52 protein-coding genes and 5 tRNA genes (2 of these 57 only partly in view) are annotated in these 56797 nt (G+C 61.8%); 44 read left to right on the top strand and 13 right to left on the bottom strand.

All coding sequences use genetic code 11. From position 1 onward, the window contains the following. The 3 genes in view from astB to astE are tightly spaced (at most 14 nt apart) and all read left to right on the top strand, a layout consistent with a single transcriptional unit that may run on beyond the window. A protein-coding gene (gene astB, locus ACN6NG_RS06440; protein ID WP_063423046.1) for an N-succinylarginine dihydrolase crosses the window boundary here: on the top strand, positions 1–1274 show its 3' portion. The gene continues 76 nt to the left of window position 1, outside the view; 1274 of the gene's 1350 nt are visible here — the last part of the coding sequence; its start codon lies beyond the left edge, outside the window; its stop codon occupies positions 1272–1274. Between the two features lie 14 nt (positions 1275–1288). Continuing rightward, positions 1289–1579: a hypothetical protein gene (locus ACN6NG_RS06445; RefSeq protein ID WP_016488488.1), complete on the top strand. Its 291-nt coding sequence runs from the start codon at positions 1289–1291 to the stop codon at positions 1577–1579. Positions 1580–1589: 10 nt separating this feature from the next. Beyond that, complete coding sequence (gene astE, locus ACN6NG_RS06450) at positions 1590–2597, top strand: succinylglutamate desuccinylase (protein WP_063423047.1); 1008 nt, start codon at positions 1590–1592, stop codon at positions 2595–2597. 42 nt (positions 2598–2639) lie between these two features. Here astE and ACN6NG_RS06455 read toward each other — a convergent pair whose 3' ends face one another. Continuing rightward, entirely contained in the window at positions 2640–3833 is a 1194-nt protein-coding gene (locus ACN6NG_RS06455; protein WP_474313282.1) for a M91 family zinc metallopeptidase, read from the bottom strand. 307 nt (positions 3834–4140) lie between these two features. On the opposite strand from ACN6NG_RS06455, the gene alaS reads away from it, so the two are divergent. The 8 genes from alaS (at position 4141) to mgtE (ending at position 10959) form a co-directional block, all read left to right on the top strand. Then, positions 4141–6765, top strand: a complete 2625-nt coding sequence (gene alaS, locus ACN6NG_RS06460) for an alanine--tRNA ligase (RefSeq protein WP_063423049.1) — start codon at positions 4141–4143, stop codon at positions 6763–6765. Positions 6766–6849: 84 nt separating this feature from the next. Beyond that, the gene (locus ACN6NG_RS06465; protein ID WP_016498499.1) at positions 6850–8085 is read left to right on the top strand and encodes an aspartate kinase; all 1236 of its coding nucleotides are present in this window, start codon (positions 6850–6852) and stop codon (positions 8083–8085) included. 166 nt (positions 8086–8251) lie between these two features. Next, the gene (gene csrA / locus ACN6NG_RS06470) at positions 8252–8440 is read left to right on the top strand and encodes a carbon storage regulator CsrA (protein ID WP_003254503.1); all 189 of its coding nucleotides are present in this window, start codon (positions 8252–8254) and stop codon (positions 8438–8440) included. A 72-nt stretch (positions 8441–8512) separates the two neighbouring features. Beyond that, positions 8513–8603 (top strand) — tRNA-Ser (locus ACN6NG_RS06475). A 106-nt stretch (positions 8604–8709) separates the two neighbouring features. Then, positions 8710–8786, top strand: a tRNA-Arg gene (locus ACN6NG_RS06480). A 71-nt stretch (positions 8787–8857) separates the two neighbouring features. Then, positions 8858–8934 (top strand) — tRNA-Arg (locus ACN6NG_RS06485). A 73-nt stretch (positions 8935–9007) separates the two neighbouring features. After that, a tRNA-Arg gene (locus ACN6NG_RS06490) sits at positions 9008–9084 on the top strand. Positions 9085–9516: 432 nt separating this feature from the next. Beyond that, positions 9517–10959 (top strand): magnesium transporter, encoded by a 1443-nt coding sequence (gene mgtE, locus ACN6NG_RS06495; RefSeq protein WP_016498500.1) that lies wholly within the window; start codon positions 9517–9519, stop codon positions 10957–10959. A gap of 183 nt (positions 10960–11142) precedes the next feature. Here mgtE and ACN6NG_RS06500 read toward each other — a convergent pair whose 3' ends face one another. Continuing rightward, positions 11143–11469: an Arc family DNA-binding protein gene (locus ACN6NG_RS06500; protein ID WP_003254499.1), complete on the bottom strand. Its 327-nt coding sequence runs from the start codon at positions 11467–11469 to the stop codon at positions 11143–11145. 344 nt (positions 11470–11813) lie between these two features. Between ACN6NG_RS06500 and phnN the strand changes: the two genes are divergently transcribed. Next, entirely contained in the window at positions 11814–12407 is a 594-nt protein-coding gene (gene phnN / locus ACN6NG_RS06505; protein ID WP_063423050.1) for a phosphonate metabolism protein/1,5-bisphosphokinase (PRPP-forming) PhnN, read from the top strand. A gap of 111 nt (positions 12408–12518) precedes the next feature. Then, a tRNA-Arg gene (locus ACN6NG_RS06510) sits at positions 12519–12595 on the top strand. On the opposite strand, the gene ACN6NG_RS06515 is transcribed toward ACN6NG_RS06510, so the two are convergent. Both ACN6NG_RS06515 and ACN6NG_RS06520 read right to left on the bottom strand, forming a co-directional pair. After that, on the bottom strand, positions 12574–13983 hold the full coding sequence (locus tag ACN6NG_RS06515; RefSeq protein ID WP_080889181.1) for an amino acid permease: 1410 nt from the start codon (positions 13981–13983) through the stop codon (positions 12574–12576). The two genes, ACN6NG_RS06510 and ACN6NG_RS06515, sit on opposite strands and share 22 nt — an antisense overlap. 311 nt (positions 13984–14294) lie before the next feature. Continuing rightward, complete coding sequence (locus tag ACN6NG_RS06520) at positions 14295–14819, bottom strand: hypothetical protein (protein WP_474313329.1); 525 nt, start codon at positions 14817–14819, stop codon at positions 14295–14297. A gap of 215 nt (positions 14820–15034) precedes the next feature. On the opposite strand from ACN6NG_RS06520, the gene ACN6NG_RS06525 reads away from it, so the two are divergent. Continuing rightward, positions 15035–16033: a sensor domain-containing diguanylate cyclase gene (locus ACN6NG_RS06525; RefSeq protein ID WP_236198303.1), complete on the top strand. Its 999-nt coding sequence runs from the start codon at positions 15035–15037 to the stop codon at positions 16031–16033. A gap of 114 nt (positions 16034–16147) precedes the next feature. Here ACN6NG_RS06525 and lpdA read toward each other — a convergent pair whose 3' ends face one another. The 4 genes from lpdA to ACN6NG_RS06545 are packed head-to-tail and all read right to left on the bottom strand — an operon-like array spanning position 16148 to position 21094. Beyond that, positions 16148–17527 carry a dihydrolipoyl dehydrogenase gene (gene lpdA, locus ACN6NG_RS06530; protein ID WP_353455814.1) on the bottom strand — a complete coding sequence of 460 codons (1380 nt, stop codon included), beginning with the start codon at positions 17525–17527 and terminating at the stop codon, positions 16148–16150. 2 nt (positions 17528–17529) lie between these two features. Next, positions 17530–18801, bottom strand: a complete 1272-nt coding sequence (locus ACN6NG_RS06535; RefSeq protein WP_084967277.1) for a dihydrolipoamide acetyltransferase family protein — start codon at positions 18799–18801, stop codon at positions 17530–17532. Next, positions 18802–19860, bottom strand: a complete 1059-nt coding sequence (locus ACN6NG_RS06540) for an alpha-ketoacid dehydrogenase subunit beta (protein ID WP_016488476.1) — start codon at positions 19858–19860, stop codon at positions 18802–18804. It lies immediately after the preceding gene. A gap of 1 nt (position 19861) precedes the next feature. Further along, positions 19862–21094: a 3-methyl-2-oxobutanoate dehydrogenase (2-methylpropanoyl-transferring) subunit alpha gene (locus tag ACN6NG_RS06545; protein WP_016498508.1), complete on the bottom strand. Its 1233-nt coding sequence runs from the start codon at positions 21092–21094 to the stop codon at positions 19862–19864. Positions 21095–21292: 198 nt separating this feature from the next. Here ACN6NG_RS06545 and bkdR point away from each other — a divergent pair, with 198 nt between their 5' ends. The 3 genes from bkdR (at position 21293) to ACN6NG_RS06560 (ending at position 24777) form a co-directional block, all read left to right on the top strand. Further along, entirely contained in the window at positions 21293–21778 is a 486-nt protein-coding gene (gene bkdR, locus ACN6NG_RS06550; protein ID WP_012273540.1) for a Bkd operon transcriptional regulator BkdR, read from the top strand. A 288-nt stretch (positions 21779–22066) separates the two neighbouring features. After that, complete coding sequence (locus tag ACN6NG_RS06555; RefSeq protein ID WP_474313331.1) at positions 22067–23308, top strand: glutamine synthetase family protein; 1242 nt, start codon at positions 22067–22069, stop codon at positions 23306–23308. A gap of 128 nt (positions 23309–23436) precedes the next feature. Beyond that, positions 23437–24777: an MFS transporter gene (locus ACN6NG_RS06560; protein WP_236198245.1), complete on the top strand. Its 1341-nt coding sequence runs from the start codon at positions 23437–23439 to the stop codon at positions 24775–24777. A gap of 36 nt (positions 24778–24813) precedes the next feature. Here ACN6NG_RS06560 and ACN6NG_RS06565 read toward each other — a convergent pair whose 3' ends face one another. From ACN6NG_RS06565 to flgA, 5 genes are all read right to left on the bottom strand, one after another. Then, the gene (locus ACN6NG_RS06565; RefSeq protein ID WP_063423057.1) at positions 24814–25383 is read right to left on the bottom strand and encodes a hypothetical protein; all 570 of its coding nucleotides are present in this window, start codon (positions 25381–25383) and stop codon (positions 24814–24816) included. 171 nt (positions 25384–25554) lie between these two features. Further along, a complete protein-coding gene (locus ACN6NG_RS06570; protein WP_063423058.1) occupies positions 25555–26298 on the bottom strand; it encodes a flagellar brake protein in 744 nt (247 codons plus the stop codon). 79 nt (positions 26299–26377) lie between these two features. Next, positions 26378–26845 carry a flagella synthesis protein FlgN gene (locus ACN6NG_RS06575; protein ID WP_019471387.1) on the bottom strand — a complete coding sequence of 156 codons (468 nt, stop codon included), beginning with the start codon at positions 26843–26845 and terminating at the stop codon, positions 26378–26380. A 49-nt stretch (positions 26846–26894) separates the two neighbouring features. After that, positions 26895–27203, bottom strand: a complete 309-nt coding sequence (flgM, locus tag ACN6NG_RS06580; RefSeq protein ID WP_063423059.1) for a flagellar biosynthesis anti-sigma factor FlgM — start codon at positions 27201–27203, stop codon at positions 26895–26897. A gap of 162 nt (positions 27204–27365) precedes the next feature. Continuing rightward, the gene (flgA, locus tag ACN6NG_RS06585; protein ID WP_063423060.1) at positions 27366–28118 is read right to left on the bottom strand and encodes a flagellar basal body P-ring formation chaperone FlgA; all 753 of its coding nucleotides are present in this window, start codon (positions 28116–28118) and stop codon (positions 27366–27368) included. Between the two features lie 77 nt (positions 28119–28195). Here flgA and ACN6NG_RS06590 point away from each other — a divergent pair, with 77 nt between their 5' ends. From ACN6NG_RS06590 to ACN6NG_RS06720, 27 genes are all read left to right on the top strand, one after another. Continuing rightward, a complete protein-coding gene (locus ACN6NG_RS06590; protein WP_016498515.1) occupies positions 28196–29125 on the top strand; it encodes a chemotaxis protein CheV in 930 nt (309 codons plus the stop codon). Between the two features lie 51 nt (positions 29126–29176). Continuing rightward, positions 29177–30004: a protein-glutamate O-methyltransferase CheR gene (cheR, locus tag ACN6NG_RS06595; RefSeq protein ID WP_019471391.1), complete on the top strand. Its 828-nt coding sequence runs from the start codon at positions 29177–29179 to the stop codon at positions 30002–30004. 367 nt (positions 30005–30371) lie between these two features. After that, positions 30372–30782 (top strand): flagellar basal body rod protein FlgB, encoded by a 411-nt coding sequence (flgB, locus tag ACN6NG_RS06600; RefSeq protein ID WP_016498517.1) that lies wholly within the window; start codon positions 30372–30374, stop codon positions 30780–30782. A gap of 2 nt (positions 30783–30784) precedes the next feature. After that, positions 30785–31228 carry a flagellar basal body rod protein FlgC gene (flgC, locus tag ACN6NG_RS06605; protein ID WP_059394768.1) on the top strand — a complete coding sequence of 148 codons (444 nt, stop codon included), beginning with the start codon at positions 30785–30787 and terminating at the stop codon, positions 31226–31228. 12 nt (positions 31229–31240) lie between these two features. Beyond that, positions 31241–31942, top strand: a complete 702-nt coding sequence (gene flgD / locus ACN6NG_RS06610) for a flagellar hook assembly protein FlgD (RefSeq protein WP_059394769.1) — start codon at positions 31241–31243, stop codon at positions 31940–31942. Positions 31943–31970: 28 nt separating this feature from the next. Beyond that, positions 31971–33293, top strand: a complete 1323-nt coding sequence (gene flgE / locus ACN6NG_RS06615; protein WP_063423061.1) for a flagellar hook protein FlgE — start codon at positions 31971–31973, stop codon at positions 33291–33293. A gap of 155 nt (positions 33294–33448) precedes the next feature. After that, a complete protein-coding gene (locus ACN6NG_RS06620; RefSeq protein WP_024717754.1) occupies positions 33449–33631 on the top strand; it encodes a hypothetical protein in 183 nt (60 codons plus the stop codon). Positions 33632–33790: 159 nt separating this feature from the next. Continuing rightward, the gene (locus tag ACN6NG_RS06625; protein ID WP_474313290.1) at positions 33791–34531 is read left to right on the top strand and encodes a flagellar basal body rod protein FlgF; all 741 of its coding nucleotides are present in this window, start codon (positions 33791–33793) and stop codon (positions 34529–34531) included. Positions 34532–34578: 47 nt separating this feature from the next. Next, positions 34579–35364: a flagellar basal-body rod protein FlgG gene (gene flgG, locus ACN6NG_RS06630; RefSeq protein ID WP_012273525.1), complete on the top strand. Its 786-nt coding sequence runs from the start codon at positions 34579–34581 to the stop codon at positions 35362–35364. 36 nt (positions 35365–35400) lie between these two features. Further along, complete coding sequence (flgH, locus tag ACN6NG_RS06635; protein WP_016488460.1) at positions 35401–36096, top strand: flagellar basal body L-ring protein FlgH; 696 nt, start codon at positions 35401–35403, stop codon at positions 36094–36096. Between the two features lie 12 nt (positions 36097–36108). After that, positions 36109–37218, top strand: coding sequence for a flagellar basal body P-ring protein FlgI (locus ACN6NG_RS06640; RefSeq protein WP_025753854.1), 1110 nt, complete (start codon positions 36109–36111; stop codon positions 37216–37218). Between the two features lie 11 nt (positions 37219–37229). After that, positions 37230–38384 carry a flagellar assembly peptidoglycan hydrolase FlgJ gene (gene flgJ / locus ACN6NG_RS06645; protein ID WP_353457004.1) on the top strand — a complete coding sequence of 385 codons (1155 nt, stop codon included), beginning with the start codon at positions 37230–37232 and terminating at the stop codon, positions 38382–38384. Positions 38385–38396: 12 nt separating this feature from the next. Next, positions 38397–40439: a flagellar hook-associated protein FlgK gene (gene flgK / locus ACN6NG_RS06650; protein WP_258908012.1), complete on the top strand. Its 2043-nt coding sequence runs from the start codon at positions 38397–38399 to the stop codon at positions 40437–40439. Positions 40440–40452: 13 nt separating this feature from the next. After that, complete coding sequence (locus ACN6NG_RS06655) at positions 40453–42015, top strand: flagellar hook-associated protein 3 (RefSeq protein ID WP_474313294.1); 1563 nt, start codon at positions 40453–40455, stop codon at positions 42013–42015. A gap of 281 nt (positions 42016–42296) precedes the next feature. Continuing rightward, a complete protein-coding gene (locus ACN6NG_RS06660; RefSeq protein ID WP_012273519.1) occupies positions 42297–43226 on the top strand; it encodes a ketoacyl-ACP synthase III in 930 nt (309 codons plus the stop codon). 400 nt (positions 43227–43626) lie between these two features. After that, positions 43627–45069 carry a flagellin N-terminal helical domain-containing protein gene (locus ACN6NG_RS06665; RefSeq protein ID WP_019471403.1) on the top strand — a complete coding sequence of 481 codons (1443 nt, stop codon included), beginning with the start codon at positions 43627–43629 and terminating at the stop codon, positions 45067–45069. Between the two features lie 76 nt (positions 45070–45145). After that, positions 45146–45502 carry a flagellar protein FlaG gene (locus ACN6NG_RS06670; RefSeq protein ID WP_019471404.1) on the top strand — a complete coding sequence of 119 codons (357 nt, stop codon included), beginning with the start codon at positions 45146–45148 and terminating at the stop codon, positions 45500–45502. A gap of 83 nt (positions 45503–45585) precedes the next feature. After that, complete coding sequence (fliD, locus tag ACN6NG_RS06675) at positions 45586–46974, top strand: flagellar filament capping protein FliD (protein ID WP_353457007.1); 1389 nt, start codon at positions 45586–45588, stop codon at positions 46972–46974. 127 nt (positions 46975–47101) lie between these two features. After that, the gene (gene fliS / locus ACN6NG_RS06680; protein WP_060493036.1) at positions 47102–47503 is read left to right on the top strand and encodes a flagellar export chaperone FliS; all 402 of its coding nucleotides are present in this window, start codon (positions 47102–47104) and stop codon (positions 47501–47503) included. A gap of 16 nt (positions 47504–47519) precedes the next feature. Beyond that, positions 47520–47813 (top strand): flagellar protein FliT, encoded by a 294-nt coding sequence (fliT, locus tag ACN6NG_RS06685; protein ID WP_026034449.1) that lies wholly within the window; start codon positions 47520–47522, stop codon positions 47811–47813. Between the two features lie 168 nt (positions 47814–47981). After that, positions 47982–49457 (top strand): transcriptional regulator FleQ, encoded by a 1476-nt coding sequence (fleQ, locus tag ACN6NG_RS06690; RefSeq protein ID WP_086975538.1) that lies wholly within the window; start codon positions 47982–47984, stop codon positions 49455–49457. Between the two features lie 406 nt (positions 49458–49863). Beyond that, a complete protein-coding gene (rfbF, locus tag ACN6NG_RS06695) occupies positions 49864–50634 on the top strand; it encodes a glucose-1-phosphate cytidylyltransferase (RefSeq protein WP_474313299.1) in 771 nt (256 codons plus the stop codon). After that, positions 50625–51692, top strand: coding sequence for a CDP-glucose 4,6-dehydratase (rfbG, locus tag ACN6NG_RS06700; RefSeq protein ID WP_353457040.1), 1068 nt, complete (start codon positions 50625–50627; stop codon positions 51690–51692). The genes rfbF and rfbG overlap by 10 nt, the downstream gene beginning before the upstream one ends. Then, the gene (gene rfbH / locus ACN6NG_RS06705) at positions 51685–53007 is read left to right on the top strand and encodes a lipopolysaccharide biosynthesis protein RfbH (RefSeq protein ID WP_353457010.1); all 1323 of its coding nucleotides are present in this window, start codon (positions 51685–51687) and stop codon (positions 53005–53007) included. Before rfbG ends, rfbH begins: the two co-directional genes overlap by 8 nt. Continuing rightward, positions 53007–53699, top strand: a complete 693-nt coding sequence (locus ACN6NG_RS06710) for a sugar phosphate nucleotidyltransferase (protein WP_274138456.1) — start codon at positions 53007–53009, stop codon at positions 53697–53699. The genes rfbH and ACN6NG_RS06710 overlap by 1 nt, the downstream gene beginning before the upstream one ends. Further along, positions 53696–55060, top strand: a complete 1365-nt coding sequence (locus tag ACN6NG_RS06715; RefSeq protein WP_474313303.1) for a GHMP family kinase ATP-binding protein — start codon at positions 53696–53698, stop codon at positions 55058–55060. Before ACN6NG_RS06710 ends, ACN6NG_RS06715 begins: the two co-directional genes overlap by 4 nt. After that, positions 55057–56797 carry the 5' portion of an N-acetylneuraminate synthase family protein gene (locus ACN6NG_RS06720; RefSeq protein WP_474313304.1) on the top strand. 158 nt of this gene lie beyond the right edge of the window, so the window shows 1741 of its 1899 coding nt (coding positions 1–1741); the start codon lies at positions 55057–55059; its stop codon lies beyond the right edge, outside the window. The genes ACN6NG_RS06715 and ACN6NG_RS06720 overlap by 4 nt, the downstream gene beginning before the upstream one ends.

The following is a 56797-nucleotide window of genomic DNA, read 5'->3' on the forward strand; positions in this document are numbered from 1 at the left end:
TGGCTTCGCAGAGCAACAGCCAGCAGGGTTCCAACCCGCGCGAAGCCGCGCGCCAGGGCCTGGCGAAAATGAAAGCCCTGGCCGACATGGGCTTCAAGCAGGGCGTGTTGGCGCCCCAAGAACGACCGGATGTGGCTGCGCTGCGCCGCCTGGGCTTTAGCGGCAGCGATGCCGAGGTGATCCAGCGTGCTGCCAAAGAGGCCATGCCCCTGCTGGTGGCCAGTTGCTCGGCGTCGAGCATGTGGGTGGCCAACGCCGCCACGGTCAGCCCCAGTGCCGACACTGCAGATGGCCGCGTGCATTTCACCGCCGCCAACCTGAACTGCAAGTATCACCGCAGCATTGAGCACCCGACCACCAGCCGTGTGCTGGGCGCCATGTTCAACAACGAGAAACACTTTGCCCACCACGAAGCATTGCCTGCCGTGGCACAGTTCGGTGACGAGGGCGCGGCCAACCACACGCGTTTCTGCCGTGCCTATGGCGACGCGGGTGTGGAGTTCTTCGTCTATGGCCGCAGTGCGTTCGACAGCCGTTACCCGGCGCCCCAGAAGTACCCGGCCCGGCAAACCCTGGAAGCCTCGCAGGCCGTGGCCCGGCTGCATGGGCTGAGCGATGGCGGGGTGGTCTACGCTCAACAGAACCCTGCAGTGATCGACCAGGGCGTGTTCCACAACGATGTGATTTCGGTGGGCAACGGCGAGGTGCTGTTCTACCACGAGGACGCTTTCCTCAAGACCGACGCGGTGCTTGGCCAGCTGCGAGCTAAACTGGCCAGCAAGGGTGGCAACTTCCAGGCCATCTGTGTACCGCGGGCAGCGGTGGCGGTAGAGGATGCCGTGCGCTCCTACCTGTTCAACAGCCAACTGCTCAGCCGCGATGACGGTTCCATGCTGCTGGTGGTGCCGGAAGAGTGCCGCAACAATGAGCGGGTCTGGGCCTACCTGGGCCAGCTGACCAGCCAGGGTGGCCCGGTGAAGGAGGTCAAGGTATTCGACCTCAAGCAAAGCATGCAGAACGGCGGCGGCCCGGCTTGCCTGCGTTTGCGCGTGGCGTTGAAGGAATCGGAACTGGCGGCGGTCAACCAAGGCGTTATCATGACCGCCCCGCTGTACGACACCCTGGTGCAGTGGGTCGACAAGCATTACCGCGATCGCCTGGGCGAAGCGGACCTGGCCGACCCGCAACTGCTGGTGGAATGCCGTACGGCACTGGACGAATTGACCCAGATCCTGAAGTTGGGCTCGGTATACCCGTTCCAACGCCAACCTTGAAGAGAGACTTTGCAATGACCGACGCCCTGCGCCTGATCCTCGAAGATGAAGACGGCACCCAGCTGGAAACCTCCTGCACCCGCTTTGCCGTGGTTTGGCAAGGCAAGGAAGTGTGGATTCAGCAGGACGGCCGTGGCCAGCTGCTGATCGGTGTGGACGTCGACGAAGACGACACCGAATACGCCAACCTGCTGCTGCGCCCGATGGCCACCAACCTGGTCAGCCTGCAGCTGGAGATGGAGCCGGCCGAGGTTGGCGAAGACGACGATCACGTCCATGGCCCCGACTGCGGCCACCACCACTAAGGAAGCCCCTATGCTCGCCCTTGGCAAATTGCTTGAGCTGACCCTCACCGATCACGAACCGGCCGAGAAGACCCAAGTGACACCCAAGGGCGCGCGTTTGCGCTGGCTGGGGGAGGGCGCGCTCGAAGTGCGCCCCGCCGAAAGCGATGATTGCGGGCTGGACTTGCTGTTGTCTGCTGGCATCCATGGCAACGAAACGGCGCCGATCGAATTGCTCGAACGGCTGCTGCACGGCGTGGCCAACGGCAAGATCAAACCCAAGGCACGGCTGCTGTTCCTGTTCGGCAACCCAGCGGCGATCCGCAAGGGTGAGCGCTTCATCGAGCAGGACATCAACCGGCTGTTCAATGGCCGCCATGAGCTTTCCAGTGGTTTCGAAGCCTTGCGTGCCGCCGAGCTGGAACAGTTCGCCCGGGTGTTCTTCAGCAAGCCGGGGCGTAGCCGCCTGCATTACGACCTGCATACCGCCATCCGCGGTTCGAAGATCGAGCAATTCGCCTTGTACCCCTATAAAGAGGGGCGCAAGCACTCCCGTCGCGAACTGGCGCGCCTGGCGGCAGCCGGCATGGAGGCGGTGCTGCTGCAGAGCAAATCCTCCATCACTTTCAGTGCCTTTACCTACGAACAGCTGGAGGCCGAAGCCTTCACCCTGGAGCTGGGCAAGGCCCGCCCGTTTGGCCAGAACGAGCAGGTCAACCTCGACCGGCTGGAGCAGCGCCTGATCCAGATCATCGAAGGCACCGAGCCAGAGGGTGAAGGCTCGCTGGATGGCCTGCAGCTGTTCAGCGTCGCCCGCGAAATCATCAAGCACAGCGACAGTTTCCACCTGCATTTGCCGGCGGACATCGAGAACTTTTCCGAGTTGAGCAAGGGTTACCTGCTGGCCGAAGACCTGGCCGAGACGCGCTGGGTGGTCGAGGAGGAGGGCGCGCGCATCATCTTCCCCAACCCCAGGGTGAAGAACGGCTTGCGCGCGGGGATTCTCATTGTGCCGGATTCGGGGCAGCGGCTGGGCTGATGGCGGAGGTGGCGCGCGTCCCGGCGCACCACATGGGCTCGCTCAGTAGTAGGTGCGTACCGGCAGGCCCAGTTCCATTCGCAGCGCGTTTTCGTTGAAGGGTGATGGGTTGGTGTCGGTTGGCGCCGTGTCGGGGTTATTGTCGAAATCGTACAGAGGGCCGCTCGGCAGGCCGGTTGCTTGCAGGTGTGCGTTGTCGACCTGGATCTGCCTGCGATCGATAGTACTGATTGAGGTGTGGCCAGGTACCGTCGTACCGTTGAAGGCGCTGTACGCTTCGCACAAGCAACGGTAAAAGTCGAGCAGCGGCAAATTGTCGCTGTCCGAGCGCGTCAGGTTGAATGCCAGGTTTCCGCCCTCGGCCGGCAAGCCGGCTACCCACTCCAGTTTGCTGTCTCGTCGCAGGTAATGGTCGCTGTCGGTCGGGTCTGAGGTGTGTACGTCGAAACGGGTGGCCAGCTGTGTTTCGGTAACCCGTATCCAGGACCGTTTCGCCAGTTGAGTCAGAAGTTGCTGGCCGCAATCCGTGTGGCAAAGAAACACCAGATGGTTGTGAACGGCCTGTTTAAAGGTGTCGCTGCCTTGTATGTCGAGTGTGTTGTTGGCGAGTGCGGCGAGCGGGGCGGAGAGGGGTTGCTCGAAGCGGGCGTCACCCGCCTGGTTACGGGCATAAATGATTGATTCATGGGGGTCGTCGACCAGGATATGACCGTCGATTCCCTGGATATGACCGCCGATACCGCCGCTCGCCGAGCCACGCTTGATGAATGTCAGCCCCTGGCCCACGTTGATTTGTGCATCGCTGCTGCCGGTGAAGACCTCGGTGATGCCGCCGCCGGTGGTGATGTGCGCGCGGCCTTTTGCGGCCTGAATGATCACAGGCGTCTTCACTTCCTTCGCCACGCGGACGTTGGCCTCACCCGATGCTGTTCTGATGATCAGGGTTTGTCTGTGCGTAGGCGCGAGGATGAACCTCTTGTTGCCGACCATGGCTTTGAGGTGGCAGTCGTAGGCGGAAATGTCGACATCGACCGCCGAGGCATGGCTCTGAATCACCATGTGGTGCTTGCCCGGGATCTGGCCCTGATCGAACCATACCTGTTCCAGAAGGACGTCTATCTTGTCGTCCCGGTATTCGTAGAAACGATGAACGGCTTGGCCATCGATGGACGTGTCTGCCAGCTGTTGAAAACCGCTGGTCCTACCGGAAATGAAGTAGACGGGGTTGGGGTGCATGAGAAGGCTCGCTTGCTGTGGATGGGGGGCGGCGGATGTCGCTGCGGCCAAAGCTAAAGTGTTGTGCAGGCGAGGAGTGGTACTTATCTAGGGGCAAGATGGACGAGGAGGGGGGCGTTGTGACGAGGCGCTTAACCGTATAGCCTCCACTTTGATGTCCGAAACGACGATTTCATGCCGATTGACCGTTTCGGGCGTATAAACACACTGCATCCGCCGTTCAGGCTGGATATAATGGCGCCCTTTGCCGTCGTTTCGTCGATTCGACGTATCAGCCCAAACGGCCGCCGTTTCCGTGGAAGAACCTATGAAAAGCGCAGAAATCCGTGAAGCCTTCCTTCGCTTCTTCGAAGAGCAGGGACATACCCGAGTCGCCTCCAGTTCGTTGATCCCGAACAACGACCCGACCCTGCTGTTCACCAATGCCGGCATGAACCAGTTCAAGGACTGCTTCCTCGGCGCGGAGAAGCGTGCCTACACCCGTGCTGTCAGTAGCCAGAAGTGCGTGCGCGCCGGTGGCAAGCACAACGACCTGGAAAACGTCGGTTACACCGCGCGTCACCATACCTTCTTCGAAATGCTGGGCAACTTCAGCTTCGGCGACTATTTCAAGCGCGACGCCATCACTTTCGCCTGGACCTTCCTGACGTCGGCACAATGGCTGAACCTGCCCAAGGAAAAGCTCTGGGTCACCGTCTACGCCACTGACGACGAAGCCTACGACATCTGGACCAAGGAAATTGGCGTGCCGGCCGAGCGTATGGTACGCATCGGCGACAACAAAGGCGCCCCTTACGCCTCCGACAACTTCTGGACCATGGGTGACACTGGCCCGTGCGGCCCGTGCACCGAGATCTTCTACGACCACGGCGCGGACATCTGGGGCGGCCCACCCGGCTCGCCAGAAGAAGACGGCGACCGCTACATCGAGATCTGGAACAACGTCTTCATGCAGTTCAACCGCACCGCCGACGGCGTGCTGCACCCGCTACCAGCGCCGTCGGTGGACACCGGTATGGGCCTGGAGCGCGTCAGCGCCGTGCTGCAGCACGTGCACTCGAACTACGAGATCGACCTGTTCCAGAACTTGCTGGCAGCTGCGGCCAAGGCTATCGGTTGCAGCAATGATGGCCAGGCGTCGCTGAAAGTGGTCGCCGACCACATTCGCTCGTGCGGTTTCCTGATCGCCGACGGTGTGCTGCCGTCCAACGAAGGCCGTGGCTATGTGCTGCGTCGCATCATTCGTCGTGCCTGCCGCCACGGCAACAAACTGGGCGCCAAGGGCAGCTTCTTCTACCAGATCGTTGCCGCACTGGCCGCCGAAATGGGCGAAGCCTTCCCTGAGCTGAAGAGCCAGCAAGCGCACATTGAGCGCGTGCTGAAAGCTGAAGAAGAGCAGTTCGCCAAGACCCTCGAGCAAGGCCTGCGCATCCTCGAGCAGGACCTGGCTCAGCTGAAAGGCGACGTGGTACCGGGCGACGTGGTGTTCAAGCTGTATGACACCTACGGCTTCCCGATGGACCTGACTGCCGACATCGCCCGTGAGCGCGAGCTGACCATCGATGAAGCCGGCTTCGAGCGCGAGATGGACGCCCAGCGTGAGCGTGCGCGTTCCGCCAGCGCCTTCGGCATGGACTACAACAGTGTGGTCAAGGTCGACAGCGCTACCGAGTTCGTCGGCTACGACGCCACCGAAGGCCAGGGCAAGATCATCGCCCTGTACAAAGACGGCCAGGCCGTCGACCAGCTGGGTGAAGGCGAGCAGGGCGTGGTCGTGCTCGACCGCACGCCGTTCTATGCCGAATCCGGTGGCCAGGTGGGTGACACCGGCTTCTTGCAGGCCGGCGCTGCGCGCTTCGACGTGCGCGACACCACCAAGACTGGCGGTGCCTTCCTGCACCATGGCGTGGTCGCCAGCGGTGCGCTGGTAATCGGTTCGCCGGTCGAGGCCAAGGTCGATGCCGACGTGCAGCACGCTACCTCGCTGAACCACTCCGCCACCCACCTGCTGCACGAAGCGCTGCGCCAAGTGCTGGGCGAGCACGTACAGCAGAAGGGCTCGCTGGTTGACAGCCAGCGCCTGCGTTTCGACTTCAGCCACTTCGAGGCGCTGAAGCCAGAGCAGATCAAGGCCCTGGAAGACATCGTCAACCGCGAAGTGCGCAAAAACACCCCGGTGACAACCGAACTGACCGACATCGAAACCGCCAAGGCCAAAGGTGCCATGGCGCTGTTCGGTGAGAAGTACGGCGACACCGTGCGTGTGCTGAGCATGGGTGGTGATTTCTCGGTAGAGCTGTGCGGCGGTATCCACGCCAAGCGCACCGGTGATATCAGCCTGTTCAAGATCATCAGCGAAGGCGGCGTGGCCTCTGGCGTACGCCGTATCGAAGCAGTTACCGGCGCCGCTGCGTTGGCCTACCTGAACGCTGCCGAAGAGCAGGTCAAGGAAGCCGCGCAACTGGTCAAGGGTAACCGCGACAACCTGATCGACAAGCTGTCGGCTGTGCTTGAGCGCAACCGCCAGCTGGAGAAGCAGCTGGAACAGCTGCAGGCCAAAGCCGCCAGCGCCGCCGGGGACGATCTCTCCAACGCGGCTGTTGAGGTCAAGGGTGCCAAGGTCCTCGCCGCCCGCCTGGATGGGCAGGACGGCAAGGCCTTGCTGGCCCTGGTCGATCAGTTGAAGAACAAGCTCGGCCACGCAGTGATCCTGCTGGGCAGCGAGCATGAGGGCAAGGTTGTGCTGGTGGCCGGCGTGACCAAAGACCTCTCCAGCCAACTCAAGGCTGGCGATCTGATGAAACAAGCCGCTGCGGCGGTGGGTGGCAAGGGCGGTGGCCGTCCGGACATGGCCCAGGGTGGTGGCGTCGACGTCGCTGCACTGGACCAGGCCCTGGCGCTGGCCGTGCCATTCGCAGAGCAGGGACTTTGAGATGAAGGGGCCGGCGGTCTAGTCGCCGGCCTCTTCATGTTGGATTGTTTTTTGGGGCCCTGTATGGGCTGAGGCACCATTGAAATGGCGTTGATCGTACAGAAATTTGGCGGCACCTCTGTCGGTTCCATCGAGCGGATCGAGCAGGTAGCCGAAAAGGTCAAGAAACACCGTGAAGCGGGCGACGACCTGGTGGTTGTGCTGTCGGCCATGAGCGGTGAAACCAATCGCCTGATCGACCTGGCCAAGCAGATCACCGATCAGCCGGTTCCGCGTGAACTGGACGTGATCGTGTCGACCGGTGAGCAGGTCACCATTGCCCTGCTGACCATGGCCTTGATCAAGCGTGGTGTGCCAGCGGTGTCCTACACCGGCAACCAGGTGCGCATCCTCACCGACAGCTCGCACAACAAGGCGCGCATCCTGCAGATCGACGACCAGAAGATTCGTGCCGACCTGAAGGAAGGCCGCGTGGTCGTGGTAGCAGGCTTCCAGGGTGTCGACGAGCACGGCAGCATCACCACCCTGGGCCGTGGCGGCTCCGACACCACTGGCGTGGCCCTGGCGGCGGCGCTGAAGGCTGACGAGTGCCAGATCTACACCGACGTCGATGGCGTCTACACCACCGACCCGCGCGTTGTGCCACAGGCCCGTCGCCTGGAGAAGATCACCTTCGAAGAGATGCTGGAAATGGCCAGCCTCGGTTCCAAGGTGCTGCAGATCCGTTCGGTGGAGTTCGCCGGCAAGTACAACGTTCCGCTGCGCGTGCTGCACAGCTTCAAGGAGGGTCCGGGTACCCTCATTACCATTGATGAAGAGGAATCCATGGAACAGCCGATCATTTCCGGTATCGCCTTCAACCGTGATGAAGCCAAGCTGACCATTCGCGGCGTGCCGGACACCCCGGGCGTGGCCTTCAAGATCCTCGGCCCGATCAGCGCTTCGAACATCGAAGTCGACATGATCGTGCAGAACGTTGCCCACGATAACACCACCGACTTCACCTTCACCGTACACCGCAACGAGTACGAGAGCGCGAAAAACGTGCTTGAAAACACTGCCCGCGAAATCGGTGCCCGTGAAGTGATCGGCGACACCAAGATCGCCAAGGTCTCGATCGTTGGCGTCGGCATGCGTTCGCACGCCGGTGTTGCCAGCCGCATGTTCGAAGCCCTGGCCAAGGAGAGCATCAACATCCAGATGATCTCCACCTCCGAGATCAAGGTTTCGGTCGTGATCGAAGAGAAGTACCTGGAGCTGGCCGTGCGCGCGCTGCACACCGCGTTCGAGCTCGACGCACCTGTACGACAGGGCGAGTAAGGCGCTGCCAGGAAGGGCGCGGCTTGCCGCGCCCTTCGCGTTTCTGCTCGCCACGCATGGCCTGACCTGCCCTGTGTGGCGGGTAACCGGGGCCTGGTCGTCGTCCACGACCAGGCCCTGATACCAAAGACTGTTACCCCTGAATGTTTTGCGTAAGGAGAAAGCTATGTTGATTCTGACTCGTCGGTGCGCCGAGAGCCTGATCATTGGAGACGGCGAGATCACCGTGACGGTGCTTGGTGTCAAAGGCAACCAGGTGCGTATTGGCGTCAGCGCCCCGAAAGAAGTGGCTGTTCACCGCGAGGAAATCTACCTGCGGATCAAGAAAGAGAAGGACGAGGAGCCAAGCCTTTAATTCTTTTGAAGTTTTTTTAAAAAAAAGGGTTGCAAGCGAGGAAGATCCTGTTTAATATTCGCCTCGTGTTGCGGTGAGGTGGCCGAGTGGCCGAAGGCGCTCCCCTGCTAAGGGAGTATACCTCATAAGGGTATCGGGGGTTCGAATCCCCCCTTCACCGCCATTATTTGCGTAGGGCGCTGTAAACGGTAAGAATGCTAAGTAGTTGTTTTTAAACGAAAACGTTCTTGCAAAAATGTTTCAGCGACCTATAATGCGCGGCAAGACACGGACTCATAGCTCAGCTGGATAGAGTACTCGGCTACGAACCGAGCGGTCGCAGGTTCGAATCCTGCTGAGTCCGCCACTTTTGAAGTGGCTTTGTTTGCAAGGCTGCTTCAATCAACCAGTGGTAACTGGTCTAAAACTACCAATCGCGGACTCATAGCTCAGCTGGATAGAGTACTCGGCTACGAACCGAGCGGTCGCAGGTTCGAATCCTGCTGAGTCCGCCACTTTCTTGAAGTGGCTCTGCTTGCACAGCTACTTCAGTCAACCAGTGGTAACCTGGTCTAAAACTACCACCACGGACTCATAGCTCAGCTGGATAGAGTACTCGGCTACGAACCGAGCGGTCGCAGGTTCGAATCCTGCTGAGTCCGCCATATCCCGTCAAAAAGCCCGCTCAGTTGAGCGGGCTTTTTGTTTTTCTGCGCCACTGAATTGTTGGCCATGTCGATCTAAGCTCTTCTGTAATGTTTGTGGTGTAGCTTGAGGCCGCTGGTGCGGCGCTAAATTCGATCAGGCATCGCACACAAATCTACGCACACAACAAATGTGCTTTAAACGCCAGAGCCGCCGTCGCACTGATAGCTTCAAGCGTTGTCCCACCTTTATCGCGCAAACGATTGTTCTGGCCAAAAATTTAAGCGATCTGACAGCTTTAGCAGTGTATGATTGCGCCCGTCAGCCCCGCCGGGGCTTGTGGAAAACCACCATGGACTTACCCAGTAGTTACTCGCTAACACGATTCATACAGAAAGATCTGACCGATTGATTCTCCCGGCGTGCTCCGCTGCTGGGAGTGGAGTTCGCCTATGACTGAAGTAGAAGTAAAAAAAGCGCAAGAAAGCCTGCAGGATCGCCTGGCCCAGGTGGTCGAACTGCTGCAACGCCAGCGTGTGGTCGAAGACCTGACGCACCGCCAGGAAGGCGCGCACAACGACCTGGTCGAAAACCTGGTCCACCGCCAGAATCTCGTCGAGCTGCAGCGCAAGCTCGATGATCTGCACCCCGCCGACATCGCCTATATCCTCGAAGCCTTGCCCCTGGAAGACCGCCTGACGGTCTGGCAGCTGGTGCGCTCGGATCGCGATGGCGACATCCTGCTTGAAGTTTCCGACTCGGTTCGCCAATCGTTGATCGCCGACATGGACGATCACGAGCTGCTGGCCGCCGCCAAGGAAATGGACGCCGACGAGCTGGCCGACCTGGCCCCAGAGCTGCCGCGCGACGTTGTTCACGAGCTGATGGAAACCCTCGATGCCCAGCAACGCGAGCGTGTGCGCTCGGCGCTGAGCTACGACGAGGAGCAGGTCGGTGCGCTGATGGACTTCGAGATGGTCACCATCCGCGAAGACGTCAGCCTGGAAGTGGTGCTGCGCTATCTACGCCGCCTGAAAGAGCTGCCCAACCACACCGACAAACTGTTCGTGGTCGATTACGACGGCATCCTGAAAGGGGTATTGCCGATCAAGCGCCTGCTGGTCAACGACCCGGAGAAGAAGGTAGCGGAGGTCATGGCGACCGACCCGGTGTCCTTCCAGCCCGAGGAAGATGCCTATGATGCAGCGCAGGCTTTCGAGCGTTATGACCTGGTATCGGCACCTGTAGTAGACAAAGGCGGCCGCCTGATCGGCCGTTTGACCATCGACGAAATGGTCGACCTGATCCGTGAGGAGAGCGAGAGCGAAGTCCTCAACATGGCGGGTCTGCGTGAAGAGGAGGATATCTTTGCCTCGGTCTGGCGCTCGTTCCGCAACCGTTGGGCATGGCTGGCGATCAACCTGATTACCGCGTTTCTCGCTTCCCGCGTTATCGGGCTGTTCGAAGGCTCGATCGAAAAGCTGGTGGCGTTGGCTGCGTTGATGCCTATCGTTGCGGGTATCGGTGGCAACTCGGGTAACCAGACCATCACCATGATTGTCCGCGCCATGGCGCTGGACCAGGTGTCCCCGGGCAATACCAGCCGCCTGATGCGCAAGGAGTTGGCGGTGTCGCTGATCAATGGCCTGGTGTGGGGTGGAGTGATCGGTGCGGTGGCTTTCTGGCTGTATGGCAGCTGGTCACTGGGTTTGGTGATGACCGCCGCAATGACCCTGAACCTGTTACTGGCAGCGCTGATGGGCGTGCTCATCCCGATGACATTGGCCCGCCTGGGCCGCGACCCGGCGATGGGGGCGAGTGTGATGATCACTGCCGTGACCGACAGTGGCGGCTTCTTCATCTTCCTTGGCCTGGCTACGCTGTTCCTGCTGTAAACCGATCTTTCCCTGTGGGAGCGGGCATGCCCGCGAACACCGGCGCAGCCGGTGCCATTCACCGCGTCGCCTGATTCGCGGGCTTGCCGCTCCCACAGTGGTCCTGCAAAGGTGTATGCCGTTGCGGTAGGCCAGCCACAAAAAAGCCAGCTTACGCTGGCTTTTTCATGTTCGCTGCAGGCCTCAGGAGGCGTCGGCGGCCATTTCCACATCGTGAGCGATGAGGGCGACCAGGGCGTTCTGCTGGCGGTGGGACAGCTGACGGAAACGCTGCAGCAACTCGCGCTCATGCAGGGACAGCTCAGGGCTGTCCAGGCGCATGCTCAGCTCGTCACCCAGCGCACCTTCCTGGATAAGGCTCTGTTCCAGGCGCGCGATAATTTCGGAGTTCATGCTGCGGTGATGGTTTCGCGCTACCTCGGCAATGCGCTCACGCATCCCGTCTGGCAGGCGGACGACGAACTTGTCAGCGGTGCGGCTCGAATAAATAGCCTGTTTCATTGGGCGCATATAAATTGACCGGAGTTTGGTTCAGGGGAAGCGGTTCTCAAATTGGCCGCACGGGGTGGAAGTACGACCGTGGCGACGACAAAATGTTCAACCGGCAGTAAAAATGGGTGCTCATCTTGCCTCATCATCGCCGTTTCCTTGGCGTCAATTCTGTGACAAATAGTGAGCCGGATAAAGGCTTTCTGCCAGTACCAATTATCAGAAATGAGCACTGGTTTGAAAAGTTTTACATGCTCCGGCTTGCCCAACCGTCAGACTTTTGCCGTCAAAAACTGGTAAAACGCAGCAAAAGGCAAGGAAAACACCTAGAATGCGGCGGTTTCCCTTCATAGAGCATAGTGGCTATGCAACATGACGCAAGCGACCGTCGATCAGGGACAGGCCGGTTGATATTTCTGATAGGACCGTCGGGTTCGGGGAAAGATTCCCTGATCGACGCTTCACGTGAGCGACTGGCGGCCGCCGGGGTAGAAATTGCCCGTCGCGTCATTACCCGTTCAGCCGAAGCCAAAGGCGAAGCCGCTCATGGGGTTACGCCCGAGCAGTTCGAGACCCTGCGTGCCCAGGGCGCATTTGCCATGCACTGGCACGCCAACGGCCTGGACTATGGTATTGCGCAGCAGGTGGACGAGTGGATGGCGGCGGGCAGGGCAGTGCTGGTGAATGGCTCGCGGGCCTACCTGGCCGAAGCGCGCCAGCGTTACCCGCACCTGTTGGCGGTGCTGGTCGAGGTCAGGCCCGAAGTGCTGCGTCAGCGCCTGCTGACCCGTGGCCGCGAAAACGCCGAGGAAATCGAACAGCGCCTGGCTCGCAGCGCCCGTTTGCAGGCACCGCCCGATCCTTCAGTGCATGTGCTGGACAACTCGACAACCCTGGAGGCAGCGGTCGCAGCCCTGTTCGGGCTGCTTCGCGATGAAGGGGTTCTGCCACCGGAGTAGCAGTGCCAGAAAAGGATTACGCGAAAAAGCCCGGCAGGTGCATGACAAACGCCAGCATGCTGGTTAACATGCTGGCCATCCCGCTGTGCAGCGCTCGCTGCCGGTCGTAGCGTCTCAGTAGCTCAATTGGATAGAGCATCCCCCTCCTAAGGGGAAGGTTGCAGGTTCAATTCCTGCCTGGGACGCCATTTCTTGTTTCTCCCATTTTTGCCTCCGCCTCCTGTGCAGCCGCCATCCGTGTGCGTGTCAGGAAGTACCCCGCCACTACCAGCACCACCGTCAGCACCGTGAACCAGAACTGGAAACGCGATGCTGGTTCGAACGCCTGGGTGCCGATCACTGCCAGCAAGGCGAACAGCGCAACGATATTGGCGTACGGGAACAGCCAGGCGCGGAAGGCCTTGGGGTCGACCGCTTCGTGACGGGTTTTCCAGCGCATGGCCACGTGGGCGATGATGATGAAGATCCACACGACCATCACGAGGCTGCCGGTACTCTTGGCCAGGGTCATGAATAGGTCGCCGGCGCTGATAAAGTGCACGGTCAGGATCATCGTGCAGATCGACAGGCTCAGCAGCAATGCATTGATCGGCACGCCCTTGGCGCTGGTGCGCGAGAACAGCTTGGGCGCGTGCCCGCGCTGGCTCAGCGAGAACAGCATGCGCGAGTTGGAGAACATGAACGAGTTCATCACCGACATGAACGAGACGAACAACACCAGTTTCATGGCCACCGCCGCACCTCCGAACCCGGCCAGGCTGAACAGCGAAACATAGGGCGAGGCCAGGTTGGCCTTGTCGGTCCATGGCAGGCACAGGATCAGGATCGACACCGAGCCGACGTAGAACAGCATCACGCGCAGGATCACGCTCTTGATCGCGCGGATCACGTTCTGCCGCGGGTTCTCCGATTCACCTGCGGCCACGGCGGCGATTTCGCTGCCGCCCAGCGAGAAGATCACCACGATGACACCCGCCATTACCGGCGACAGGCCGTTGGGCATGAAGCCGTCGTGGGCGGTGAGGTTGACCAGGCCAGGCGACGGAATGTCGTGGTGCAGGCCAAGCAGGATCGAGATGCCCAGCAGCATGAAGATGAGGATGGTGGCCACCTTCATCGCCGCCAGCCAGTACTCCACTTCGGCAAACGAACGCACTGAGTAGGCGTTGCTGGCCATCAGTGTCACCAGCATCAGGAAGGCGCCTGCCCAGATTGGCAGCCAGGGTAGGAAGTCATGCAGGATGGCGCCCAGCAGGACTGCTTCAAGGGTGATGGTCATCATCGACTTGAACCAGTACAGCCAGCCGACTGCAAACCCGGCCCAGTCGCCGAGCCAGGTGTTGGCGTAGGTTGAGAACGACCCGGCATCCGGGTTGCGGCAGGCCATTTCACCCAGCATGAACATGACCAGGGTGACCACCAGGCCACCAATGAAATATGACAGGATGGCCGCAGGCCCTGCCGATGCGATCAGTGAGCCCGAGCCCATGAACAGGCCTGCACCGATCACCCCGCCCAGTGCGATCATGGTGATGTGCCGCTGCTTGAGGCTTTGCTTCAAACTGTTGGATTGCATTTCCTTGTCCTCTCTTATTGTTGGAGGGACCCGACAACGTCCCCCAACGCAGGCATCGTCATGCGCCTGCGTCCACGCGTGGCAAATAGCTACCAGCCTGCCACCCTGAACAATAAGGCCAAGGACCTCAAACGAATTCTCTGCACAACATCCTGCCGATTTTTCCTGAGACCGGTGATGGCGCCGGTAGCGGTGCAGTTGACCAAGCCATGCACCACCTGACATCGACACCGCCGGGCGCCTTCAAACGGGTCAGGTTGGGGAGCCTTTCACGACCCGCGGCACTTTCGCTACCGACCGCCGCCACTCCCTCAGGCCGTGCCGGCCGCTTGTTGCTCTTCATCCAGGCCGTCCGCCTTGGCGACCTGCTCCTGCGCTTTCTCCTCGATCTTGCGCTCGATGTCCTCTTTCATGCGCTGGGCGATCAACTCGTCGACCTTTGCTTTCATTTCCGGCGGCAGGGCGTCGTACTCTTCTTCGGTCAGGCCAATTTCACGCAGCAGTTTTTCCTTGATCATCTCGCCGGGCGACTTGGACATGAAGTCGTGAAACTCCTGCCGGGCAGTCTTGGCTGGCAGTGGTTCTCCGATCACCGGCTCGGTGGTTTCAGAGCCCAGGTTTTGCAGCATCACCTTGAATTTGGCAAAGGCTTCTTCGCGCGCATCCTCAGCGTTTTGCTGAGCGGTATTGCCTTGGCGCTGCTGTTGGGTCGCCGTGTTGGCGGTGGTTATTGGGGGGCTGGCTGGCGCAATCTCGGCCACTGTCTGCTCATCGCTGGCGTGCCGGGGCTGATGGAGCGTGGGCTGCCAGCTGACGCCGTTAGGGGCGATTATCATGTTTCCTCCTTGGAAATATTGTTGGCAGCTATCCAGCGCAAAAGCCATGCCAGCGCTGTGCCGGTCGAAATCAGGCCTTTGGCGCTATTTCGGTTGCGCGCTGGCGGGCATATGCTTGCCTGTCCAAGGCATGATCTTGCCGCCTGCGGCAATTACCACCACTGTCGGCAGCCCCTTGACCGGAGCGCAGTTGCTGGGCATCAGGGAGAGCGTCCATGATTCAGGAAACCAGGCCGGCACCGGCCAGCTTCAGTGAACAGCAATTGCACACCTTGTTCGAGTTGATCAGCGATGGCATCTGGGACTGGAATGCCAACACCGGCTACGTCTATCGCAACCCCGGCTGGTACGCCATGCTCGGTTACGCCAGCCACTCCATGGCCAACTCGGTACTGACCTGGGAAAGCGTGATCCACCCCGAGGACTACCCGCGGGTAATGGCGCATTTCGAGGCCTACATCAACCAGCGCAACGAGCGCTACCTCATCGAATACCGCTGCCGTTGCCAGGATGGCAACTACATCTGGATCGAAGACAGCGGCTACATCATCGGCCAGAACGCAGACGGTTCGGTGGCGCGCATGCTCGGGGCGCACCGCAACATCGACGCCGGCAAGCGCCTGGTGGCGCAGCTGGAACAGAAGAACCAGTCGCTGGAGTGCCAGGTGGCCGAGCGTACCCGCGAGCTGTCCTGGGTGAACCAGCAGTTGCAGCGGCAACTGGACGAAAACCTCGAGTTGGCCGAGCGCGATGCGTTGACCCGCATTGCCAATCGCTACCGGCTGGAAAAGTCGTTGCAGACGGAGTGCGAACGCGCCCAGCGATTCCGTCAGCCGTTGTCGCTGATCGCCATGGACATGGACGATTTCAAACCGATCAACGACCGCTACGGCCACGCCCGTGGCGATGCTGCGCTGGTGTTGGTGGCCGATAACTTGCGTACCTGCCTGCGCGAGCTCGACGTGTTGGCGCGCTGGGGTGGCGATGAGTTCGTCATCGTGCTGCCGCAGGCCACGCTGGGCGAGGCGCTGGAGATGGCGGCGGGCTTGCGCCAGGTGATGGATCAGCTGGAGCCGGTGGGCGATTGCCGGCTGACCATGAGCTATGGCGTGGTGCAATGGCAGGAAGGGGAGGACCAGCATGCGCTGCTGGCGCGTGCCGACAAGGCGCTGTACCGGGCCAAGGCGGCCGGCAAGAATGCCATAGCCCCATAGCCTGACGCGTTCCGACAAGGGATCGCGCAGGTGATGGGGATCAGTGCCTGGATGAAAAAAGACCCGCGGCGCCTCTCGGCGCAGCGGGCCAAATCGGCCTTGGCCGCTTCAGTGTCAGATATGCAGGGCGTGGCCCAGGGCGCGCAATGCCGCTTCCTGTACCGCCTCACCCAGCGTCGGGTGGGCATGGATAGTGCCGGCCACATCCTCCAGGCAGGCGCCCATCTCCAGCGATTGGGCAAACGCCGTGGACAGTTCGGAAACCGCCACGCCAACGGCTTGCCAACCCAGGATCAGGTGGTTGTCCCGCCGTGCCACCACGCGCACGAATCCGCTCTTCGCTTCCAGGCTCATGGCCCGGCCATTGGCGGCAAACGGGAACTGCGCGACGATGCAGTCCAGCCCTTGCTGGCTGGCCTGCTCCGGGGTTTTACCGACGACCACCACTTCTGGGTCGGTAAAGCACACCGCAGCAATCGCGGCAGGCTCGAAGCGGCGTGCCTTGCCAGCGATGATCTCGGCGACCATTTCGCCCTGGGCCATGGCCCGGTGCGCCAGCATCGGTTCGCCGGCCACGTCGCCGATAGCCCAGACGTTGTGCATGCTGGTCTGGCAGCGCGCGTCGATGGCAATAGCGGCGCCGTTCATTTTCAGGTCCAGGCACTCCAGGTTGAAACCTTTGGTGCGCGGCCGGCGGCCGACGGCCACCAGCACCTGGTCGGACTCCAGGCGCAGTTGCCCGCCCTTGCCGTCGTTGGCCAGCAGGCAACCGTTTTCGTAACCTTCGACGCTGTGGCCCAGGTGCAGGGCGATGCCCAGCTTTTTCAACGACTCGGCCACCGGGGCAGTCAATTCGCTGTCGTAGGTCGGCAGGATGCGCTCACGCGCTTCCACCACGCTTACTTGCGCGCCCAGCTTGCGGTAGGCAATGCCCAGTTCCAGGCCGATATAGCCACCGCCCACCACCACCAGGTGCTGCGGCAGGGCTTTCGGCGCCAGGGCTTCGGTCGAGGAAATCACCGGCCCGCCCAGCGGCAGCATCGGCAGTTCGACGCTGCTGGAACCGGTGGCCAGCAACAGGTGTTCACACTGGACACGCTGGCCATCAACTTCAACCTGCTTGCCGTCGAGCACCTTCGCCCAGCCATGAATCACCTTGACCCCGTGCTTTTTCAGCAGGGCGGCCACACCAGTGGTCAGGCGGTCGACGATGCCGTCCTTCCAGGCCACGCTCTGGCCGATGTCCAGGCGCGGCGAGGTAACGCTGATGCCCAGTTCCGACGGCCCGGCGAAGCGCGAGGTCTGGTGAAACTGCTCGGCCACATGGATCAGCGCCTTGGACGGAATGCAGCCGATGTTCAGGCAGGTACCGCCCAGTGCCTGGCCTTCCACCAGCACGGTAGGAATGCCCAGTTGCCCGGCGCGGATGGCGGCCACGTAGCCACCAGGGCCGCCGCCGATGATCAACAGGGTAGTCTGGATAGTCTGTTGCATGCTCACTCCACGAACAGGCAGGCGGGTTGTTCGAGCAGGCCACGCACGGCCTGGATGAACAACGCGGCGTCCATGCCGTCGACCACACGGTGGTCGAACGAGCTGGACAGGTTCATCATCTTGCGCACGACGATCTGGCCGTCGATCACCACCGGCCGCTCAACCATGCGGTTGACGCCGACAATCGCCACTTCCGGGGTATTGACCACCGGCGTGCTGACGATGCCACCGAGGGCGCCCAGGCTGGTCAGGGTAATGGTCGAGCCCGACAATTCTTCGCGGTTGGCCTTGTTGCTGCGTGCCGCGTTGGCCAGGCGGGAAATCTCGCCAGCATTGGCCCACAGGCTGCCGGCTTCGGCATGGCGCAGCACGGGCACCATCAGGCCGTTGTCACCCTGGGTGGCGATGCCCACATGCACCGCGCCATGGCGGGTGATGATCTGCGCTTCGTCGTCATAGGTGGCGTTGATCTGCGGGAAGTCACGCAGCGCCACGACCAGTGCACGCACCAGGAACGGCAGCAGCGTCAGCTTGCCGCGGCTGTCGCCGTACTTGCTGTTGAGCTGCTGGCGCAGGGCTTCCAGGGCGGTGACGTCGATTTCTTCCACATAGCTGAAGTGCGCGACCCGGCGCTTGGCGTCCTGCATGCGCTGGGCGATCTTGCGGCGCAGGCCGATCACCGGCACCTGCTCGCTGTCGCTGCGCTTGGCATAGCCATTGGGGGCTTGCCCGGCGGCGCTCTGCGGCTTGCTCATGAAGGCGTCGAGGTCTTCGTGCAGGATGCGCCCGGCCGGGCCGCTGCCGTGCACATAGCGCAGTTCGATGCCGGTATCCAGCGCACGCTTGCGCACCGCCGGTGAGGCCAGCGGCTTGTCGCCCGGCTGGCGCGGCACGATGGGCGCAGCTTCGTGGTTGGCGGGTGCCTGGTAAGCAGCGGGTTTTACGTCTTTCTGCGGTTCTGGCTTGTCTGCCACAGGGGCGGCGGGCGTTTCTACCTGTTTGGCCTGAGGCACATCTACATGGTTGCCGCTGCCTTCCACTTCGATGCGGATCAGCTCGCTGCCGACCGCCATCACTTCACCTGGCTGGCCACCCAGGGCCAGCACCTTGCCGCTGACCGGCGAAGGGATTTCCACGGTAGCCTTGTCGGTCATGACGTCGGCCACCACCTGGTCCTCGGCGATCATGTCGCCGACCTTAACGAACCATTCCACCAACTCGACCTGCGCGATGCCTTCGCCAATGTCCGGCATCTTGATGACGTGCGTGCCCATTCAGACCTCCATGACCTTTTTCAATGCCGCACCTACCCGCGAAGGCCCTGGGAAATACGCCCATTCCTGCGCGTGAGGGTAGGGGGTGTCCCAGCCGGTGACGCGCTCGATCGGCGCCTCCAGGTGGTGGAAGCAGTGCTCCTGCACCAGCGACACCAGTTCGGCACCGAAGCCGCAGGTACGGGTGGCTTCATGCACCACCACGCAGCGGCCGGTCTTTTTCACCGACTCGACGATGGTGTCCAGGTCCAGCGGCCACAGGCTGCGCAGGTCGATCACTTCGGCATCGACGCCGCTTTCTTCGGCGGCCACCTGGGCCACGTACACCGTGGTGCCGTAGGTGAGCACGGTCACGTCATTACCGGGGCGGGTAATGGCGGCCTTGTCCAGCGGCACGGTGTAGTAACCGTCGGGCACGGCGCTGTGCGGGTGCTTCGACCACGGCGTTACCGGGCGGTCGTGGTGGCCGTCGAACGGGCCGTTGTACAGGCGCTTGGGCTCCAGGAAGATTACCGGGTCGTCGCATTCGATCGAGGCAATCAGCAGGCCTTTGGCGTCGTACGGGTTGGACGGCATGACGGTGCGCAGGCCGCACACCTGGGTGAACATCGCTTCCGGGCTCTGGCTGTGCGTCTGGCCGCCGTAGATGCCACCGCCGCACGGCATGCGCAGGGTCAGCGGGGCGATGAACTCGCCGGCCGAACGGTAACGCAGGCGCGCCATTTCCGAGACGATCTGGTCGGAGGCGGGGTAGAAGTAGTCGGCGAACTGGATCTCCACCACCGGGCGCAGGCCGTAGGCGCCCATGCCCACGGCGGTACCGACGATGCCGCTTTCGGAGATGGGCGCGTCGAACACGCGGGATTTGCCGTACTTGTTCTGCAGGCCTTCGGTGCAGCGGAACACGCCGCCGAAGTAGCCGACGTCCTGGCCGTAGACAACCACATTGTCGTCGCGCTCAAGCATGACATCCATGGCCGAGCGCAGGGCCTGGATCATGGTCATGGTAGTGGTGGCCATGGCGGTTTCCGGGTTGATGCTGTTGTTGTGATCGTTCATCTCAAACCCCCAGTTCCTGGCGTTGACGGCGCAGGTGGTCGGGCATTTCCTTGTACACGTCCTCGAACATCGAGGCGGCGCTCGGGATGTGACCGTTGGCCAGGGTGCCGTACTGCTCGGCTTCTTTCTGCGCGGCAATCACAGCAGCCTCGAACTCGGCCGTGGTGGCCTGGTGTTCTTCCTCGGACCAGTGGCCGATCTTGATCAGGTGCTGCTTCAGGCGGACGATCGGGTCGCCCAGCGGGAAGTGGCTCCAGTCATCGGCGGGGCGGTACTTGGACGGGTCGTCCGAGGTCGAGTGCGGGCCGGCGCGGTAGGTGACCCACTCGATCAGGCTAGGGCCCAGGCCGCGGCGGGCGCGTTCGGCGGCCCAGCGCGAGGCGGCGTACACGGCGACGAAGTCGTTGCCGTCAACCCGCAGCGAGGCAATGCCGCAGCCCACGCCACGGCCGGCGAAGGTGGTCGACTCGCCACCGGCAATGGCCTGGAAGGTAGAAATCGCCCACTGGTTGTTGACCACATTGAGGATCACCGGGGCGCGGTAAACGTGGGCAAATGTCAGGGCTGTGTGGAAGTCCGACTCGGCGGTGGCGCCGTCACCGATCCACGCCGAAGCAATCTTGGTATCGCCCTTGATTGCCGACGCCATGGCCCAGCCGACAGCCTGCACGAACTGGGTCGCCAGGTTGCCACTGATGGTGAAGAAGCCGGCCTCGCGTACCGAATACATGATCGGTAGCTGGCGGCCTTTGAGCGGGTCGCGCTCGTTGGACAGCAACTGGCAGATCATCTCTACCAGCGACACGTCGCGGGCCATCAGGATGCTTTGCTGGCGGTAGGTCGGGAAGCACATGTCGGTGCGGTTCAGCGCCAGCGCCTGGCCGCTGCCGATGGCTTCTTCGCCCAGGCTCTGCATGTAGAAGGACATCTTCTTCTGGCGCTGGGCAACCACCATGCGGCTGTCGAAGATCCGCGTCTTGAGCATGGCGCGCATGCCTTGGCGGAGGATTTGCGGGTCAATGTCTTCAGCCCACGGGCCTTGGGCGTCGCCTTGCTCGTCGAGCACGCGGACCAGGCTGTAGGACAGGTCGGCGGTGTCGGCAGCATCGACATCCACAGGGGGTTTACGGGCTTGACCTGCATCGTTGAGGCGCAGGTAGGAAAAATCGGTCTGGCAGCCTGGCCGGCCGGTGGGCTCGGGCACATGCAAACGCAGGGGGGCGTACTCGTTCATGCTTTTTACGCTCGCTCGGGTATTTGTTTTTGTGAGCTCTGAAGCGGCCGCCGCTGAATACCGGCTTGTGACTGGTAGGTCAGCGTCATCTACATCTTAGTGGCCCGGCAGGAGAATTTTTCTCTCAAGTTGATTGCCTTTGCCGAGCGGTGCAGATAAACATTCCGCATAAACACAAAAAACCGGTGATTTTGTCTCATGCGCAAACTCGATCGTACCGATATCGGCATTCTCAACAGCCTGCAGGAAAACGCCCGCATCACCAACGCCGAGCTGGCACGCTCGGTCAACCTGTCGCCCACGCCCTGTTTCAACCGGGTGCGGGCCATGGAGGAACTGGGGGTAATCCGCCAGCAGGTGACCTTGTTGTCACCCGAGGCGCTGGGGTTGGATGTAAACGTGTTCATCCATGTCAGCCTGGAAAAGCAGGTGGAGCAGTCGTTGCACCGTTTCGAGGAAGAAATTGCCGAACGGCCCGAGGTGATGGAGTGCTACCTGATGACCGGGGACCCGGATTACCTGTTGCGGGTACTGCTGCCGAGCATCCAGGCGCTGGAGCGGTTTCTTGACTACCTGACGCGGTTGCCGGGGGTGGCCAATATTCGCTCGAGTTTTGCCTTGAAGCAGGTGCGGTACAAGACGGCCTTGCCACTGCCGGCCAATGGCATGACCTTGCGCGAGTAGCCCATCGTCAAGACTTGCGCTGACCCCTGTAGGAGCAGCCTTGTGCTGCGAAGAGGCCATCAGCACCAGTAGAGAAGCAGCGGCCATGCGGGCCTCTTCGCAGCACAAGGCTGCTCCTACGGATCGCGGTATGCCTCGTAGGTGCTTGATATTTTAAACACCCCCAGCCTATGTTGTTGTCAGCGCACAACAACAAGGACAAGCGTCATGAGCACCGCTCAGCTTCAGGGCATCGATGAAATCGAATGCGTCACCCCCGACCTCAACGGCGTCCCGCGCGGCAAGGTGATGACCGCCGAAGGCTTTCTGGAAGGCCGCCGCCTGCAAATGGCCCGGGGGGTGTTGCTGCAATGCATCATGGGCGGCTACCCGCCGGCGAAATTCTACGGCAGCGACGACGGCGACCTGGCGCTGGTGGCCGAACCCAGCCAGATCCATCGCCTGCCCTGGAGCAGCGACGGTCGCGCCCTGGCCATCTGCGATGCCATTGAACTGGATGGCCGGCCCTCGGCACTGTCCACCCGTGGCCAGCTCAAGGCGGTCATCGCCCGCTACGCGGCCCTGGGGTTGGCGCCCGTGGTGGCGACCGAACTCGAATTCTTTGTTTTTGCCCCCAACAGCGACCCGCAGCAGCCGTTCCAGCCACCCGTAGGCAGCGATGGCCGTCGCGAGCTTGGCCATTCGGCGTTCAGTGTCAGTTCCAACAATGGCCTGCGCCCGTTCTTCAAAGAGGTGTACCACTGCATGGCCGCGCTCGGCCTGCCGCGCGACACGTTCATGCACGAAATGGGCGTCAGCCAGTTCGAGATCAACCTGCTGCACGGCGACCCGCTGGTGCTGGCTGACCAGACCTTCCTGTTCAAGCACCTGCTCAAGGAAGTGGCGCTCAAGCATGGACTGACCGTGGTGTGCATGGCCAAGCCGCTGGCGCGCACGCCCGGCAGCTCCATGCATATTCACCAGAGCCTGGTCGAAGCCAGCAGCGGGCGTAACGTGTTCAGCGACGAGCAGGGCCAGCCGACCGACACCTTCCACCATTTCATCGGCGGCCTGCAGGCGTGCATGGCCGACTTCACCGCGCTGTTCGCGCCCAACGTCAATTCCTATCAGCGCCTGTGCCACCCCTATGCCTCGCCAAACAATGCCTGCTGGTCCGAAGACAACCGCGCCGCTGGCCTGCGCATTCCGGCAAGTGCGCCGGCAGCGCGGCGGGTCGAAAACCGTTTGCCGGGTGCCGACACCAACCCATACCTGGCCATCGCCGCCAGCCTGGCTGCCGGGCTGCACGGTATCGAGCAGCGCCTGCAACCTGCGCCGGCCATTCAGGGTGAGTTTGAAGTGCCCGAGCACCTGAGCCTGCCGTGTACCCTGCATGCCGCCCTCGAACGGCTCAAGCGCAGCGCGCTGGCACGGGAACTGTTCGGCAGCGAGTTCATCGAAGGCTACATCGCCAGCAAGACCCTGGAGCTGACTGATTTCTTCGACGAGATCACCCCGTGGGAGCGCCGGGTGCTGGCGGCACAGGCCTGATCGCGACACGACCTGCACCGGACACGTCCCCGCCACGGCATTTTGCTGGCGGGGGCCTGCACTGACCGGCATTTGCCCTTATGCTGCTAGCACCTACCGCCACCTGACCAGGGAGCTTCTCGGTACGTATGCGAAATGTATGGAAGCCGTTTCAGTCGTTGTATTTCGCCGCGCTGATGATGTTGATCGGTTCGGGCCTGCTCAGTACTTACCTGGCCCTGCGCCTGGCGGCCGACCATGTCGACAGCCTGTGGGTGGGTGCGTTGATGGCGGCCAACTACTTTGGCCTGGCCGTCGGCGGCAAGGTCGGCCACCGGCTGATTGGCCGGGTCGGGCACATTCGCGCCTATGCCACTTGCGCCGGTATCGTCGGTGCGGCGGTGCTGGGGCATGGGCTGACCAATTGGCTACCGGCCTGGGTCGGGCTGCGGATGATCGTCGGCCTGGGCATGATGTGCCAGTACATGGTCATCGAGAGCTGGCTCAACGAGCAGGCCGATGTGAAACACCGCGGTGCGGTGTTCAGCGGCTATATGATCGCCTCGTACCTGGGGCTCGTGCTCGGCCAGCTGATCCTTGTGGTGCACCCTGAGCTTGGCCCGGAGCTGCTGATGCTGGTGGCGATGTGCTTTGCCCTGTGCCTGGTGCCGGTGGCGATGACCCGGCGCATTCACCCGGCACCCTTGCGCCCGGCACCGATGGAGCCGAAGTTCTTCATCAAGCGCGTGCCGCAGTCGCTCAGTACGGTATTGGGCTCGGGGTTGATCGTCGGCTCGTTCTACGGCCTGGCGCCTTTGTATGCCGCAAGCCAGGGGATGGCGACCGAGCAGATCGGTCTGTTCATGGGTAGCTGTATTTTTGCCGGCCTGCTGGTGCAGTGGCCGCTGGGCTGGTTGTCTGACCGTTACGACCGGGCGGTGCTGATCCGCAGCGTGGCAATAGGCCTGGCGCTGGCGGCTGCGCCATTGGCGATACTGCCCAGTGTGCCGCTGGAGATGCTGTTCGGAATCGGCTTCCTGATTTCGTTGCTGCAGTTTTGCCTGTACCCGCTGGCGGTGGCGTTTTCCAACGACCACGTGGAAAGCGAGCGGCGGGTGTCGCTGACGGCCATGCTGCTGGTGACCTATGGCGTGGGCGCGTGCATCGGGCCGTTGGCGGCAGGTGTGCTGATGAAGGTGCTGGGCGCGCAGATGCTCTATGCGTTCTTCGTTTTCTTCGCCCTGGTGCTGGTGTGGCGCATTCGGCCGAAAGCGGTTACCGGGCTGCACCAGGTGCAGGATGCACCGCTGGGCCACGTGGCGATGCCGGCGGCCGGTTCGCCCTTGTCGGCAGCGCTGGACCCTCGGGTGGATGAGCAGACCGTGCAGGACGTGATGCAGGCGCCAGTGGCTGCCGAGGATACAGAAGAGGACTTGCCGCAGAGGCAGGGGGCGACCAACCCAGAGACCGAGGCCAACCCACCGGTTTGACAGAGCCCGCCGCTGGCGGCGGGCGTCTTGGCCGGCTCAGGTGAGCTGTATGTTCTTGAACGTGAACACCAGCAGCTCACCGTCTTTGTTGCCCGCGTTCAGGAACCAGTGGTGAAGCTTTTCCTTGCCCCGGGTATAGACTTCCTTGGCCAGTGCAACCCGGTGCCCTTCGCTATCGCGAATGTAAAAACGGATCTGCTCGACGTCGTCGAAATTGCCGTCCCACTCGTCGAGGGCCTGGATTTTCCACTCCTGCCCCCCAAACCCTTGCCTATACAACAGCGGGGTCGAGTATGCGACGACCCTTCCTACAACGTGGCTAGCATAAAGTCCCAGCCAGCCATTGGCGTTCTTTCTCAGTTTGGAGCCAAAGTATTGCCAGGTATCCTCACCAGTGATGTCGTAGTGCAGCCGATCGCCGCTCTGCTTAATGAATTTGAAGTGAAAGGTCACGGGTTTGAAACTTGCCGGATCTCGCTGATCCTCGGTGCACAACCAGCCATCCTGATCCAGTGAGAACAAGGGATGAACGTAAACGGGGGTTTCGACAACCCCGACACGTCCATATTGGCAATGCAGTTCAGCGGTGAATGAGTTATGCAACATGTGGGCTCGCTCCTGGCAGTGACTGTGCTCGGTGTTGTCACCTTATGCAGTTCACCCTTCAGGGGGCGCCGGGCAGGTATTCCAGGCTCGCCGCGTATGGCTGGGGCTGAAATGCAAACGGGGCTGCATCAAGCAGCCCCGCTGGTCAGCATGTGCACAACTGCCGTTGCTTCAGTAATCGTCCTTGTCGAACCGCCGCGCTTCACGCTGCAGCTGGTACACAAAGCTCTCGATCTTGCGTTGCGACTGCCCGCTCAGGTTATGGAAGCGCACGCCAGCGAAGGTGGTGTTGATGTGCTCTTCATAGTGCAGGTGACGCAGTTCGACCATGGTGTCCACCAGGCCCAGCGGGTTACCCGCCTTGAAGCGCTCGTACACCTGGCCCAGTTGCAGGCGGCTTTCTACATCGCCTTCAAAACGCAGCTTGCAGCCGGTGGCCGAGATATCCAGCAGCTTGCCACGCAGGGCGCCGTTACCCTTCAGGTGGGTGCCATCGAGGATGATGTCGACCAGTTGCGACAGCTTCAGCGCGGCGCGGAAGGCGTTGCGGCGCTGGTGGTAGGTCATCTCTTGCGGCATGGCGCCGCTGTAGCAGCGGTGGCCGTCGACTTCGCTGATCTTCAGCGCGTGGTTGCATTCCCAGGCGATGCGCACGCCGTCGTGGAAGCCCTCAACGCGGAAGTGCTCGCCGTTTTCGATGAATTTTTCACCGTCGCGCGGGATCATCTCGTCCAGCGCCAGGGTGTTGCTTTCACGGTCCACGTGCACCACGTAGCTTTGGAAGCGCTGGCTGCGGTCATGGAAGGTGATGATCAGGGGGTCGTGGCTTTCCTGCAGTTGCCGCAAGTTGGCCGCAATCTCCAAGGGGGTGTTCAGCACCTTTGGCGGTTGCGGGGCTTCGGTTTCATTGAACACGGCTTATCGTTCTCCAGGCAAAAGCGACACACGCAAGTAACGGCATTTTGCCAGTATGTTCCGTGCCTTGATAGAAAAATCACACTTGGCTGAGGGCCCGTGGCTTGGCCAGCAGCGAGGTGCTGCCGCGGCTGTCGTAGAGCGACGGCGAGTCGCCGCCCATGAGGATTCTGATCTGGTTGTTGGTGACGTGTTGCTGCACCTGGATGATCCGGCCGTTGGTCTGGTTGACCTGCTGGCAGTCGTCCATCAGTTTCGACAGCATGTCGAGCCGCTGCAGCATCGCCTCGCCATGGGGCGATTGGGCGGCCACTGCTTGCACGCCAGTGCGATCGGCACTCAGGCCCAGGCTGCCGAGCAACTGGCTGCGGCGCTGGCCATGCTGCTCTAGCAAGATGATCAGCGACTGCTTGCGCGCCAGAATCTGTTCCAGCAGCGGCATGTCGCGGCCATGCAGGGCGATCGCTTCTTTATTCAGAAGGTCGAGCAGTTCCTGCATCGGGGCAATGTCATCTTCGATCAGTTGCAGCAAGGTGGTGTCGTGCATGGCTAACTCTTGGCTTTTCTAGCGTCCGTGAAGTCAGCGCGCCGAACGGTCAGCGCTGGGCTTCGAAATCGAGCAGTTTGCTGGCGATCTTGCCGGCATCGACCTGATAGCTGCCGTCGGCGATCGCCTGTTTCAACTGGGCCACACGGGCACTGTTGACGACTGGCTCGTCGCGCAGCTTGTCGCTGATCTTCTGCAACTGCTGTGCCTCTTGGCTGAGGTGTACCGCTTCTCCGCTGGCGCTGGTGGCCGCTTCCTGGCTGGCGGCCGGTTTTTCGGCGCTGCCGGGCGCGGTATTGCCGCGCACGCCGCCCGTGACGGACGGAGAGTTATTCAAACGACTGAAGTCGATGACCATGATCAGGAACCTCTGGGTATTTGGACGCTTGCCTTGTTTTCGGCCAACCCGAAAGAAACTTTAGGCACAAATGCATAGCCGCCTGTCAGCAAGCTCGCGAACCCGTTCTCTGACACAGTTTAGGAAATGCGGTTCCTCACTGCCAGCGCAATCGGTGGCTGGCTACATACTCACCTCGACCTGGCCCGGGCCGGTGACCCTGGCCTTGACCACCCGTTTGGAATTCAGGTTGCGTACCCGTATCTGTTCGCTCAGGCCGCCCTTGCTCAGGGCCTCGCCAGGCATGCGCACGCTGAGGCCGCCGCTGCGGGCGATGATCACCACCTGGTCGCCCTTGCGCACCACCTCGGCCTGCTCCAGATGCTGCGGGGTGAGCACCTGGTCGATCACCGTGGGGCGCAGCATCTTCATGCCCACCGCCTGGTCCAGTTCGGTCAGGAAACCCTGGCCAAGGGTGCCGACATCGCGCTCGCGCAGGGCCACGTCGCCTTCGCCCACCGTGTTATCGCGCTTGAGTGGGCGGGTGACCACCACCACGTCGCGGAACAGCCGTACCGTTGCCGGGACAAACACCGTCCACGGGGCCGCACTGTCGCAGCGCACCCGTACCGTTACCCGGCCAAGTGGCAGGGAAGGGCTTTCCAGCGAGGCGTCCAGCTGCTGGCTGCACAACGGCATGCGCAGGCGTGGGTCCAGCGGGTTGACCTGGATTTCATAGCGGCCGGGGGTCTGGGTGGTGGCCAGGTAATCTTCTACCGTGAATTCAAGAAACCCTTGGGTGACACCGATAAGCTGTTCAGGCAAGGTAAGCGCGTCCGCTACCGTGCGAACGCCGGGCGCCAGCAGGCACAGCGTGGCCAGCGAGCCAGTCAGCAGGCGCGTCAATCGTCGGAAAAATGTCGTTTTCGTATGCATGACGCTCAAAAAAGCAAAGCCCGTGCCGACTCGTAACTTGAGTTGCAACGAAAGGCTGAAAGATTAAGGAGTCTGGCATGGCGGGTGTTATGGATTCGGTCAACCAGCGCACGCAGCTGGTGGGGCAGAATCGCCTGGAATTGCTGCTGTTCCGCCTCAATGGCGAACAGCTTTATGGCATCAACGTGTTCAAGGTCAGGGAAGTGCTGCAATGCCCTGCGCTGACCCTGCTGCCCAAGGCGCACCCTGTGGTGCGTGGCGTTGCCAACATTCGCGGGGCGACCATCCCGATCCTCGACTTGTCGATGGCCACCGGGTTGCGGCCACTGCAGGAAGAAACACGCAACAGCTTCGTGATCATCACCGAGTACAACACCAAGACCCAGGGCTTCCTGGTGCACTCGGTAGAGCGCATCGTCAACATGAACTGGGAAGAGATCCATCCGCCACCCAAGGGCACCGGCCGTGACCACTACCTGACCGCGGTCACTCGGGTGGACAACCGCATGGTCGAAATCATCGACGTGGAGAAGGTGCTGGCCGAGGTTTCGCCGTCGTCCGAATCGGTGTCGGCCGGGGTGATCGATGCCGAGGTGCAGGACAAGGCCGTGCTGATGCGGGTGCTTACCGTCGATGATTCGTCGGTGGCGCGCAAACAGGTCAGCCGCTGCCTGCAGACCGTGGGGGTGGAAGTCGTGGCACTCAATGATGGCCGTCAGGCACTGAACTACCTGCGTCAGCTGGTGGATGAGGGCAAAAAGCCTGAAGAAGAGTTCCTGATGATGATCTCGGACATTGAAATGCCGGAAATGGACGGCTATACGCTAACGGCGGAGATCCGCAGCGACCCGCGCATGCAAAAATTGCACATCTGCCTGCATACTTCGCTTTCCGGGGTGTTCAACCAGGCAATGGTCAAGAAGGTCGGCGCCGATGACTTCCTGGCCAAGTTCAAGCCGGACGACCTGGCCCAGCGGGTGGTCGACCGGATCAAGGCAGCGCATTGAAGCAGCCGGGGGCGCGCCCCCGGCACCAGTGATTGAAAAGAGGCGGCAAGAGTGTCTACGGGTAATTTGGATTTCGAACAGTTCCGGGTATTCCTGGAGAAAGCCTGTGGCATCCTGCTGGGCGAAAATAAGCAGTACCTGGTTTCCAGCCGTCTCAACAAGCTGATGGAGCAACAGGGCATCAAGAGCCTGGGTGAACTGGTGCAGCGCATCCAGGCCCAGCCCCGCGGTGGTTTGCGTGAGCAGGTGGTGGATGCGATGACCACCAACGAAACCCTGTGGTTTCGCGATACCTACCCGTTCGAAGTGCTGAAGAACAAGGTGATCCCCGAGTTCATCCGCAACAACCCCGGCCAGCGCCTGCGCATGTGGTCGGCGGCCTGTTCGTCGGGGCAGGAGCCGTATTCCATTTCGATGGCCATCGACGAGTTCGAGCGTAGCAACCTTGGCCAGTTGAAGATGGGTGCGCAGATCGTTGCCACCGACTTGTCAGGCACCATGCTCACCAACTGCAAGACCGGTGAGTACGACAGCCTGGCCATTGCCCGCGGTTTGTCCCAGGAACGCCTGCAACGCTACTTCGACCCCAAGGGGGCGGGGCGCTGGGCGGTCAAGCCGGCGATTCGCAGTCGCGTCGAGTTCCGCTCGTTCAACCTGCTTGACAGCTATGCCAGCCTGGGCAAGTTCGACATTGTGTTCTGCCGCAACGTGCTGATCTACTTCTCGGCACAGGTGAAGCGCGACATCCTGCTGCGCATTCACAGCACACTGAAGCCGGGTGGCTACCTGTTCCTTGGCGCCTCGGAGGCGCTGAACGGGTTGCCGGACCATTACCAGATGGTCCAGTGCAGCCCGGGGATCATCTACCAGGCCAAGTAATCAAGAGGGCCGGCAGCGAAAACTGCCGGCCTTTTTGCTGTATGTGCCGGCCTCTTCGCGGGTAAACCCGCTCCCACAGGTTCGGTGCCGCCCTCAGGTCTTGCACAGGTCCTTGTGGGAGCGGGTTTACCCGCGAAGGGGCCGGTGCAGGAAAAACACTGACGTCAATTTTTTGGTTTGCCGCTTTTGCCGCCCGGCAATTGCCGCTTTCGCCGCCCAAGGCGGAAGGCCTTTGCCGCTTTTCTGGCATCACCCTGACACCACCCCACCTCGAAAGCCCATGTTTCCGGGCTTTGCACTGATTGGCACAGCCCTTGCTATACCTTGCTCAACGAAATTCCGGTCAACCTCTGAAGGTTTCCCCGACATGAGCATCAGCTTCGACAAGGCGCTTGGTATTCACGAAAAGGCCATGGGCTTCCGCGCCCAGCGCGCCGAAGTGCTGGCCAACAACATCGCCAACGCCGACACGCCCAATTACAAGGCGCGTGACATGGACTTTGCCTCTGTGCTCGCCGCCGAAAGCGACAAGCAGCAGAGCGGCCGCTTCGCCATGGACCGCACCAATAGCCGTCACATCGAAGCCGAAGGCCTCGCCATCGCGGCCGACGATACCCTCAAGTACCGCACGCCGCTGCAGCCATCGATTGACCAGAACACCGTGGACGCGCAGATCGAGCAATCGAACTACACCGAAAACGCCATTGGCTTCCAGGCCAGCTTCACCTTGCTCAACAGCAAATTCAAAGGGCTGGTATCGGCCCTGCGGGGAGAATGATCATGTCCCTTTCCAGCGTCTTCAACATTGCCGGTAGCGGCATGAGCGCGCAGAACACGCGCCTGAACACCGTAGCTTCCAACATTGCCAACGCCGAAACCGTCTCGTCGAGCATCGATCAGACCTACCGCGCTCGCCACCCGGTGTTCGCCACCACCTTCCAGGATGCGCAGGCCGGCACCAGCCAGTCGCTGTTCGAAGACCAGGGTGAAGCAGGGCAGGGCGTACAGGTAAAAGGCATCGTCGAAGACCAGAGCACCCTGGAGGCTCGCTACGAGCCAAACCACCCGGCGGCGAACAAGGACGGCTACGTCTACTACCCGAACGTCAATGTAGTCGAGGAGATGGCTGACATGATCTCCGCGAGCCGTGCGTTCCAGACCAACGCCGAGCTGATGAACACGGCCAAGAGCATGATGCAGAAAGTTCTGACTCTCGGGCAGTGATAGGAAACCGACATGACCACTACCAACTCCACCTCTGACGTCGGCAGCGCGTACCTGACCTCGCTGCAACAGCAGAGGTCGAAGACCGACAGCAGCACCGGCGCTGCCGGCAGCGCGCTGGGCAAAGATGCCTTTCTGCAGTTGCTGGTTACCCAGATGAAGAACCAGAACCCGCTCGATCCGCAGGAAAACGGCGAGTTCGTGGCACAGCTGGCGCAGTTCAGCAGCCTCGAGAGCATGCAGTCGCTCAATGACTCGGTGACCTACATCGCGGCTGGGCTGCAGTCCTCGCAGGCGCTGCAGGCTTCGTCGCTGGTCGGGCGCAATGTGATTGTCCAGACCGACAAGGCCGTGGTCGACACCAGCAAGGATATGAAAGGCACGGTCAACCTGACGTCGTCCAGCACTGCTACCTCGGTGGGCATCTACGACAAGGACGACAAGCTGGTCCGCACCCTCGACCTGGGTACCCAGAAAGCCGGCAAGGTCGACTTTACCTGGAATGGCCTGAACGACGACGGCGAAGCAGCGCCAGCCGGTACCTACACCTTCAAGGCTACTGCCTCGATCGACGGCAAGGCCACGGCCATGACCACCAACCTGCCGGCCTCGGTCACCAGCGTGACCATGGGCACCAACGGTTCGGAGATGACACTCAACCTGGCCGGGCTAGGCAGTGTTGCGCTTTCCAAAATCCAAAGCATCGGCATCTAGGGCCTGAGCAAAACGACAGGAGTTAAACATGTCTTTCAATACCGGCCTTAGCGGCCTCTATGCAGCAAACAAGGCCCTGAACGTTACCGGCAACAACATTGCCAACGTTGCCACCACCGGCTTCAAGTCGTCGCGCGCCGAGTTCGCCGACCAGTACTCCAACTCCATTCGCGGCACCAGTGCCGGCAAGAACGTGGTGGGCACTGGCGTGAAGACTGCCGCCGTGTCGCAGATGTTCACCCCGGGCAACATCAATGGCACAGGCCAGGCGCTGGACATGGCCATCGATGGCAACGGCTTCTTCGTGATGAACGACAACGGTTCGAAGATCTACACCCGTGCCGGTGCCTTCTACAGCGACAAGGACGGCTACGTGGTCAGCTCGTCGGGCGCCAACCTGCAAGGTTATGCAGTGGATGCCAACGGCAAGATCATCCAGGGTGTGCTGACCAACCTGCAGATCGACACCTCGAACCTGACGCCGAACCCCACCGGTCGCATCTCCGAGAACGTCAACCTCAACTCCACCGCGACTGCACCCACCCAGGCGCCGTTCGATCCGACCAATACCGGCACCTACAACTACACGTTCAATACCGACGTGTACGACAGCCAGGGTAACGCGCACCAACTGAACCAGTACTTCGTCAAGGACGCCACCAGCAACTCCTGGACCATGTACACCACCATCGACGGGCGCAACCCGGCCGACCCGACCTCGACCACGCCGCTGGCCAACAAGCTGCCGTTCAAGTCTGACGGCACCCTGGACACCGCCTCGATGACGGAAGGTCCGGTAGCCGGCGGCATGACCATAGCCGCCAACAAGACCTTCACCCTCAGTAACTGGATCCCGGCACAGAAGAACGCGGCCGGTATATGGGGTGCCAACGGCGCTACCGCCAACGTTGCCGGGGTGAACCTGGACATGCTCGGTACCACCCAGTACAACGCCGCCTCCGCCACCACCGCGAAGAGCCAGGACGGCTTTGCCACCGGTGAGCTGTCCGGCCTGACCATCGACGAAAGCGGCAACATGTTCGCCAACTTCACCAACGGCCAGGACAAGGTGATCGGCCAGGTGGCTATCGCCAACTTTGCCAACCTGCAGGGCCTGACCCCGATTGGTGGCACCAACTGGAAAGAGTCCTACGCCTCGGGCGTGCCGGTGATCGGCGCCCCGGACACCGGTACCTTGGGCCAGATTACCGGCGGTGCACTGGAAGACTCCAACGTCGACCTGACCGGCGAGCTGGTCAACCTGATCAAGGCGCAGAGCAACTACCAGGCGAACGCCAAGACCATTTCCACCGAAAGCACCATCATGCAGACCATCATCCAGATGACCTGATGGCCGCCTGCTAGTGTGGTTTTGTCTGTAATTGGGGCTGCCTTGCAGCCCATCGCCGGCAAGCCAGCTCCCCCAGGAGGTTGCAATCCCCTGTGGGAGCTGGCTTGCCGGCGATGGGCCGCAAAGCGGCCCCAGGTTCTTCAAGGTTCACGCCCATGAAACGGCTAATGCTCACCGCCCTCCTGGCCATGGCCTTGCCGCTCTCGGCCGCTCCCGCCCCGTTCTACCAATGGCAAAGCCTGGCCACCGGCCGCTACCTGTGCTCGGCCAACAACCCGGGCGAGGGCTGGGTACGCCATTCCGGCCCCTACAACAACGCCGCTTGCCGCACCTTCTGACAAGCCCTTGCCGCAGGCGGCAAACTTCCGCCGACAAACTGACGTTTGTTGCCCCTTGCCGCGCTGAAACCCCCGTAAACAGGCGGTTTCAGACTTGGTTCGATTATTGCTTCCAACCTGCCCAGTGACAGCGCGGCAGCGACGCGCAGAGGAGATACTGTGGACAAGTTGCTTTATGTGGCCATGACCGGCGCCAGCCAGAACGCGCTGGCGCAGAAGGCCCACGCCAACAACCTGGCGAACATTTCCACCAACGGCTTTCACCGCGACCTGGAGCAGGCCCGGTCGATGCCGGTGTTCGGCGACAGCTTTCCGGCGCGCGCCTTTGCCATGACCGAGCGCCCGGCCACCGACTTCAGCGAAGGCCCGTTGGTCGAGACCGGTCGTGACCTGGATGTTGCTGTGACCGGCAAGGGCTTCATCGCCGTACAGGCACCGGACGGCAGCGAAGCCTACGTGCGTACCGGCAGCCTGAACATCGACGCCCTTGGCGTGCTGCGTGCCGGCAACGGCATGCCGGTGATCGGCAACGGTGGCCCTATTGCCATCCCGCCGGAGCAGAAGGTTGAGGTCGGCGCCGACGGCACCCTCAGCATTCGCTCCATGGGTGAAGGCCCGCGGGTGATGGCCGAGGTCGACCGCATCAAGCTGGTCAACCCGGACACCAAAGGGCTGGTGAAAGGCCCGGACGGCCTGATCCACACCACCTCCGGCCAGCCGGCCGACGCCGACGTCAACGTACGAGTGGTGGCGGGCTTCCTGGAAGGCAGCAACGTCAACGCTGTCGAGGAAATGACCTCGGTGCTGGCGCTGTCCCGCCAGTTCGAACTGCACGTCAAGATGATGAACACGGCCAAGGAAGGCGACGAAGCCATGGCTCGGGTTTTGCAAATCGGCTAATCACTTTTGAACGGGTGCCGTAAAACAGGCGCACGAGGAGAAACTACATGCTTCCGGCTCTTTGGGTCGCTAAAACCGGCCTGTCCGCCCAGGACACCAACCTGACGGTCATTTCCAACAACCTGGCCAACGTCTCCACCACCGGCTTCAAGCGTGATCGCGCCGAATTCGCGGACCTGCTCTACCAGATCAAGCGTCAGCCTGGCGCGCAGTCGACCCAGGACAGCGAGCTGCCTTCGGGCCTGCAGGTGGGTACCGGTGTGCGCATTGTCGGTACGCAAAAAAGCTTCGTGGCCGGCAGCCTGCAAACCACTGAGAACCCGCTGGACATGGCGGTCAACGGCCGTGGTTTCTTCCAGATCCTGCAGCCGGACGGCACCGTGTCGTACACCCGTGACGGCACCTTCCACCTGAACTCCGACGGCCAGATCGTCACCGCCAACGGCTACGCCCTGGAGCCTGCCGTTGTCGTGCCGAACGACGCGCAAACCTTCACCGTCGGCCAGGACGGCACCGTGTCGATCACCACGGCCGGCAACCCTGCAGCGCAGGTGATCGGCAACATCCAGACTGCCGACTTCATCAACCCGGCTGGCCTGCAGGCCATCGGCGACAACCTGTTCCTGGAAACTGCCGCCAGTGGCGCGCCGCAAGTGGGCACCCCGGGCCTGAACGGTTTCGGTACCACCCAGCAGCAGACCCTGGAAAACTCCAACGTCAGCACCGTGGAAGAGCTGGTGAACATGATCACCACCCAGCGCGCCTACGAGATGAACTCCAAGGTCATCTCCACCGCCGACCAGATGCTGTCGTTCGTGACCCAACAGCTCTAAGCCCTGTCGCTTCGTTACACCCGTGAGGTATGCACCATGAATCGTCTGTTGTCCGTGTTCGCCCTGGGGGGGGCGGTGTTGCTGGCAGGTTGCGTCGGCCCGACGCCCAAGCCCAACGACCCGTACTACGCGCCGGTACTGCCGCGCACCCCGTTGCCGGCAGCGGCCAACAACGGTTCCATCTACCAGGCCGGTTTCGAGCAGAACCTGTACAGCGACCGCAAGGCGTTCCGGGTGGGTGACATCATCACCATCACCCTCAACGAGAAAACGTCGGCCAGCAAGAACGCAGGTTCGCAGATCCAGAAGAACAGCAAGGCCGACATCGGCCTGACCTCGCTGTTCGGCAGCACACCGAACACCAACAACCCGTTCGGTGGCGGTGACCTGTCGCTGGAGGCCGGCTACAACGGCGAACGCGCCACCAAGGGCGACAGCAAGGCCACCCAGGGCAACACCCTGACCGGTTCGATTACCGTGACCGTGGCCGAAGTGCTGCCCAACGGCATCATCGCCGTGCGCGGCGAGAAGTGGCTGACCCTGAACACCGGCGAAGAGCTGGTGCGCATTGCCGGCATGATCCGCGCCGACGACATCGCCACCGACAACACCGTGCCGTCCACCCGTGTGGCCGACGCGCGCATCACCTATTCCGGTACCGGCTCGTTCGCCGATGCCAGCCAGCCCGGGTGGCTGGACCGCTTCTTCATCAGCCCGCTTTGGCCTTTCTGAGTACGGATGACCATGTTCAACGTGAGGCAGCTGATTGCCGCAACCCTGCTCCTGTCCTGTGCCTTCGGTGCGCAGGCAGAGCGCCTGAAGGACATCGCCAGCATTTCTGGCGTGCGTTCCAACCAGTTGATCGGTTACGGCCTGGTGGTGGGGCTGAACGGCACGGGTGACCAGACCACCCAGACACCGTTCACCCTGCAAACCTTCAACAACATGCTGTCGCAGTTCGGCATCAAGGTGCCGGCCGGCTCCGGCAACGTGCAGCTGAAGAACGTCGCGGCGGTGTCGGTGCATGCCGACCTGCCGGCGTTCGCCAAGCCCGGTCAGGTGGTGGACATTACCGTGTCGTCGATCGGTAACTCCAAGAGCCTGCGTGGCGGCAGCCTGCTGATGACCCCGCTCAAGGGTATCGACGGCAACGTCTACGCCATCGCCCAGGGCAACCTGGTGGTGGGGGGCTTTGACGCCGAAGGCCGTGACGGCTCGAAGATTACCGTCAACGTTCCGTCGGCCGGTCGCATCCCCGGGGGGGCCAGTGTCGAGCGGGCCGTGCCGAGCGGCTTCAACCAGGGCAACACCTTGACCCTGAACCTCAACCGCCCCGACTTCACCACCGCCAAGCGCATCGTCGACAAGGTCAACGACCTGCTCGGCCCCGGCGTGGCCCAGGCCGTGGATGGTGGTTCGGTGCGAGTCAGTGCGCCGATGGACCCAAGCCAGCGCGTGGATTATCTGTCGATCCTCGAAAACCTCGAAATCGACCCGGGCCAGGCGGTTGCCAAGGTCATCATCAACTCGCGCACCGGTACCATCGTCATCGGCCAGAACGTCAAGGTGTCGCCGGCAGCGGTGACCCACGGCAGCCTGACCGTGACCATCACCGAAGACCCGATCGTCAGCCAGCCGGGGGCGTTCTCCAATGGCCAGACGGCTGTGGTGCCACGCTCGCGGGTAAACGCCGAGCAGGAAGCCAAGCCGATGTTCAAGTTCGGCCCGGGCACCACGCTGGATGAGATCGTCCGCGCGGTGAACCAGGTGGGCGCAGCCCCCGGCGACCTGATGGCCATTCTCGAAGCCCTGAAACAGGCCGGCGCCTTGCAGGCCGACCTGATCGTGATCTGAGGACGGCGCGGATGAACATCAAAAGCCAGGTTTCCGGCAGTGCCGACAGCGGCGCCTATACCGACCTCAACCGCCTGAGTGCGCTCAAGCACGGTGACCGCGACAGCGAAGCCAACGTGCGCAAGGTGGCCCAGGAGTTCGAGTCGCTGTTCATCAGTGAAATGCTCAAGGCCTCGCGCAAGGCCAGCGACGTGCTGGCTGATGACAACCCGATGAACACCGAAACGGTCAAGCAGTACCGCGACATGTACGACCAGCAGCTGGCCGTGAGCATGTCCCGCGAAGGTGGTGGTATCGGTCTGCAGGATGTGCTGGTGCGCCAGCTGACCAAGGGCCGCAGTGCGTCGATCAACACCAGCCCGTTCCCGCGTGCAGATGGCAGTGGCCCGGCGCTGTGGGGCAACAAGGTGGCGGAGCCGGTGCATGCCACGGACTCGGCCACCCCCCGCAACGACGTCGCCGCGCTCAACTCGCGGCGCCTGGCCTTGCCGAGCAAGCTTACCGACCGCCTGCTGGCCGGCATCGTGCCATCGGCCGCCACGGCCAATAACGCCGCCGTGCCGGCCCGTGACGGCCAGCAAGTGGCCAAGGCCTTCGCTGTGCCTGATAACGGCCTGCGCATTGTCGGCCGCGCCGTGGCCCAGCCGCCGCTGGCGCCGAACAAGGCGTTTACCGACAGTGACGAATTCGTCGCCACCATGTTGCCGATGGCCGAGCAAGCGGCCAAGCGCATTGGTATCGACCCACGCTACCTGGTGGCCCAGGCCGCGCTGGAAACCGGCTGGGGCAAATCGGTGATGCGCAATACCGATGGCAGCAGCAGCCACAACCTGTTCGGCATCAAGGCCACCGGCAACTGGCAGGGTGAGCAGGCACGGGCGATCACCAGCGAGTTCCGCGATGGCCAGTTCGTCAAGGAAACCGCAGCGTTCCGCAGCTATGACTCGTACCAGGACAGCTTCCACGACCTGGTGAACCTGCTGCAGGGCAATTCTCGCTATCAAGATGCGCTGGACTCGGCCGATAACCCTGAGCAGTTTGCAAGAGAGCTGCAGAAGGCAGGTTACGCGACCGACCCGGGCTATGCGAAGAAGATCATCAGCATCGCCCAGCAAATGCAGTCAACCCCGCAATACGCCATGGCTGGCAGAACCACGAATCTATAAAAGGACTAAATCATGTCGAGCCTGATTTCCATCGGCCTGAGTGGCCTGAGTGCCAGCCAGGCGGCCTTGTCGGTAACCAGTAACAACATCGCCAACGCCGCGACCAGTGGCTACTCGCGCCAGCAGACGGTTCAGGCGGCGGGGGCCTCGCACAACATCGGCGCGGGGTTCCTGGGTACTGGTACCACGCTGGCGGACGTGCGCCGCATCTACAGCTCGTATCTGGACAACCAGCTGCAGACCGCTACCTCGCTGCAAGCGGACTCGGTTGCCTTCCAGGACCAGATCACCAGCATCGACAAACTGCTGGCCGACCGCGATACCGGCATCAGTTCGGTCCTTACAGCGTTCTTCTCGGCCCTGCAGACGGCGGCGGCCAAGCCCGGTGACGTTGCCTCCCGGCAGCTGTTGCTGACCCAGGCGCAAACCCTGAGCAACCGCTTCAACGCGGTGAGCACTCAGCTGACCCAGCAGAACGAAACGATCAACTCCCAGCTCGACACCATGGCTGGCCAGGTCAACAAGCTCACCGCCAGCATTGCCGAATACAACAAGCAGATCGCGGCGGCCTCGGGCACCGGCAACACGCCCAACAGCCTGCTGGATGCGCGCAGCGAAGCAGTGCGCCAGCTCAACGAGCTGGTTGGCGTGACCGTACAGGAACGTGACGGCAACTACGACGTTTACCTGGGCAGCGGCCAGTCGCTGGTGACCGGCAACAAGGCCAACACCTTGTCGGTGCAGCCGGGTACTGCCGACAAGAGCCAGGCCAGCCTGCGCATCAACTATGAGTCGTTCAGCTCCGACGTGACCTCGGTGGTAACCGGTGGCGCGATCGGCGGCCTGGTGCGTTACCGCCAGGACGTGCTGATACCGTCCATGAACGAACTGGGCCGTGTTGCCCTGGTGGTGTCGGACAGCATCAACAGCCAGCTGGGGCAGGGCCTGGATGCCAATGGCCAGTTTGGCAGCTCGCTGTTCTCCAGCATCAACAGCGCCACTGCCGTTGCCCAGCGCAGCCTGGCTTCGTCGAACAACAGCACCGGCTCCGGCAACCTGGACGTGACCATCGCCAACAGCGGTGCGCTGACCACCTACGACTACGAGGTGAAGTTCACCAGCGCCAACCAGTACAGCGTGCGCCGCTCCGACGGCACCGACATGGGCAGCTTCGACCTCAGCACCGACCCGGCGCCGGTGATCGACGGCTTCAGCCTGTCGCTGAAAGGCGGTGGCCTGGCGGCCGGCGACAGCTTCAAGGTGATCCCTACCCGTGCGGCGGCCGGCAGCATCACCACTACCCTGACCGATGCCAACAAACTGGCCTTCGCCGGGCCGATCAGTGCTGCGGCAGGCAGTGGCAACAGCGGTACCGGCACCATCACCCAGCCTACGCTGGGCGAATCGCTGGATATCTATGGCGGTGCCGACACTGCACTGATCCAGCAGTCGATTCGCGACTCGATGCCGGTGCGCGTAGTGTTCGACGCCGCCAGCGGTGGCTCCCAGGGCTACAAGCTGTTCGATGCCAAGGGCACCCAGATCGGCACTGGCAGCGTGGTCCCGGGTACCGACAACAAGCTGTCGGTGGCTGTGCCAATGCTGGATGCTGCCGGGCAGCCGATTCTCGATGGCAGCGGCAACCCGCGCACGTTCAGCGTCGAGACCACCATCGGCGGCAGCCCGGCGGCCAATGACAGCTTTACGCTGTCGTTCAATGCCGACGGCAAGGCCGACAACCGCAACGCCACGGCGCTGCTGGGCCTGCAGACCAAATCGACGGTGAACACCGGTTCCGGCGGTGGCACCAGCTTCACGTCGGCCTATGCCTCGCTGGTCGAGCGCGTGGGCGCCAAGGCCAACCAGGCGACCATCGACACCACGGCGACCGAGGCGGTACTCAAGTCCGCCAGCGAAAGCCGCAGTGCGGTGTCTGGCGTCAACCTCGATGACGAGGCGGCCAGCCTGGTGAAATTCCAGCACTACTACACGGCTTCGTCGCAAATCATCAAGGCGGCGCAAGAAACCTTCAGCACCCTGATCAATGCCTTGTAAGGAGTAGACTCTCGTGCGTATTTCCACTGCTCAGTTCTATGAGGCCAGCGCCAGTAGCTACTCCAAGAACTTCTCCACCATGAACAAGACCAACGATCAGGTCACGTCGGGTATTCGCATCCAGACCGCGGCCGATGACCCGGTCGGCGCGGCGCGTCTGCTGCTGCTGCAACAGCAGCAGTCGCTGCTGGACCAGTACAGCGGCAACATCAACACGGTGAGCAACGCGCTGCTGCAGGAGGAGAGCGTGCTCTCCACCATCAACGACGCCATGCAGCGCGCCAGCGAGCTGGCGATCCGTGCTGGCGGCCCTGGGGTTACCGACTCTGACCGTGTGGCCATCAGTACCGAGCTGAAAGAGATCGAGGCCAACATCTTCGGCCTGCTCAACTCGCGCGATGCCAACGGCGACTACATGTTCGGCGGCTCCAAGAGCACCACGCCACCCTATGTGCGCAACTCCGACGGCACCTACAGCTACAACGGCGACCAGACCCAGCTGAGTCTGCAGGTGTCCGACACCCTGAATCTGGCCACCAACGACACCGGCTTCACCATCTTCGATTCCGCCAGCAACAAGAGCCGCACGCAGTCGACCCTGGTGGTGCCCGCCACTGACGATGGCGTGGTCGGGGTATCGTCTGGCCTGATGACCTCGAGTACCAGCTACAACAACAGCTTTACCGCCGGCCAGCCGTACAAGCTGACCTTCACCAGCGCGACCCAGTACACCATCACCGATGCAAGTGGCAGGGACATCACCTCTGAAACCGCCACCAACGGTACTTTCGACAGCAAGACCGAAGGCGCCAACAGCATTGCCCTGCGTGGCGTCGAGTTTGAAATCACCGTTACCGTGGAGGAGGGCGCCGATGCCGACGCCGCGGTGGCAGGGCGCGAGTTTTCGCTGGCGGCGCGCCCGGACTCGTTCAACACCACCCGCAACGCCAGCAACACCTCCAGCGCCCAGGTCACCAGCGGCACCGTGACCGACGAAGCGGCTTATCGCAGCACTTTCCCCAGCAACGGGGCTGTGATCAAGTTCACCGGGCCTGGCGCCTACGAGCTCTACGCCCAGCCGCTGACGGCTGACAGCAAGGCAGTGGCCACGGGCACCTACACCGCACCAGCCTTGACGGTGGCGGGTGTCACGTATCAGGTGAGCGGTACGCCGGAGGCGGGTGACCAGTTCGCGGTTACCGCCAATACGCACCAGAACCAGAATGTTCTGGAAACCCTCAGCCAGTTGCGTGCTGCGCTGGATACGCCGGTAACGGGTGTAGGCCAGGCCAATGCGCTGAAGGATGCGGCGGCGTCGGCAATCGCCAACCTGGCCAGTGCCCGTGAGCAGGTCGATATCACCCGTGGTTCGATCGGTGCCCGTGGCAATTCGCTGGAGATCCAGCGCCAGGAAAACACCAGCCTGGGCCTGGCCAACAAGACCACCCAGAACGCCATCGGCAACACCGACATGTCGCAGGCGGCCATCACCCTCACCTTGCAGCAGGCCATGCTGGAGGCCTCGCAGCTGGCCTTCTCGCGCATTTCGCAGCTGAGCCTGTTCAACAAGCTCTAATCTGTCTTGCTGAAACCGGGGCCGCAAAGCGGCCCCGGCTTTTTCATGCCCGCGAAAATTCTGGTTTCTCACGCCCTCGGCACGGCTTTCGTAGCATTTCAATGTGACCAATGAGTCAAAACGATCATCTTCCCTGTATTCTATGCAGCAGCTGTTGCAGCATTTTGTTACCGGTGCGCAGGTGAGCCCTGCCTTCAACCTCTGGCGGTGAAGCGCCCCGGTATTTGGCGCCCTCAATTCATCGAGTGGTGGTCTTTGGCTGTTTTCATTGGGAAGCCAGAATGATTGGCATCAAAAGCATTGCGAGTTACGTGCCTACCGCTGGCCTGGACAACTACGTCCAGGGTGCGAAGTTTGGCAAGGACGAAGAGTTCATGTTCGGCAAGATCGGCGCGTCGTTCCTGCCGCGCAAGGCCGAAGAGCAAGAAACCTCCGACCTGTGCGTAGAAGCCGCCCGGGCCCTGTTTGCCAGCAACCCTGACCTTGATCCGCAGTCGATCGATGCGCTGATCGTGGTCACCCAGAACGGTGACGAAGAAGGTCTGCCGCACACCGCAGCCATCGTCCAGAGCAAGCTTGGCCTGTCTACCCGCGTGGCGGCGTTCGATGTGTCGCTGGGTTGCTCCGGCTATGTGTATGGCCTGTACGCGATCAAAGGCTTCATGGAAGCGGCAGGGCTGAAAAACGGCCTGCTGATCACGGCCGACCCGTATTCGAAGATCGTCGACCCGGAAGACCGCAACACCACCATGCTGTTCGGCGATGCCGCCACAGCCACCTGGATGGGTGAAGACGCGGTCTGGAACCTGGGCCAGGCGCGATTTGGCACTGACGGCTCCGGTGCCGAGCACCTGAAAGTCACTGACGGCAAGTTCTTCATGAACGGCCGCCAAGTGTTCAACTTCGCCCTGGTCAAGGTGCCGGCGCACCTGCACGAGCTGCTGGATGCCAGTGGCCTGAAGTCTTCGGATATCGACGCGTTCTGCATCCACCAGGGCAGTGCGGCGATTGTCGACGCCGTGGCGCGGCGCTTCGAAGAGCAGCACCCGGAGAAGTTCGTCAAGGACATGCTGGAAACCGGCAATACCGTGTCCTCCAGTGTGCCGCTGCTGCTGCAGAAGCACATGCTCGACGGCAGCTGGAAGCGCGTGGCGATCAGCGGCTTTGGCGTAGGCCTGTCGTGGGGCTCGGCCATCCTGTACCGCGACTGATCCCCCAGCAGTCCCAAAAGCGCCCGGCGGCCACCGCCCGGCGCTTTTTTTTGCCTGCAAGATTCTGTGGCGTGGCGCCGCTTTCTGGGGGAGCGAGCATGCCCGCGAAGGAGGCGACTCGGTGGATGGCACCGGCTTTGCCGGTGTTCGCGGGCGCGCCCGCTCCCACAGATGGAGTGGCTGGCTGGTGAGCTTAAGCTGGATTTGGAGTGGTTTTTGACGCCAATAAACCGCCTTAACCCCTTGATTTATCGGGGCTGGCCCCATGCCAGCATTTTTTTTTCGAAAAACCCCTCAAGCATCCCGCGCACCCGACGATAACTATTACGAAGGTTCTCTAGGCCAGTCCGGCGGTTGCCAAGGCCGGAAGCCGCAGTACCCATCCAACGAGGATTTCGTCATGGCTTTAACTGTAAACACCAACATTGCGTCGATCACTACTCAGGGCAACCTGACCAAGGCTAGCAACGCTCAGACCACTTCGATGCAGCGTCTGTCCTCGGGTCTGCGTATCAACAGCGCTAAAGACGACGCTGCCGGCCTGCAGATCGCCAACCGTCTGACCAGCCAGATCAACGGCCTGGGCCAGGCTGTGAAGAACGCCAACGACGGTATCTCGATCGCCCAGACCGCTGAAGGTGCAATGCAGGCTTCGACCGACATCCTGCAAAAAATGCGTACCCTGGCCCTGTCCTCGGCTACTGGCTCCCTGAGCGCCGACGACCGTAAGTCGAACAACGACGAATACCAGGCTCTGACCGCTGAGCTGAACCGTATCTCGGAAACCACCACCTTCGGTGGCCAGAAGCTGCTGGACGGTTCGTACGGCACCAAGGCCATCCAGGTCGGCGCCAACGCCAACGAAACCATCAACCTGGCGCTGGACAACGTTTCGGCTAAGAGCATCGGCTCGCAGCAGATCAAGTCGGGCACTATCGCGCCTAGCGCCAGCGGTGTGGCCGCAGCTGATCTGGTTGTAACCGGCAACGGTCAGAGCAAAACCGTAAGCTACGGTGCAGGTGCTTCGGCTAAAGACATCGCAGCCCAGCTCAATGGCTCGATCGGCGGTCTGACTGCAGCTGCCAGCACTGAAGTCAAACTGGCTGTTGCCAGCGGCGCAGCTGCCACCCCAGCCAACTTCGACCTGACTGTAGGCGGTAGCACTGTCAGCTTCATCGGTGTTAAAGACACTGCAAGCCTGGCTGATCAGCTGAAGTCCAACGCCGCCAAGCTGGGTATCAGCGTCAACTATGACGAATCGACCAAGAGCCTGTCGGTGAAGTCGGACACTGGCGAGAACCTGAAATTCACCTCCAAAGCAGGCGCTGCCGCCATCTCTGTCGGTGCTAAGGATGGCAATGGTGCTTTCCCTGGCTCGCTGACCACGCTGTCCGCTACTGCTAACGCCACATCGGTTGTCACTGGCCAGGTTTCCCTGGACTCCGCCAAAGGTTACTCGGTAGCCAACGGTGCCACCGGTACTGGTGCTACCGCCCTGTTCGGCGGTGCTTCGGTTTCTTCGACCAAGACAACCATCGCCGATACCGATGTTACTGATGCCGTCAACGCCCAGAACGCCCTGGCCGTTATCGACAAGGCCATCGGTTCGATCGACAGCGTCCGTTCGGGCCTGGGCGCTACCCAGAACCGTCTGCAAACCACCGTCGACAACCTGCAGAACATCCAGAAGAACTCCACCGCTGCCCGCTCCACCGTGCAGGACGTGGACTTCGCTTCGGAAACTGCCGAGCTGACCAAGCAGCAGACGCTGCAGCAGGCTTCGACTGCGATCCTGTCGCAGGCTAACCAGCTGCCATCTTCGGTCCTGAAACTGCTCCAGTAATTCAGGCGCCTGAGTAAAGGGTGAAAGGGCGCGTTTACGTGCCCTTTCACCCTTTTTGACATGAGGAGTTCGAAACATGGACATGAGTGTCAAGCTGAGCCAGGTGTATCCGTCTGTGTTACCCCAGGCGCCAGTTGTTGATCGGGATCGGGACCCGGCCGTGCCTGCCAAGGTGCAGGACGCTGCGGCCCCCGATAACAAGCCGCACTCGCGCGAAGACCTGGAAAAAGCGGTTGGCGAGATCCGTGATTTCGTCCAGTCGAGCCAGCGTCAGCTAGATTTTTCCATTGATGATTCCACTGGTCGGGTTGTGGTCAAGGTAATTGCCACCCAGTCCGGTGAGGTGATCCGGCAGCTTCCGTCGGAACTTGCGCTCAAACTCGCGCAAAGCCTCAGTGAGGCCAGCAGCCTGCTGTTCGATGATCAGGCATAGGCTGGCATGATTTTTGTTGCTGTCGGCCCCTTGATGGATTTATCCGCCAAGGATCCGGCGGCTACTGAACAAGGAGAGCAATGATGGCAGGTACAACAGTCAGCGGTATTGGCTCGGGCATCGATACCCAGGCAATCGTCGATTCCCTGGTGGCCGCGCAGAAGGCGCCGAAGCAGGCGCAGATCAATACCCAAACACTGAAGGCAACCACCACGTTGTCCTCTATCGGCAAGATTCAGTCGGCGCTGGATGCCTTCCGCGGCGCCTTGACCAACATGACCGACACCAACAGCTTCGGTGGCCTCAGCCTGAAGTCTTCGGATGAAAAGGTCGCGACCGTGACCATGGGCACCGGCGCTGCCAACGGTTCGTTCAAGTTGATTGTCGACAAGCTGGCGACTGCGTCGAAGGTGTCGACGAAGGTCTACACAGATGGCGCGGGCTCGGTAGTCAATGCCACTGGCAGTGCGACCACGTTGACCATGACGCAGAATGGCAAGCCCTACGATCTGAGCGTTCCTGCCGGCGCAACATTGCAGCAGGTTCGCGATAGCATCAATAGCCAGTTCAGTACGGCAGGCCTGAGTGCCAACGTACTGACCGACGCCACGGGTTCCCGTCTGATCATCACCTCGACCAAAATGGGTGACGGCTCCGACATTACGCTTTCGGGCAATTCGGGCATCGATACTGGCTATACCGTCGTCGATGAGCCGGCGGACGCGGAGTACACGCTGGACGGTATTGCCATGAAGTCCAAGACCAACGACATCACCGATGCCGTCAGTGGTCTCAACATCAAGTTGATCGGTACTTCGCCAAAAAACACTACAACAAACGAGTACACAGCGACCATTCTGTCGCTGACCACCAGCTCAACTACGCTGAAGTCGGGCCTGAAGGGTTTCATCGACACCTACAACGCCTTGCTCACTGTCATGAACGCAGAGACCAAGGTCACCAAGAACGCCGATGGCTCCATGACTGCTGCGGCGCTGACCGGTGATGCCACGATGCGTACTTTGATGTCCTCCATCCGTGAAGAGCTCAATGCGGTGTCGGGCAACGGTACCTTGAAATCGCTCGCTGCCTTTGGTGTCACGTCTGCCCAAGATGGTGGTGCGCTGAGCCTGGACGACAAGAAGTGGGACAAGGTTGCCTCCACCAATGCGGCAGACCTGACCAGTATCTTCAATGGCAAGGACGGCCTGTTGGCGCGCCTGCAAAAGGTGACCGAGCCATTTGCCAAGGCCACCACCGGGACCCTCGCCTCGCGCTCCAAGGTCCTGAGCGAAAGTCTGACCAAGCTCAAGACCGAGCAGGAGACCCTGGACACCCGTATGGAAGCCCTGCAGAAGAGCCTGCAGGACAAGTACAACAACATGGATACCCTGGTCACCCAGCTGCGCCAACAGCAGAGTTCCGTGCTGAGTACGCTAAACGCGCTGAACAAGTCGAGCAGTGACGATTAAATCGTGAACATTGCATGAAGTCCGGGCATGATGCCCGGCTTCATGTCATCGGCCGGTAAAGTTTTTCACCGCCTGCCCGATACAAGGAATATCTCCCCCTTAAGCCTGCCCGTCACGAGGTCGCAAGATGAATCCCATGAGAGCCCTTCGTCAGTACCAGAAGGTCAATTCCCATGCCCAGATTTCCGAAGCCACGCCGCATCGCCTGGTGCAGATGCTGATGGAAGGTGGCCTCGATCGCATGGCCCAGGCCAAGGGTGCCATGGCGCGTGGCGACATCGCGGAAAAGGGCCTGATGCTCGGCAAGGCGATCGACATCATCATCGGTCTTCGCGACGGCCTGCAGCCCGAAAAAAGCGAAAACCCGGAGTCTGTCGAGAAGCTCGACGCGCTTTATGTCTACATGACCAATCGCCTGATGCAGGCCAATGTCGACAATGATGCCGGCATTATCGACGAAGTTGCCCAGCTGCTGATTACCGTGAAAAGCGGTTGGGACGGCATCGCCGACGCCCAGCCTGCCAGCTGACGGCAAGGAGATTACCGTGACTGCACTGCAACGCCTCGATGACACCTGTGATGCCCTGGTCGGCGCCCTGAGCGAGCGTGACTGGGAAGCCATTGCCAAGCTGGATGTGGCGTGCCGCGCCTGCATCGACGAGGTGCTGGAAACCCACGCGGTGGACCAGGCGTTGCTGCGCGAGAAGCTGGAAGGGGTGCTGCTGGTCTACCGCAACCTGATCGACGTGACAACCGGTGAACGCCAGGCAATTGCCGAAGAGATGATGCAGATCAACCAAGCGAAAAATGCTTCGAAGGTTTACCATCTGTTCAGTTAAGATGCGCACAACTTGACAAAAGGCGCCATAAATTTGACTGTGCGGGCCTTTTTGACTTTACTAGTGTCTGTTCTCGAATTCCGGACGTCCGAACACTGACCATTCAGTCGGAATGATGTCGAGCATGCCCCTGCAGGGCGGCGATATGACTAGGGAAGTTGCTATTGCATGTGGCGTGAAACCAAAATTCTGCTGATCGATGACGACAGCGCGCGCCGCCGCGATCTGGCGGTGGTGCTGAATTTCCTCGGTGAAGAAAATCTCGCTTGCTCAAGCCATGACTGGCAGCAAGCGGTCGAGTCGTTGTCTTCGAGCCGTGAAATATTGTGCGTGCTCATCGGCAGCGTAGACGCTCCGGGCAATCTCCTTGGGCTCGTTAAGACAGTGGCCGGGTGGGATGAGTTCCTTCCGGTGCTGCTATTAGGTGAAATTTCTTCTGCGGAGTTCCCGGAAGACCTTCGCCGCCGGGTGCTTTCCAACCTGGAAATGCCACCCAGCTACAGCCAGCTGCTGGATTCACTGCACCGCGCCCAGGTCTATCGCGAGATGTACGACCAGGCGCGCGAGCGCGGCCGCCAGCGCGAGCCCAACCTGTTCCGCAGCCTGGTCGGCACCAGCCGTGCCATTCAGCACGTGCGGCAGATGATGCAGCAAGTGGCCGATACCGACGCCAGCGTGCTGATTCTGGGTGAGTCGGGCACCGGCAAGGAAGTGGTGGCGCGCAACCTGCACTACCACTCCAAGCGTCGCGAGGCGCCTTTCGTGCCAGTCAACTGTGGCGCGATCCCGGCCGAGCTGCTGGAAAGCGAACTGTTCGGCCACGAGAAGGGCGCCTTTACCGGAGCGATCACCAGCCGCGCCGGGCGTTTCGAGCTGGCCAACGGCGGTACCCTGTTCCTCGACGAAATTGGCGACATGCCGTTGCCGATGCAGGTCAAGCTGCTGCGTGTGCTGCAGGAACGTACCTTCGAGCGTGTGGGTAGCAACAAGACCCAGAGCATCGACGTGCGCATCATCGCCGCAACGCACAAGAACCTCGAAACCATGATCGAGGACGGCACCTTCCGAGAAGACCTTTACTACCGCCTGAACGTATTCCCCATCGAGATGGCGCCGCTGCGTGAGCGGGTGGAAGACATCCCGTTGCTGATGAACGAGCTTATCTCGCGCATGGAGCACGAGAAGCGCGGCTCCATCCGCTTCAACTCGGCGTCGATCATGTCGTTGTGCCGCCACGGCTGGCCGGGCAACGTGCGCGAGCTGGCCAACCTGGTCGAGCGCATGGCGATCATGCACCCGTACGGGGTGATTGGCGTGTCCGAGCTGCCGAAAAAATTCCGCTACGTCGATGACGAAGACGAGCAGATGGTCGACAGCCTGCGCAGCGATCTGGAAGAGCGCGTGGCCATCAACGGCCACACGCCAAACTTCAGCAACCCTGCGATGCTGCCACCTGAAGGCCTGGACCTGAAGGACTACCTCGGTAGCCTGGAGCAGGGCCTGATCCAGCAGGCGCTGGACGATGCCAACGGTATCGTTGCTCGCGCGGCTGAACGTTTGCGTATTCGCCGTACCACCCTGGTCGAGAAGATGCGCAAGTACGGCATGAGCCGCCAAGGTGGCGAGGAGCAGGCGGAGGATTGACGCCGGGGCTGGGGGTTCGCCTTGGGCTTTCTGGCGTCTGTGAGATCGAGCGCCGCCCGCGCGGCGCATCGCGAGCTGCGCTCGCTCCTACGTTTTTTTCGGGCCAGTTATGCCTGTGACAGGCGCGCGCGGCCGCCTGGTTTGTACGACGCTCTATTGCGCCATGCGCCAAAGCATTCGCGCGCAACTCCCCCAGGAATAATTCGCCCGAAACAAACGTAGGAGCGAGCGCAGCTCGCGATGCGCCGCGCGCGGGCGGCGCCCGATTTCCGCCCCCTATAAATCTCCATTCATGCATTGCGAGTGCCACCCTAAAGCAGGCATGCGTTTTGCTTTGCCTAGCATAAAGGGCCAGAGGCCAGTTTTTTGTCGCCGCCCCCTCCGACCAATGCGGACCAACAGCACAATGAAAGCAGTCATTCTGGCCGGTGGGCTGGGCACACGCATCAGCGAAGAATCTCACCTGCGCCCCAAGCCGATGATCGAGATAGGCGGCAAGCCGATCATCTGGCACATCATGAAGATCTACTCGCACTACGGTATCAACGACTTCGTCATTTGCCTGGGCTACAAGGGCTATGTGATCAAGGAGTACTTCGCCAACTACTTCCTGCACATGTCGGACGTGACCTTCGACATGGCGGAAAACCGCATGGATATCCACAACCGCCACGCCGAGCCATGGCGGGTGACGCTGGTGGATACCGGGGAAAACACCGCCACCGGTGGCCGCCTGAAGCGTGTTCGCGATTACGTTGGCGATGAAACCTTCTGCCTCACTTACGGCGACGGTGTGTCCGACGTCGATATTCCGCGCCTGATCGAATTCCACCGCCAGCACGGCAAGATGGCCACGGTTACCGCTGTACAGCCGCCGGGTCGCTATGGCGCCCTGGACGTGCACGGCGAACAGGTACGCGGCTTTCAGGAAAAGCCGGCGGGCGACGGTGGCTGGATCAATGGCGGCTTCTTCGTGCTTGAACCGGCCGTGCTCGAATACATCCAGGGCGATGCCACCACCTGGGAAGACGAGCCCTTGCGCCGTCTGGCCGAAGACGGCCAGTTGATGAGCCACCTGCACCGTGGCTTCTGGCAGCCGATGGATACCCTGCGTGATCGCACGCTGCTTGAAACACACTGGAAGAACGGCGACGCAGCATGGCAGCTATGGCGTTGAGCCCAGCATTCTGGGCAGGGCGCCGCGTCCTGCTGACCGGGCATACCGGTTTCAAGGGCGGCTGGCTGGCCGTGTGGCTGCGCCAGCTTGGCGCCGAGCTGCGCGGTTTCGCCTTGCCTGCCGCCACCACGCCATCGCTGTGGCAGGTTGCGCAACTGCAACAGCAGATTCCAGGTGATTTCGCCGATATCCGTGATGCCTCGGCCCTGGCTCGTGCCCTGCAGGATTTCCAACCCGAGCTGGTGCTGCACCTCGCAGCTCAGCCGCTGGTGCGCGAGTCCTACCGTGCACCAGGCGACACCTACGCCACCAACGTCATAGGTACGCTCAACCTGCTGGAAGCGGTGCGTGCCACGCCTTCGGTGCGCGCGGTGCTGGTGGTGACAACTGACAAGTGCTACGACAACCGCGAGTGGCCCTGGCCCTACCGCGAGCAGGATGCCCTGGGCGGCTTCGACCCCTATAGCAGCAGCAAGGCCTGCGTCGAACTGCTGTGCGCCAGCTACCGCGACTCGTTCCTGCGCTCCGCCGGCGTGGCCCTGGCCACGGCGCGCGCAGGCAACGTACTGGGTGGCGGGGACTGGTCTGCCGAGCGCTTGCTGCCGGATATCCTTCGCGCCTGGCAAGACGGTGAAGAAGTGGTCTTGCGCTATCCCCATGCGATCCGCCCCTGGCAGCACGTGCTCGACCCACTGATGGGCTACCTGCAGCTGGCGCAGGGCTTGCTCACGGACGCCGAGCGATACGCAACAGCCTGGAACTTCGGCCCGGACAGCGCAGGCCTGGCCACCGTCGGCGAAATCGTCCGTCGTCTTGCCCTGCGCTGGCCAGGCGAGGCGCGCTGGTCGGTCGCCGGCGATGCCCAGCCGCATGAAGCCGGTTTGCTGGCACTGGACTCCAGCAAGGCGCGGCAGCTGCTTGGCTGGGCGCCACGCTGGTCGCTGGATGACACCCTTGAACATACCCTGGACTGGCACCTGGCCTGGCGCGCAGGGCGTGACATGAACATCGTTACCCGCGAGCAGATCGCGGTTCACCAAGGCGGAACCCATGAGTGACAGTACGGCGCAGCAGTTGCGCCAACAGATTGCCGAACTGGTCGGGCGATATGCCGAGCTGCAGATGGCGCCCAAACCCTTCGTGGCGGGGCAGAGCAGCGTTCCGCCTTCGGGCAAGGTGATCGGTGCCGGCGAGCTGCAGGCAATGACCGAGGCCGTGCTGGATGGCTGGCTGACGACCGGCCGCTTCAACGAGGCGTTCGAGAAGCGCCTGGCCAAGTACCTGGGGCGCCGCTGTGTACTCACCACCAACTCCGGCTCGTCGGCCAACCTGCTGGCGTTTTCCGCGCTGACTTCGCCACGCCTTGGCGATCGGGCGATCAAGCCGGGTGACGAGGTGATCGGCGTTGCTGCCGGCTTCCCGACCACCGTCAACCCGATCCTGCAGTTCGGCGCGGTACCGGTGTTCGTCGATATCGAGATGGGCACCTACAACATCGACCCGGCGCTGATCGAAGCTGCCATCGGCCCGAAGACCAAGGCCATCATGCTGGCGCATACCCTGGGCAATCCCTTCGACCTCAGCGTTGTTCGCGCCCTGTGCGACAAGTACGGCCTGTGGCTGATTGAAGACTGCTGCGATGCCCTGGGTTCCACCTACCAGGGGCGCATGGTCGGCACTTTTGGCGATATCGGCACTCTCAGCTTCTACCCGGCGCACCACATCACCATGGGCGAGGGCGGCGCAGTGTTTACCGATTCGCCGTTGCTCAAGCGCATCATCGAATCGTTCCGCGACTGGGGCCGCGATTGCTACTGCGCGCCGGGCGAGGACAACACCTGCAGCAAGCGCTTCTGCTGGCAAATGGGTGACCTGCCGCAAGGCTACGACCACAAGTACACCTACTCGCACCTGGGCTACAACCTGAAGATCACCGACATGCAGGCCGCCTGCGCCCTGGCGCAGATGGACCGGGTTGATGATTTCGTTGCCGCCCGTAAGCGCAACTTCGCCTGGCTGAGCGATCGGCTGGCCGGTTGTGCGGACCAACTGATCCTGCCGCAGGCCACCCGCGACAGCGACCCGTCCTGGTTCGGGTATCCGATCACCCTGCGCGATGGCTGTGGAATCAACCGCGTCGAGCTGGTGCGCTACCTGGATGAACAGGGCGTGGGCACACGCTTGCTGTTTGCCGGCAACCTGACCCGCCAGCCCTACATGCAAGGGCTCAACTATCGGGTTTCCGGCGAGTTGCCGGTAACCGACAAGATCATGAACGACACGTTCTGGATCGGCCTGTGGCCGGGCTTGAGCGATGACCACCTGGAACATGCAGCGCGCTGCCTGGAAACCTACCTGCAGAGGCTGCGCTGATGCGCGCCTACGTCCTGTGTGGCGGTTTCGGTACGCGGCTGCGCAGCGTCACTGACTCGCAGAAGGCCCTTGTACCCGTTCACGGTGAGCCATTCCTGGCGCGGGTACTGAGCCAGTTGGCCCGTGCCGGCATCAGCGAGGGCGTGCTGTGCGCGCATTACCGCGCCGAGCAGGTGGCCGAGCAGCTTGCCGAGCTGTCTCGCCAGGCCGGTCTGCCACTGTCGATGGTGGTGGAGCAGAGCCCGCTGGGAACCGGAGGGGCACTGCTCAACGCGTTGCGCGAGCAACCTGCGCAGGGCCGGTACCTGGTACTCAATGCGGACACCTTCGTGGATGTGCAGGGTTATCGGCAGATGCTTGCGGGCGAAGGCAACGCCATGCTGGCGGCGCGAGTCGATGACCGCAGCCGTTATGGCAGCCTGGCGCTGACTGCTACCGGGCACCTGGCTGCGCTGCAGGAAAAGGGCGTGCAGGGCGCCGGCCTGATCAACGCAGGGGTGTATGCCTTCACCGCGTCGGCCTTCGCCGCTACCCCCGTCCGCGCATGCTCCATGGAGCACGATCTGTTGCCCGAATTGCTCCAGCGAGAGGCCGTGGCCGTTGTCGATTACAGCGGGCGTTTCATTGATATCGGCACGCCAGAGTCGCTTGCGCGCTACACCCACGAATTTCTTCCGGATACCTCGCTATGAGCCTGCTGGTGCAGACCCTCAGCATTGGCCAACGCCAAAGCATTCTCGATGCGGTCAAGTGCATTGAAGCAGGCGCCTTGCAAATCGCCTTTGTGGTTGCGGACGACCGCCGTCTGCTGGGCGTGGTGACCAACGGCGATGTGCGTCGCCACCTGCTGCAGGGCGGGCAGACCGACCTGCCAGTCACAACTTGCATGAACAGCCATTACCGCGCGGTTCAAGCCGGTGCGTCGCGAGAGGAGTTGCTCAAGGCTTTCGACCTGGGTTTCAACGCCATCCCGGCCGTGGATGAGCAGGGGCGCCTGGTTGAGGTCTATACCCGCCTGATGGCGGCCAGCCCGGAAGTGCCGGTACTGGCACGGGCCCGTGCGCCAGTACGCATGAGCTTCTGCGGCGGCGGTGCGGACCTGACCTATTTCTTCATCGACCACCCGGCAGCGGTGCTCAGCTGTACCGTCGGGCTTTATGCCCACGCCACCCTGGTTCCACGGGGCGACCTTGGCATCCGCATTTTCTCCGAGGATCTGGGGCGCGAGGAGGACTACGACTCCCTGGCTGACCTGCTGGCCGCCAGTGAAAAAAGCCTGTTGGCGACCATCGTTTCGGTGATCAAGCCGCAATACGGCTTCGATCTCTACCTGCGTTCGGATTTTCCAGTGGGCTCCGGGCTGGGCGGCTCTTCCGCTGCCACCACGGCCACCATTGCGGTATTCAACGAACTGCGCCAGGACCGCTGGAGCACCTATGAGATCGCCGAACTGGCGTTCCAGGCCGAGCGCCTGTGCTTCGGTATCGCCGGTGGCTGGCAGGATCAGTACGCCTCGGCCTTCGGTGGCTTCAACTTGATCGAGTTCGAGAACCAGCGCAACCTGGTACACCCGATTCGCCTGGAAGAATCGATCCGCAACGAGCTGGAATCTTGCCTGGTGCTGTGTGACACCGGCCTTTCTCACGACTCCGGCCGCCTGCACGAGCTGCAGCGCGAGGAGATGCAGGCCGAGTCCGCGCAAACGGACCTGCTCCATGCAAGCGTCGCGCTTTGCCGGCGCATGCACCGTTACCTGATTCGCGGCGAACTGCGCGATTTCGGCCTTTGCCTGGACGAAGCCTGGCACCTGAAAAAGCGCTTTTCCTCGGCAATCAGCCATGGTCGTCTCGATGACATTTACGCCGCCGCGGTTGCGGCCGGCGCGCTCGGCGGCAAGCTGTTGGGCGCCGGTGGCGGTGGTTTCTTCCTGTTCTATGTACAACCTCAGCATCGCCAGCGTGTGGTGCATGCGGTGCGCGCACTGGGCTGCCAGGCTCAAGGCTTTCGCTTCGAGTCCTGCGGTGTAACTTCCTGGCGGACGAAAATCCAATGACCCCAATTATTCTCGACGGCATCGCCCTGGGTGGCGACCGTGTCTACGTCATCGCCGAAGCCGGCAACAACCACAACGGCTCGCTGGCATTGGCCAGGCAACTGGTTGACGCCGCCATTGCGGCAGGCGCCGACTGCGTCAAGTTCCAGCTGCGCAACCGCGAGGCGCTGTACCGGCGCAAGGCCGACGGCTCGCGTGCCGAAGACCTCGGTGTTGAGTACATTCAGGACCTGCTGGACAAGGTCGAACTGAGCCTCGACGAGCACCGCCAGGTGCGCGCCTACTGTGCTGAGAAGGGCATCACTTATCTGTGCACCCCCTGGGATGAACCTAGCGTCGATGCCCTGGCCCAGTTCGACGTGGCGGCCCTGAAAATTGCCTCGGCGGACTTGTGCAACCCCTACCTCATCGCCAAGGCCGCCAGCCTGGGCAAGCCGCTGATCCTGTCTACCGGCATGTCGTTCGAGCACGAAATCATCCGTGCCATCGAACAGCTCAACGCGCTGGGCACGCCCTTCGCGCTGCTGCACTGCAACAGCGCCTATCCGGCACCGGAAGCTGATATCCAGCTCGGCTACTTGCGTCGCCTGCAGGAGCTGCATTGCCTGGTCGGCTATTCCGGCCATGAGCGCGGTATTGCCATCACCCTCGGCGCTGTGGCCTTGGGCGCCCGGTTGGTGGAGCGCCACATTACCCTGGATCGCAACATGGAAGGCCCGGATCACCTGGCCAGCCTGGAACCCACCGAATTCCGCCAGTTGGTGGACGGCATCCGCCAACTGGAGCTGGCGCTGCCCTGGCAAGGGCCTGGGCGCCATGCCAGCCAGGGTGAGTTGCTGAACCGCGAGAACCTCGGTAAGAGCGTGATCGCTGCCCGCGATATCCCCCATGGCGCGGTGCTGGAGCAGGGCATGCTGCGCATCGCCAGCCCAGGCCAGGGCCTGCCGCCGTACCGGCTGCCAGAACTGCTGGGCAAGCCTGCCCACCGCGACATTGCCCAGGGCGACTTCCTTTTTGAAAGTGACCTGCAGGAACAGCAAACCGAGCAGAAGCTGGCATTCGACATGCCGATTCGCTGGGGTGTGCCGGTGCGCTACCACGACTTCCTCGACTACCGTCGGCGCATCGAGCCGGACCTGTTCGAATTCCACCTGTCGTACCGCGACCTCAGCCTGAAACCGCAGCCGTTCCTGGCCGAGGTGGATTGCTCGCGCCTGGTAATCCACGCCCCGGAACTGTTCGAGAACAGCGAGCTGCTGGACCTGGTTGCGGACGATCCGGCCTACCGTCGGCGCTCCATCGACAACCTGCAGCGCGTGGTCGATGCGACCCTGCAGATCGGCGAGTTCTTCCCTGGGGCTGATGCCCGGCTGATCGTCGCCAACATCGGCGGTTTTTCCGCCGACGCGCCGCGCCCGCTGGCCATGCGTCCCGAACTCTACGAGCGCTTCCATGAGGCCTGCCGCCTGGTGGATTTCGCCGGTACCGAGCTGATCCCGCAGAACATGGCGCCGTTCCCTTGGCATTTCGGCGGCCAGCGCCACCAGAACATTTTCATGATGCCCGACGAACTGGCGGCGCAGGCCCGCGAGCACGGCCTGCGCTTGTGCCTGGACCTGTCGCACCTGCAGATGACCTGCTTCCACTTCGGCCTCGACTTCCAGGCCGCGCTGGCGCTGCTGCTGCCGCATTCGGCGCACCTGCACGTGGCCGATGCCAAGGGTACCAACGGCGAAG

The organism is Pseudomonas sp. TSO6 (assembly GCF_056098905.1).

What these genes read in the sequence shown, in the direction of transcription:
- ACN6NG_RS06445 (WP_016488488.1), top strand. Translation starts at nt 1,289, where the DNA reads ATGACCGACGCCCTGCGCCTGATCCTCGAAGATGAAGACGGCACCCAG.
- astE (WP_063423047.1), top strand. Translation starts at nt 1,590, where the DNA reads ATGCTCGCCCTTGGCAAATTGCTTGAGCTGACCCTCACCGATCACGAA.
- ACN6NG_RS06455 (WP_474313282.1), bottom strand. Translation starts at nt 3,833, where the DNA reads ATGCACCCCAACCCCGTCTACTTCATTTCCGGTAGGACCAGCGGTTTT.
- alaS (WP_063423049.1), top strand. Translation starts at nt 4,141, where the DNA reads ATGAAAAGCGCAGAAATCCGTGAAGCCTTCCTTCGCTTCTTCGAAGAG.
- ACN6NG_RS06465 (WP_016498499.1), top strand. Translation starts at nt 6,850, where the DNA reads ATGGCGTTGATCGTACAGAAATTTGGCGGCACCTCTGTCGGTTCCATC.
- csrA (WP_003254503.1), top strand. Translation starts at nt 8,252, where the DNA reads ATGTTGATTCTGACTCGTCGGTGCGCCGAGAGCCTGATCATTGGAGAC.
- mgtE (WP_016498500.1), top strand. Translation starts at nt 9,517, where the DNA reads ATGACTGAAGTAGAAGTAAAAAAAGCGCAAGAAAGCCTGCAGGATCGC.
- ACN6NG_RS06500 (WP_003254499.1), bottom strand. Translation starts at nt 11,469, where the DNA reads ATGCGCCCAATGAAACAGGCTATTTATTCGAGCCGCACCGCTGACAAG.
- phnN (WP_063423050.1), top strand. Translation starts at nt 11,814, where the DNA reads ATGCAACATGACGCAAGCGACCGTCGATCAGGGACAGGCCGGTTGATA.
- ACN6NG_RS06515 (WP_080889181.1), bottom strand. Translation starts at nt 13,983, where the DNA reads ATGCAATCCAACAGTTTGAAGCAAAGCCTCAAGCAGCGGCACATCACC.
- ACN6NG_RS06520 (WP_474313329.1), bottom strand. Translation starts at nt 14,819, where the DNA reads ATGATAATCGCCCCTAACGGCGTCAGCTGGCAGCCCACGCTCCATCAG.
- ACN6NG_RS06525 (WP_236198303.1), top strand. Translation starts at nt 15,035, where the DNA reads ATGATTCAGGAAACCAGGCCGGCACCGGCCAGCTTCAGTGAACAGCAA.
- lpdA (WP_353455814.1), bottom strand. Translation starts at nt 17,527, where the DNA reads ATGCAACAGACTATCCAGACTACCCTGTTGATCATCGGCGGCGGCCCT.
- ACN6NG_RS06535 (WP_084967277.1), bottom strand. Translation starts at nt 18,801, where the DNA reads ATGGGCACGCACGTCATCAAGATGCCGGACATTGGCGAAGGCATCGCG.
- ACN6NG_RS06540 (WP_016488476.1), bottom strand. Translation starts at nt 19,860, where the DNA reads ATGAACGATCACAACAACAGCATCAACCCGGAAACCGCCATGGCCACC.
- ACN6NG_RS06545 (WP_016498508.1), bottom strand. Translation starts at nt 21,094, where the DNA reads ATGAACGAGTACGCCCCCCTGCGTTTGCATGTGCCCGAGCCCACCGGC.
- bkdR (WP_012273540.1), top strand. Translation starts at nt 21,293, where the DNA reads ATGCGCAAACTCGATCGTACCGATATCGGCATTCTCAACAGCCTGCAG.
- ACN6NG_RS06555 (WP_474313331.1), top strand. Translation starts at nt 22,067, where the DNA reads ATGACCGCCGAAGGCTTTCTGGAAGGCCGCCGCCTGCAAATGGCCCGG.
- ACN6NG_RS06560 (WP_236198245.1), top strand. Translation starts at nt 23,437, where the DNA reads ATGCGAAATGTATGGAAGCCGTTTCAGTCGTTGTATTTCGCCGCGCTG.
- ACN6NG_RS06565 (WP_063423057.1), bottom strand. Translation starts at nt 25,383, where the DNA reads ATGTTGCATAACTCATTCACCGCTGAACTGCATTGCCAATATGGACGT.
- ACN6NG_RS06575 (WP_019471387.1), bottom strand. Translation starts at nt 26,845, where the DNA reads ATGCACGACACCACCTTGCTGCAACTGATCGAAGATGACATTGCCCCG.
- flgM (WP_063423059.1), bottom strand. Translation starts at nt 27,203, where the DNA reads ATGGTCATCGACTTCAGTCGTTTGAATAACTCTCCGTCCGTCACGGGC.
- flgA (WP_063423060.1), bottom strand. Translation starts at nt 28,118, where the DNA reads ATGCATACGAAAACGACATTTTTCCGACGATTGACGCGCCTGCTGACT.
- ACN6NG_RS06590 (WP_016498515.1), top strand. Translation starts at nt 28,196, where the DNA reads ATGGCGGGTGTTATGGATTCGGTCAACCAGCGCACGCAGCTGGTGGGG.
- flgB (WP_016498517.1), top strand. Translation starts at nt 30,372, where the DNA reads ATGAGCATCAGCTTCGACAAGGCGCTTGGTATTCACGAAAAGGCCATG.
- flgC (WP_059394768.1), top strand. Translation starts at nt 30,785, where the DNA reads ATGTCCCTTTCCAGCGTCTTCAACATTGCCGGTAGCGGCATGAGCGCG.
- flgD (WP_059394769.1), top strand. Translation starts at nt 31,241, where the DNA reads ATGACCACTACCAACTCCACCTCTGACGTCGGCAGCGCGTACCTGACC.
- flgE (WP_063423061.1), top strand. Translation starts at nt 31,971, where the DNA reads ATGTCTTTCAATACCGGCCTTAGCGGCCTCTATGCAGCAAACAAGGCC.
- ACN6NG_RS06620 (WP_024717754.1), top strand. Translation starts at nt 33,449, where the DNA reads ATGAAACGGCTAATGCTCACCGCCCTCCTGGCCATGGCCTTGCCGCTC.
- flgG (WP_012273525.1), top strand. Translation starts at nt 34,579, where the DNA reads ATGCTTCCGGCTCTTTGGGTCGCTAAAACCGGCCTGTCCGCCCAGGAC.
- flgH (WP_016488460.1), top strand. Translation starts at nt 35,401, where the DNA reads ATGAATCGTCTGTTGTCCGTGTTCGCCCTGGGGGGGGCGGTGTTGCTG.
- ACN6NG_RS06640 (WP_025753854.1), top strand. Translation starts at nt 36,109, where the DNA reads ATGTTCAACGTGAGGCAGCTGATTGCCGCAACCCTGCTCCTGTCCTGT.
- flgJ (WP_353457004.1), top strand. Translation starts at nt 37,230, where the DNA reads ATGAACATCAAAAGCCAGGTTTCCGGCAGTGCCGACAGCGGCGCCTAT.
- flgK (WP_258908012.1), top strand. Translation starts at nt 38,397, where the DNA reads ATGTCGAGCCTGATTTCCATCGGCCTGAGTGGCCTGAGTGCCAGCCAG.
- ACN6NG_RS06660 (WP_012273519.1), top strand. Translation starts at nt 42,297, where the DNA reads ATGATTGGCATCAAAAGCATTGCGAGTTACGTGCCTACCGCTGGCCTG.
- ACN6NG_RS06665 (WP_019471403.1), top strand. Translation starts at nt 43,627, where the DNA reads ATGGCTTTAACTGTAAACACCAACATTGCGTCGATCACTACTCAGGGC.
- ACN6NG_RS06670 (WP_019471404.1), top strand. Translation starts at nt 45,146, where the DNA reads ATGGACATGAGTGTCAAGCTGAGCCAGGTGTATCCGTCTGTGTTACCC.
- fliD (WP_353457007.1), top strand. Translation starts at nt 45,586, where the DNA reads ATGGCAGGTACAACAGTCAGCGGTATTGGCTCGGGCATCGATACCCAG.
- fliS (WP_060493036.1), top strand. Translation starts at nt 47,102, where the DNA reads ATGAATCCCATGAGAGCCCTTCGTCAGTACCAGAAGGTCAATTCCCAT.
- fleQ (WP_086975538.1), top strand. Translation starts at nt 47,982, where the DNA reads ATGTGGCGTGAAACCAAAATTCTGCTGATCGATGACGACAGCGCGCGC.
- rfbF (WP_474313299.1), top strand. Translation starts at nt 49,864, where the DNA reads ATGAAAGCAGTCATTCTGGCCGGTGGGCTGGGCACACGCATCAGCGAA.
- rfbG (WP_353457040.1), top strand. Translation starts at nt 50,625, where the DNA reads ATGGCGTTGAGCCCAGCATTCTGGGCAGGGCGCCGCGTCCTGCTGACC.
- rfbH (WP_353457010.1), top strand. Translation starts at nt 51,685, where the DNA reads ATGAGTGACAGTACGGCGCAGCAGTTGCGCCAACAGATTGCCGAACTG.
- ACN6NG_RS06710 (WP_274138456.1), top strand. Translation starts at nt 53,007, where the DNA reads ATGCGCGCCTACGTCCTGTGTGGCGGTTTCGGTACGCGGCTGCGCAGC.
- ACN6NG_RS06715 (WP_474313303.1), top strand. Translation starts at nt 53,696, where the DNA reads ATGAGCCTGCTGGTGCAGACCCTCAGCATTGGCCAACGCCAAAGCATT.